Annotated in this window: 58 protein-coding genes and 1 tRNA gene (1 of these 59 running past the window's edge); 22 read left to right on the forward strand and 37 right to left on the reverse strand. The window is 62.0% G+C overall.

What is annotated here, in order from left to right; translation table 11 throughout:
• The 3 genes from E4662_RS16660 to uvrA all read right to left on the reverse strand — a co-directional run.
• A protein-coding gene (locus E4662_RS16660) for a hypothetical protein (protein WP_136442737.1) crosses the window boundary here: on the reverse strand, positions 1–349 show its 5' portion. Its footprint begins 215 nt before the window's first position; only the first 349 of its 564 coding nucleotides appear in the window; its start codon is at positions 347–349; the stop codon falls past the left edge of the window.
• Positions 350–520: 171 nt separating this feature from the next.
• Entirely contained in the window at positions 521–1,402 is an 882-nt protein-coding gene (locus E4662_RS16665) for a patatin-like phospholipase family protein (RefSeq protein WP_136442738.1), read from the reverse strand.
• A gap of 4 nt (positions 1,403–1,406) precedes the next feature.
• On the reverse strand, positions 1,407–4,286 hold the full coding sequence (gene uvrA / locus E4662_RS16670) for an excinuclease ABC subunit UvrA (protein ID WP_136442739.1): 2,880 nt from the start codon (positions 4,284–4,286) through the stop codon (positions 1,407–1,409).
• Between the two features lie 154 nt (positions 4,287–4,440).
• Here uvrA and E4662_RS16675 point away from each other — a divergent pair, with 154 nt between their 5' ends.
• Positions 4,441–4,803: a rhodanese-like domain-containing protein gene (locus E4662_RS16675; protein WP_136442740.1), complete on the forward strand. Its 363-nt coding sequence runs from the start codon at positions 4,441–4,443 to the stop codon at positions 4,801–4,803.
• 9 nt (positions 4,804–4,812) lie between these two features.
• Here E4662_RS16675 and E4662_RS16680 read toward each other — a convergent pair whose 3' ends face one another.
• Entirely contained in the window at positions 4,813–6,216 is a 1,404-nt protein-coding gene (locus E4662_RS16680; protein ID WP_136442741.1) for an FAD-binding oxidoreductase, read from the reverse strand.
• Positions 6,217–6,281: 65 nt separating this feature from the next.
• Positions 6,282–7,661 (reverse strand): mechanosensitive ion channel family protein, encoded by a 1,380-nt coding sequence (locus tag E4662_RS16685; RefSeq protein WP_136442742.1) that lies wholly within the window; start codon positions 7,659–7,661, stop codon positions 6,282–6,284.
• A 154-nt stretch (positions 7,662–7,815) separates the two neighbouring features.
• On the opposite strand from E4662_RS16685, the gene E4662_RS16690 reads away from it, so the two are divergent.
• The 4 genes from E4662_RS16690 to E4662_RS16705 all read left to right on the forward strand — a co-directional run bounded on the left by E4662_RS16690 (position 7,816) and on the right by E4662_RS16705 (position 13,347).
• Positions 7,816–8,883 carry an AI-2E family transporter gene (locus E4662_RS16690; RefSeq protein ID WP_136442743.1) on the forward strand — a complete coding sequence of 356 codons (1,068 nt, stop codon included), beginning with the start codon at positions 7,816–7,818 and terminating at the stop codon, positions 8,881–8,883.
• Positions 8,880–9,593, forward strand: a complete 714-nt coding sequence (locus tag E4662_RS16695) for a P-loop NTPase family protein (protein ID WP_136442744.1) — start codon at positions 8,880–8,882, stop codon at positions 9,591–9,593. The genes E4662_RS16690 and E4662_RS16695 overlap by 4 nt, the downstream gene beginning before the upstream one ends.
• Before the next feature lie 31 nt (positions 9,594–9,624).
• On the forward strand, positions 9,625–11,799 hold the full coding sequence (locus E4662_RS16700) for an RNA degradosome polyphosphate kinase (RefSeq protein WP_136442745.1): 2,175 nt from the start codon (positions 9,625–9,627) through the stop codon (positions 11,797–11,799).
• Between the two features lie 249 nt (positions 11,800–12,048).
• Complete coding sequence (locus E4662_RS16705) at positions 12,049–13,347, forward strand: flagellin (RefSeq protein ID WP_136442746.1); 1,299 nt, start codon at positions 12,049–12,051, stop codon at positions 13,345–13,347.
• 37 nt (positions 13,348–13,384) lie between these two features.
• On the opposite strand, the gene E4662_RS16710 is transcribed toward E4662_RS16705, so the two are convergent.
• The 5 genes from E4662_RS16710 to hppD all read right to left on the reverse strand — a co-directional run bounded on the left by E4662_RS16710 (position 13,385) and on the right by hppD (position 17,397).
• Positions 13,385–14,392, reverse strand: a complete 1,008-nt coding sequence (locus E4662_RS16710) for an endonuclease/exonuclease/phosphatase family protein (RefSeq protein WP_136442747.1) — start codon at positions 14,390–14,392, stop codon at positions 13,385–13,387.
• Position 14,393: 1 nt separating this feature from the next.
• Positions 14,394–15,077, reverse strand: a complete 684-nt coding sequence (locus E4662_RS16715; protein WP_136442748.1) for a molecular chaperone DjiA — start codon at positions 15,075–15,077, stop codon at positions 14,394–14,396.
• A gap of 43 nt (positions 15,078–15,120) precedes the next feature.
• Positions 15,121–15,600, reverse strand: coding sequence for a GNAT family N-acetyltransferase (locus E4662_RS16720; protein ID WP_136442842.1), 480 nt, complete (start codon positions 15,598–15,600; stop codon positions 15,121–15,123).
• A 5-nt stretch (positions 15,601–15,605) separates the two neighbouring features.
• Positions 15,606–16,220: a VOC family protein gene (locus E4662_RS16725; protein WP_136442749.1), complete on the reverse strand. Its 615-nt coding sequence runs from the start codon at positions 16,218–16,220 to the stop codon at positions 15,606–15,608.
• Positions 16,221–16,299: 79 nt separating this feature from the next.
• Positions 16,300–17,397, reverse strand: coding sequence for a 4-hydroxyphenylpyruvate dioxygenase (gene hppD, locus E4662_RS16730; RefSeq protein WP_136442750.1), 1,098 nt, complete (start codon positions 17,395–17,397; stop codon positions 16,300–16,302).
• 116 nt (positions 17,398–17,513) lie between these two features.
• On the opposite strand from hppD, the gene E4662_RS16735 reads away from it, so the two are divergent.
• The gene (locus tag E4662_RS16735; protein ID WP_136442751.1) at positions 17,514–17,987 is read left to right on the forward strand and encodes an Lrp/AsnC family transcriptional regulator; all 474 of its coding nucleotides are present in this window, start codon (positions 17,514–17,516) and stop codon (positions 17,985–17,987) included.
• A gap of 46 nt (positions 17,988–18,033) precedes the next feature.
• On the opposite strand, the gene phaR is transcribed toward E4662_RS16735, so the two are convergent.
• A complete protein-coding gene (gene phaR, locus E4662_RS16740; protein WP_136442752.1) occupies positions 18,034–18,585 on the reverse strand; it encodes a polyhydroxyalkanoate synthesis repressor PhaR in 552 nt (183 codons plus the stop codon).
• 99 nt (positions 18,586–18,684) lie between these two features.
• Positions 18,685–20,253, reverse strand: coding sequence for an exodeoxyribonuclease VII large subunit (xseA, locus tag E4662_RS16745; RefSeq protein WP_136442753.1), 1,569 nt, complete (start codon positions 20,251–20,253; stop codon positions 18,685–18,687).
• Between the two features lie 149 nt (positions 20,254–20,402).
• Between xseA and purD the strand changes: the two genes are divergently transcribed.
• Positions 20,403–21,665 (forward strand): phosphoribosylamine--glycine ligase, encoded by a 1,263-nt coding sequence (gene purD / locus E4662_RS16750; RefSeq protein WP_136442754.1) that lies wholly within the window; start codon positions 20,403–20,405, stop codon positions 21,663–21,665.
• 3 nt (positions 21,666–21,668) lie between these two features.
• Here the strand turns inward: purD and E4662_RS16755 are convergent, their stop codons facing one another.
• Positions 21,669–22,229, reverse strand: coding sequence for a 5-formyltetrahydrofolate cyclo-ligase (locus tag E4662_RS16755; RefSeq protein ID WP_206080304.1), 561 nt, complete (start codon positions 22,227–22,229; stop codon positions 21,669–21,671).
• A gap of 11 nt (positions 22,230–22,240) precedes the next feature.
• Positions 22,241–23,641, reverse strand: a complete 1,401-nt coding sequence (gene mgtE / locus E4662_RS16760; RefSeq protein ID WP_136442755.1) for a magnesium transporter — start codon at positions 23,639–23,641, stop codon at positions 22,241–22,243.
• Positions 23,642–23,846: 205 nt separating this feature from the next.
• Here mgtE and guaD point away from each other — a divergent pair, with 205 nt between their 5' ends.
• Complete coding sequence (guaD, locus tag E4662_RS16765; RefSeq protein WP_136442756.1) at positions 23,847–25,163, forward strand: guanine deaminase; 1,317 nt, start codon at positions 23,847–23,849, stop codon at positions 25,161–25,163.
• A 78-nt stretch (positions 25,164–25,241) separates the two neighbouring features.
• Here guaD and E4662_RS16770 read toward each other — a convergent pair whose 3' ends face one another.
• From E4662_RS16770 to E4662_RS16785, 4 genes are all read right to left on the reverse strand, one after another.
• A complete protein-coding gene (locus tag E4662_RS16770) occupies positions 25,242–25,667 on the reverse strand; it encodes a CAP domain-containing protein (protein ID WP_240705225.1) in 426 nt (141 codons plus the stop codon).
• 9 nt (positions 25,668–25,676) lie between these two features.
• Positions 25,677–27,017 carry an 8-oxoguanine deaminase gene (locus tag E4662_RS16775; RefSeq protein WP_136442757.1) on the reverse strand — a complete coding sequence of 447 codons (1,341 nt, stop codon included), beginning with the start codon at positions 27,015–27,017 and terminating at the stop codon, positions 25,677–25,679.
• Between the two features lie 78 nt (positions 27,018–27,095).
• Positions 27,096–27,893 carry a histidinol-phosphatase gene (gene hisN, locus E4662_RS16780; protein WP_136442845.1) on the reverse strand — a complete coding sequence of 266 codons (798 nt, stop codon included), beginning with the start codon at positions 27,891–27,893 and terminating at the stop codon, positions 27,096–27,098.
• Between the two features lie 61 nt (positions 27,894–27,954).
• Positions 27,955–28,329 (reverse strand): helix-turn-helix domain-containing protein, encoded by a 375-nt coding sequence (locus E4662_RS16785; protein ID WP_136442758.1) that lies wholly within the window; start codon positions 28,327–28,329, stop codon positions 27,955–27,957.
• A 282-nt stretch (positions 28,330–28,611) separates the two neighbouring features.
• Here E4662_RS16785 and E4662_RS16790 point away from each other — a divergent pair, with 282 nt between their 5' ends.
• Complete coding sequence (locus E4662_RS16790; protein WP_136442759.1) at positions 28,612–29,571, forward strand: NADPH:quinone oxidoreductase family protein; 960 nt, start codon at positions 28,612–28,614, stop codon at positions 29,569–29,571.
• 62 nt (positions 29,572–29,633) lie between these two features.
• Here the strand turns inward: E4662_RS16790 and E4662_RS16795 are convergent, their stop codons facing one another.
• The 3 genes from E4662_RS16795 to E4662_RS16805 form a co-directional block, all read right to left on the reverse strand.
• Entirely contained in the window at positions 29,634–30,617 is a 984-nt protein-coding gene (locus E4662_RS16795; protein ID WP_136442760.1) for a Gfo/Idh/MocA family protein, read from the reverse strand.
• A 140-nt stretch (positions 30,618–30,757) separates the two neighbouring features.
• Complete coding sequence (gene rpoH, locus E4662_RS16800) at positions 30,758–31,654, reverse strand: RNA polymerase sigma factor RpoH (protein ID WP_136442761.1); 897 nt, start codon at positions 31,652–31,654, stop codon at positions 30,758–30,760.
• Between the two features lie 301 nt (positions 31,655–31,955).
• Positions 31,956–32,975 (reverse strand): RluA family pseudouridine synthase, encoded by a 1,020-nt coding sequence (locus E4662_RS16805; protein ID WP_136442762.1) that lies wholly within the window; start codon positions 32,973–32,975, stop codon positions 31,956–31,958.
• Here E4662_RS16805 and E4662_RS16810 point away from each other — a divergent pair.
• From E4662_RS16810 to infA, 3 genes are all read left to right on the forward strand, one after another.
• On the forward strand, positions 32,974–33,288 hold the full coding sequence (locus E4662_RS16810) for a DUF6476 family protein (RefSeq protein ID WP_136442763.1): 315 nt from the start codon (positions 32,974–32,976) through the stop codon (positions 33,286–33,288). The genes E4662_RS16805 and E4662_RS16810 overlap by 2 nt on opposite strands.
• Before the next feature lie 5 nt (positions 33,289–33,293).
• Positions 33,294–34,178, forward strand: a complete 885-nt coding sequence (locus E4662_RS16815; RefSeq protein ID WP_136442764.1) for a carbon-nitrogen hydrolase family protein — start codon at positions 33,294–33,296, stop codon at positions 34,176–34,178.
• Positions 34,179–34,262: 84 nt separating this feature from the next.
• A complete protein-coding gene (infA, locus tag E4662_RS16820) occupies positions 34,263–34,481 on the forward strand; it encodes a translation initiation factor IF-1 (RefSeq protein ID WP_005978431.1) in 219 nt (72 codons plus the stop codon).
• 74 nt (positions 34,482–34,555) lie between these two features.
• Here infA and E4662_RS16825 read toward each other — a convergent pair whose 3' ends face one another.
• Both E4662_RS16825 and E4662_RS16830 read right to left on the reverse strand, forming a co-directional pair.
• Positions 34,556–35,578, reverse strand: coding sequence for a fatty acid desaturase (locus E4662_RS16825; RefSeq protein WP_136442765.1), 1,023 nt, complete (start codon positions 35,576–35,578; stop codon positions 34,556–34,558).
• A 179-nt stretch (positions 35,579–35,757) separates the two neighbouring features.
• The gene (locus E4662_RS16830) at positions 35,758–36,219 is read right to left on the reverse strand and encodes an MmcB family DNA repair protein (RefSeq protein ID WP_136442766.1); all 462 of its coding nucleotides are present in this window, start codon (positions 36,217–36,219) and stop codon (positions 35,758–35,760) included.
• Between the two features lie 109 nt (positions 36,220–36,328).
• Between E4662_RS16830 and E4662_RS16835 the strand changes: the two genes are divergently transcribed.
• From E4662_RS16835 to E4662_RS16850, 4 genes are all read left to right on the forward strand, one after another.
• The gene (locus tag E4662_RS16835; protein ID WP_136442767.1) at positions 36,329–37,639 is read left to right on the forward strand and encodes a coiled-coil domain-containing protein; all 1,311 of its coding nucleotides are present in this window, start codon (positions 36,329–36,331) and stop codon (positions 37,637–37,639) included.
• Entirely contained in the window at positions 37,636–38,373 is a 738-nt protein-coding gene (locus E4662_RS16840; protein WP_136442768.1) for a COG3904 family protein, read from the forward strand. Before E4662_RS16835 ends, E4662_RS16840 begins: the two co-directional genes overlap by 4 nt.
• Before the next feature lie 104 nt (positions 38,374–38,477).
• Positions 38,478–38,807 carry an ArsR/SmtB family transcription factor gene (locus tag E4662_RS16845; protein ID WP_136442769.1) on the forward strand — a complete coding sequence of 110 codons (330 nt, stop codon included), beginning with the start codon at positions 38,478–38,480 and terminating at the stop codon, positions 38,805–38,807.
• Positions 38,804–39,208, forward strand: coding sequence for an SRPBCC family protein (locus E4662_RS16850; protein ID WP_136442770.1), 405 nt, complete (start codon positions 38,804–38,806; stop codon positions 39,206–39,208). The genes E4662_RS16845 and E4662_RS16850 overlap by 4 nt, the downstream gene beginning before the upstream one ends.
• Before the next feature lie 391 nt (positions 39,209–39,599).
• On the opposite strand, the gene E4662_RS16855 is transcribed toward E4662_RS16850, so the two are convergent.
• From E4662_RS16855 to rlmB, 7 genes are all read right to left on the reverse strand, one after another.
• Positions 39,600–39,920: a hypothetical protein gene (locus tag E4662_RS16855; protein ID WP_136442771.1), complete on the reverse strand. Its 321-nt coding sequence runs from the start codon at positions 39,918–39,920 to the stop codon at positions 39,600–39,602.
• Positions 39,921–40,003: 83 nt separating this feature from the next.
• Entirely contained in the window at positions 40,004–40,780 is a 777-nt protein-coding gene (locus E4662_RS16860; RefSeq protein WP_240705227.1) for a hypothetical protein, read from the reverse strand.
• A gap of 3 nt (positions 40,781–40,783) precedes the next feature.
• Positions 40,784–41,257 carry a transcription antitermination factor NusB gene (nusB, locus tag E4662_RS16865; RefSeq protein WP_136442772.1) on the reverse strand — a complete coding sequence of 158 codons (474 nt, stop codon included), beginning with the start codon at positions 41,255–41,257 and terminating at the stop codon, positions 40,784–40,786.
• Positions 41,254–41,805, reverse strand: a complete 552-nt coding sequence (locus tag E4662_RS16870; RefSeq protein ID WP_136442773.1) for a 6,7-dimethyl-8-ribityllumazine synthase — start codon at positions 41,803–41,805, stop codon at positions 41,254–41,256. Before E4662_RS16870 ends, nusB begins: the two co-directional genes overlap by 4 nt.
• Positions 41,805–42,932, reverse strand: coding sequence for a 3,4-dihydroxy-2-butanone-4-phosphate synthase (ribB, locus tag E4662_RS16875; protein WP_136442774.1), 1,128 nt, complete (start codon positions 42,930–42,932; stop codon positions 41,805–41,807). The genes E4662_RS16870 and ribB overlap by 1 nt, the downstream gene beginning before the upstream one ends.
• A 77-nt stretch (positions 42,933–43,009) precedes the next feature.
• A complete protein-coding gene (locus tag E4662_RS16880) occupies positions 43,010–43,330 on the reverse strand; it encodes a hypothetical protein (RefSeq protein WP_136442775.1) in 321 nt (106 codons plus the stop codon).
• 31 nt (positions 43,331–43,361) lie between these two features.
• The gene (gene rlmB / locus E4662_RS16885) at positions 43,362–44,135 is read right to left on the reverse strand and encodes a 23S rRNA (guanosine(2251)-2'-O)-methyltransferase RlmB (protein ID WP_136442776.1); all 774 of its coding nucleotides are present in this window, start codon (positions 44,133–44,135) and stop codon (positions 43,362–43,364) included.
• A 130-nt stretch (positions 44,136–44,265) separates the two neighbouring features.
• Between rlmB and E4662_RS24130 the strand changes: the two genes are divergently transcribed.
• Positions 44,266–44,349, forward strand: a tRNA-Tyr gene (locus E4662_RS24130).
• 134 nt (positions 44,350–44,483) lie between these two features.
• Here E4662_RS24130 and E4662_RS16890 read toward each other — a convergent pair.
• The 5 genes from E4662_RS16890 to E4662_RS16910 all read right to left on the reverse strand — a co-directional run bounded on the left by E4662_RS16890 (position 44,484) and on the right by E4662_RS16910 (position 48,040).
• A complete protein-coding gene (locus E4662_RS16890) occupies positions 44,484–44,999 on the reverse strand; it encodes a DoxX family protein (RefSeq protein WP_136442777.1) in 516 nt (171 codons plus the stop codon).
• Entirely contained in the window at positions 44,996–45,625 is a 630-nt protein-coding gene (locus E4662_RS16895; protein ID WP_136442778.1) for a TetR/AcrR family transcriptional regulator, read from the reverse strand. The genes E4662_RS16890 and E4662_RS16895 overlap by 4 nt, the downstream gene beginning before the upstream one ends.
• A 104-nt stretch (positions 45,626–45,729) precedes the next feature.
• Entirely contained in the window at positions 45,730–46,983 is a 1,254-nt protein-coding gene (locus tag E4662_RS16900; RefSeq protein ID WP_136442779.1) for an RNA polymerase sigma factor, read from the reverse strand.
• A 21-nt stretch (positions 46,984–47,004) separates the two neighbouring features.
• Positions 47,005–47,355: a YciI family protein gene (locus E4662_RS16905; protein WP_136442780.1), complete on the reverse strand. Its 351-nt coding sequence runs from the start codon at positions 47,353–47,355 to the stop codon at positions 47,005–47,007.
• A 211-nt stretch (positions 47,356–47,566) separates the two neighbouring features.
• Positions 47,567–48,040 carry a Fur family transcriptional regulator gene (locus E4662_RS16910; RefSeq protein WP_136442781.1) on the reverse strand — a complete coding sequence of 158 codons (474 nt, stop codon included), beginning with the start codon at positions 48,038–48,040 and terminating at the stop codon, positions 47,567–47,569.
• A gap of 125 nt (positions 48,041–48,165) precedes the next feature.
• On the opposite strand from E4662_RS16910, the gene E4662_RS16915 reads away from it, so the two are divergent.
• The 4 genes from E4662_RS16915 to E4662_RS16930 all read left to right on the forward strand — a co-directional run bounded on the left by E4662_RS16915 (position 48,166) and on the right by E4662_RS16930 (position 51,787).
• Positions 48,166–48,972 carry a TatD family hydrolase gene (locus E4662_RS16915; RefSeq protein ID WP_136442782.1) on the forward strand — a complete coding sequence of 269 codons (807 nt, stop codon included), beginning with the start codon at positions 48,166–48,168 and terminating at the stop codon, positions 48,970–48,972.
• Positions 48,969–49,766, forward strand: coding sequence for an MBL fold metallo-hydrolase (locus tag E4662_RS16920; protein WP_136442783.1), 798 nt, complete (start codon positions 48,969–48,971; stop codon positions 49,764–49,766). Before E4662_RS16915 ends, E4662_RS16920 begins: the two co-directional genes overlap by 4 nt.
• Positions 49,767–49,887: 121 nt before the next feature.
• Positions 49,888–50,823, forward strand: coding sequence for an AEC family transporter (locus tag E4662_RS16925; RefSeq protein ID WP_136442784.1), 936 nt, complete (start codon positions 49,888–49,890; stop codon positions 50,821–50,823).
• Positions 50,824–50,875: 52 nt separating this feature from the next.
• Entirely contained in the window at positions 50,876–51,787 is a 912-nt protein-coding gene (locus tag E4662_RS16930) for a LysR family transcriptional regulator (RefSeq protein ID WP_136442785.1), read from the forward strand.
• On the opposite strand, the gene E4662_RS16935 is transcribed toward E4662_RS16930, so the two are convergent.
• Complete coding sequence (locus E4662_RS16935) at positions 51,782–53,161, reverse strand: sensor histidine kinase (RefSeq protein ID WP_136442786.1); 1,380 nt, start codon at positions 53,159–53,161, stop codon at positions 51,782–51,784. The genes E4662_RS16930 and E4662_RS16935 overlap by 6 nt on opposite strands.
• Complete coding sequence (locus E4662_RS16940; protein ID WP_136442787.1) at positions 53,161–53,829, reverse strand: response regulator transcription factor; 669 nt, start codon at positions 53,827–53,829, stop codon at positions 53,161–53,163. Before E4662_RS16940 ends, E4662_RS16935 begins: the two co-directional genes overlap by 1 nt.
• A gap of 156 nt (positions 53,830–53,985) precedes the next feature.
• Between E4662_RS16940 and E4662_RS16945 the strand changes: the two genes are divergently transcribed.
• The gene (locus tag E4662_RS16945) at positions 53,986–55,074 is read left to right on the forward strand and encodes a type 2 periplasmic-binding domain-containing protein (protein WP_136442788.1); all 1,089 of its coding nucleotides are present in this window, start codon (positions 53,986–53,988) and stop codon (positions 55,072–55,074) included.
• The last annotated feature ends 44 nt before the right edge of the window (positions 55,075–55,118 follow it).

Below are 55,118 nucleotides of genomic sequence, written 5' to 3' on the forward strand. Positions count from 1 at the left end.
CTACAAACTTATAGGCATCCTCAGTTGTCCAGGTGAAATGCCGTGTCTCTCCGCCGGGCGCACCGTCCAAAGCGGTAAAGTTCAGCGAAGCCGACAGATGCGGATCGTCAACTTTGAACACGTCATCGGCGCGGATCAATGCAAAATCCGGCGTCTCGAAACTGTTGATGAAATCAAGCAAGGCGGCTGTCACAACCCCGGCCTTGATGTCGTTGCCCTTGCTGACTGTCAGAACCGCCGTCGGATTCACACCGCCGTTGCCCGTATCCACGGTTACGGTCAGCGCGCTCACAGAAGGCGCGCACAGCGACAAAAAGACAGCGGCAAGCGCCGCAACAATGCGTTTCATGACAAAACCAACTCAAGAATCGGCGTAGGGCAGCTGCGCCGGGAAGCGACAACCATAGCAGCCCAAACGATTCGTTCAAAATTTCCTCATCCAATAAATGAGGATCGCGCAACAATTCGCTGGTTTTTCCGCCTTTTTTGACAATGGCAGCCTTGATCCGGCGATCATGCGTTACGACAGATCAGAGGCAATCCTGTCCGCCGCTCCTTGTGCGATCCTGTGCCCTTCCTCAATCGCCTCCTGCGCGCGGTACAGCTCCAGAACAGAGATATGTTGCAGGTCCGCATCCAGCTTCAGATGCGGCGGATCCGCCGCCTCGCGAGTCTTGCGCACGTAGTCGATCATAATGTCGATCGAGGTGTTGACCACGTCGATATAGTCCGGCGACTTCTCCGTCGGCCCCTCACCCAGAAACGAAATCAGCTGATCCGGCAGGTGCGGTTTGAGGTCCTCGATGGCGAGCCTTTTCCAGATGTCCGGTTGCGTCTGCGGCTTCCAGAGCGCGTGACCGGTTCGGGCATTCGGGTTGACCGCGACGGTTGTCGTGGCGCCAAGCGCGCGCAGCCCGGACATGGGCACCGGGTTGACCAATCCGCCGTCCAGCATCCAGCGCCCGCCCATCTCCTGCGGCGAGAAGACGCCGGGAATGGCGATGGAAGCCCGAATGGCCGGGATCAGCGGCCCTTTCTGCAGCCAGACCTCGCGCCCGGTCGCCATGTCGGTACAGACCGCCAGGTAAGGGTGCTTGAGGTCCTCAATCCGCTCCGGGAGGCCAATCTCATGCAGTATCGTCTGCACGGCCCGCCCCTGCACCAGACCGCCCTTGCGAATGCTCAGATCAAGGTATTGCAGAAACCGGGTCTGCGTCAGCGACAGCGCCCAGTCTTCCAGCGCGTCCAGCCGATCCGCCGCCCAGGCCGCGCCCACCAGCGCGCCCATGGAACACCCCGCGATCACATCCGGGCGCAGCCCCTGTTCTTCAAGCGCGCGCAAAACGCCAATGTGGCACCAGCCCCGTGCGCCGCCTGATCCAAGCGCCAGTCCAAGCACCATGGCGCTACTCCGCTGCCACTTTCCCGGCTTTCAGCATCGGTTTGAGATACCGTCCGGTGTGCGAGCCTTCGACCTCGGCCACCTGTTCCGGCGATCCTTGCGCAACCACGTCACCGCCGCCATCGCCCCCTTCGGGGCCAATATCAATGATGTGATCGGCGGTTTTGACCACGTCGAGGTTGTGTTCGATCACCACCACCGTGTTGCCCTGATCTACCAGTTCATGCAGCACTTCCAAGAGCTTGCGCACATCTTCGAAGTGCAGGCCCGTGGTCGGCTCATCAAGGATATAGAGTGTGCGCCCCGTGGATCGCTTGGCCAGTTCTTTTGACAGTTTCACCCGCTGCGCCTCGCCGCCAGACAGCGTCGTCGCCTGCTGACCGACCTTGATATAGCCAAGACCCACGCGCATCAGCGCATCCATCTTGTCGCGGATGCTCGGCACCGCCTTGAAGAACTCCTGCGCATCCTCAACCGTCATATCAAGAACGTCGGCTATGCTCTTGCCCTTAAACTTTATTTCAAGGGTTTCGCGATTATACCGGGCACCATGACAGGTTTCACAGGTTACATAGACGTCCGGCAGAAAGTGCATCTCGATCTTGATGACACCATCGCCCTGACAGGCCTCGCAGCGCCCGCCCTTGACGTTGAAGCTGAAGCGCCCTGGTTTATATCCGCGGGCCTTGGCCTCGGGCAGCCCGGCGAACCAGTCGCGGATTGGCGTGAATGCGCCCGTGTAGGTCGCCGGGTTTGAGCGCGGCGTGCGCCCGATGGGGCGCTGGTCGATGTCGATCACCTTGTCGAGGTGTTCGAGCCCTTTGATCGTCTCGCAGGGCGCGGGCGTCTGACGCGCACCGTTCAGCGCCATGGAAGCCGTCTTGAACAGGGTCTCGATGGTCAAGGTGGACTTGCCGCCGCCGGAAACCCCTGTCACACAAACGAATTTCCCCAAGGGAAAGTCGACGGTGACGTTCTTGAGGTTGTTGCCCGTGGCTTTGACCACCTTCACTTTCTTCTTGTTGCCTTTGCGGCGCTTTGCTGGCACCGCGATTTCCCGTGTCCCGCTCAGGTATTGCCCTGTCAGGCTCGCCGGGTCCGCCATGACCTCCGCAGGCTTGCCTTTGGAGACCACCTGACCGCCGTGCACCCCAGCGCCCGGACCGATGTCAAAGACATAGTCCGCCTCGCGGATCGCTTCTTCGTCGTGTTCGACCACAATCACCGTGTTGCCCTGATCGCGCAGGTTTTTCAGCGTGTCGAGCAGCCTTGTGTTGTCGCGCTGGTGCAGGCCGATGGATGGCTCGTCGAGCACATAGAGAACCCCCGTCAGCCCCGATCCGATCTGCGAGGCCAGACGGATCCGCTGGCTCTCGCCACCGCTCAGGGTGCCACTTGAACGGGACAGCGTAAGGTACTCCAAACCAACGTTATTCAGGAACCCGAGCCGCTCGCGGATTTCTTTCAGAATCGCCCGTGCGATCTCGTTTTTCTGCGGGGTGAGGTTGTCCGGAACAGTCTGACACCAGTCAAAAGCCTGCCGGATCGACATCTCCACGACCTGACCCACATGCAGCAGATTGTCCGGATCGTCCGCCGGGCCGATCTTCACCGCCAGAGCCTCGTCGCGCAGGCGATAGCCCTCGCAGGCGCCGCAATGGCGGTTGTTCTGGTAACGCTCGAATTCTTCGCGAATCCAGTTCGAATCCGTCTCGCGATAGCGCCGCTCCATATTCGGAATGACGCCTTCAAAGCTGCGCGAGACCTGATACACCCGCCCGCCTTCGTCATAGCGGAACTGGATTTCCTCATCGCCGGAGCCATAGAGGAAGACCTGTTTCACATGCGCCGGGAGGTCTTTCCAGCGTGTGTTCTTGTCGAACTCGTAGTGTTTGGCGATGGCGTCGATGGTCTGCAGAAAATACGGGCTTTTGCCCTTGCGCCACGGAGCCAGCGCCCCGTCGGAGATCTTCAGCGTCTGATCGGGCACCACCAGCCGCTCGTCAAAGAACAGCTCAACCCCAAGCCCATCACATTCCGGGCAGGCCCCAAACGGCGCGTTGAACGAGAACAGCCGCGGCTCGATCTCAGGGATGGTGAAGCCGCTGACCGGGCAGGCAAAATTCTCGCTGAACGTAATCCGCTCCGGATCGCCCTCTTTGGGGGCGGTCTCCAGCACTGCAATCCCATCGGCCAGATCCAAGGCCGTGCGGAACGAATCCGCCAGACGCGTCTCCATACCTTCGCGTACCACAATCCGGTCCACGACCACGTCGATGTCATGGCGAAACTTCTTGTCGAGCGTGGGTGGCGTGTCGAGTTCATAAAACTCGCCGTCAACCTTCACCCGTTGAAAGCCCTGCTTTCTAAGCTCCAGAAATTCCTTCTTATATTCGCCTTTGCGGTCCCGGATGATCGGCGCGAGCAGATAGCCCCGGGTGCCCTCTTCAAGACCCATGACCCGATCAACCATGTCCTGCACCTGCTGCGCCTCGATCGGCTTGCCCGTCGCGGGCGAATAAGGCGTGCCGACGCGCGCAAACAACAGGCGCATGTAGTCGTAGATCTCGGTTACCGTGCCGACGGTCGAGCGTGGGTTCTTCGACGTTGTCTTTTGCTCGATGGAAATCGCCGGGGACAGCCCGCTGATGTGATCCACATCAGGCTTTTCCATCATGTCGAGGAACTGCCGCGCATAGGCGCTGAGCGATTCCACATAGCGGCGCTGCCCCTCGGCATAGATCGTGTCAAAGGCGAGCGAAGACTTGCCGGACCCGGACAGGCCGGTGATCACCACAAGCTCATCACGCGGGATATCCACGTCGATGGACTTGAGGTTATGTTCGCGCGCACCGCGCACCTCTATATGCTTCAACTCAGGCATCGCGCCCCCCGGGGTTAAACAGCGCTTAACAGATAGGCGATCCGGCGCAGATCGCCAATCGAAAAATGAGAACGTTACGCGAACACGCGGTTCCAGCCTTTACATTCTGTTTTCAGAATGTATATGATTTGAGCAAGCCAACAGGAGACGCCCGATGTTTGCCTTTCTTTCGAACGCCCTGCGCGGCGGGGACATGACAGCTCAGGAAGCCATGCCGCTGGTGGCGGATGGCGATGTTGTTCTGATCGACATTCGTGACCCGATGGAGATTCGCGCCTCTGGCAAGGCCAGGGGTGCTTTGGAAGTGCCGTCAGCCACGCTGGCGATGCGGGCGGACCCGCGCAGCCCGGAGTGCCTGCCCGAGCTGAAACAAGGCAAGCCCATCGCGGTTTACTGCGCCTCCGGTGCGCGCTCGGCCATGGCAAAAGGCATGCTCAAGCGCATGGGCCACGAAGAGGTGCACAATATCGGCGGGCTGGGCCACTGGCAGGCAGCAGGCGGCAAGGTCATCCGCTAAAACCTGCGCTTATGTGTGCAGCACAGCCCCCGGGTTCATGATGCCCTTGGGGTCGAGCGCAGCCTTGATCGCACGCATCGCCGATAGTTTCGCCGGGTCGCTGTAGCGCACAAGGTCCGCGGCCTTGTGCCGACCGATCCCGTGTTCGGCGCTGACCGAGCCATCGTAAGCATCAACCAGATCATGCACGAGCTCCGTCACCTCGGCGCTGCGCCCGGCCAGGTCTGCCTTGCTCACCCCCTTGGGCGGGAAGACGTTGAAATGCAGGTTGCCATCGCCAAGGTGACCAAAACAGTTGATCCGCCAGTCGCCAATCCGGCCCAGCGCCTCCGTGGCCTCGGGGATAAACCTCGGGATCTCCGACAAAGGCAGCGAAATGTCATGACTGGCCACCGCGCCGATACGCTTGTTCGCGGCAGGGATGTGCTCGCGCAGGGTCCAGAAATCCTTGCCCTGTTGCAGCGATTGCGCGACCAGCCCGTCGCTGACCAAACCAGCCTCGAACGCCTGCGCAAACAAGTCTTCCAAGGCCGCTTGGGGATCCTGCCCGCCGGACAGGCCCAGTTCGATCAGAACGGACCATTGCGGAGCCGTCTGCCAGGGCTGGCGAATGTCGGGCAAGGTTTCCGCAAGGAAGTCGAACCCGGTTTTTGACAGCAGTTCAAACGCACTGATCCCCTCCCCGACGAGGTCCCGCGCCATGGACAGCAGCGACAGCGCCGCTGCCGGGTCCGGCACGGTCAACAGCGCCGTGCCGATGGCTTCGGGGCGCGGATAAAGCTTGAGGCTCGCGGCGGTGATCACCCCCAATGTACCCTCCGCCCCCATGAGCAGATGCCGCAGATCATAACCGGTGTTGTCCTTGCGCAGCCGTTTCAGCCCATGCCAGATCTGCCCGTCCGGCAGCACCGCCTCCAGTCCCAGCACCAACTCGCGCGCATTTCCGTAGCGCAGAACGTTGACCCCGCCCGCGTTGGTCGAGAGCAAGCCGCCAATCCGGGCCGAGCCTTCGGAAGCCAGCGACAGCGGAAAGAGTCGCCCCACCTTCTCTGCCGCATCCTGCACATCCGCAAGGATACAGCCCGCTTCGACAACCATGGCGTTTTCCTCAGGATAGACGCCGCGCACGCCGTTCATTCGCTCTAGCGACAACAGCAAAGGCGCGGGACCCTCGCGCGGGATTTGCCCGCCGACAAGGCCGGTGCCGCCACCAATAGGCACGAGGCCCACGCGCGCCTTGGCGCAGGCCCGCACGATCTGGGCCACCTCTTTGGTGTTCCGCGGCAAGGCCACATGGGTGACGATACTCGGCCAGCGGCCTCTTGGATCGTCGAGATAACGGGCATCCGCCTCGCGCACGATCCCTTCGGGCAAGGTCGCGGTGAAGGCGGCGTCGGCGGGGGTCAAAGGCATGGAAACGATCTCCTTTCCGCCTGAAGTAGCGGAAACCAATGCAAAGCCCAAGAGCACCCGCGCGTCTACCCGTTCAACAAGTCGTCTTCCTTGTCGCCCTCGACCTCTGCCGCCATCTGATCTTCCAGCGCCTCCACCTCGTTGGACAGATCGTCTTCCGCATGGCTGGTTTCGGCCTCTTCCACCACCGGATGCGGCGCGGCTACGCGCGGGGGCGTGCCGACACTTGCCTCACCGGACACAGGCAGCGGCAGTCCGTCAGGGAAGATCACTTCCCGCGCCGGATCCGGCATCGAGACGCCCGCTTCCATTAGCGTTTTCTTCACCCGTCGGATCAGGGCCGAGCGCAGTTTCAACGGCGAAAATTCCGTGCCGTCAAACCAGTAGTAGACCGTGATATTGACGGTGGAATCCCCTAGTCCATCGGCCAGAACCATCGGTTCGGGATCATGCAACACCGCCTCATGCCCCAGAAGCGTGTCCAGAATGATATCCTGCGCTTCCGAAATCGCCCCATCATACCCGATCCCGACAGCAAAACTCCCCCGGCGCGTGGCGCTTGCGGTGTAGTTCTCGATGGTCGACTTGAAGACCGAGGCGTTGGGGATCTGGATGTGGTTGCCCTCGGGCGAGACAAGAACGGTCGAGCGCGTGTTCATCGAATGCACCACGCCTTGAAACCCCGCCACATCGACAAAATCACCGCGCCGGAACGGTTGGCGCAAAGAGAGCAGCAAGGACGCAAGGAAGTTTTCGGCAATGTCGCGGAAGGCAAAACCGATCACGATCCCGAAGATCCCCGCGCCCCCGATCAGGGAGACCGCCAGCTTTGTCAGCCCGGCGACCTGCAACACGATGTAAAGGCCGATCAGGAACACCGGAAGCGAGATCAATCGCACGGTGATGTCGCGTAGGATCGGTGTCTTGATCCGGTCGGTCAGGCCCCAATTGGCCAGCCGCGCCACGATGCTCGACAAAAAGAAGGCCAACGGCAGGATCAGCACCGCCACCAGAACCGACGGCGCCGCCGCCACCGCCTGATCGCGCAGCGCGCGCAATTCGGTCATAGCCGGGGCCAGCGTGAACTTCACCCGCGCGTTCAGCCGGATCCGGTTGACCACGGCCACAACGCCATCGGTCTTGGCCGCCAGATCACGCACCCATTCCTGCCGCTTCGCGCTGTCGGTGGAGCCATCGAGGAAGACGATCCCATCCTCAACCTCAACATCCACATCGGAATACCAGCCAGAGCTTTCAATGATGTTGCGCAGACGACGCTCGATCTGCTCGTCGCGCACCCCGCCTTCGACCGCAACGGTCTGATTGGTGTCGATCACCTCTTCCTGAACCGGCTCCTCGCTGGCGTCGGTTTCGGTCTGGGCGGACAAAGGCGCGGCCAAAAGGGACAGCACAAGAAACAGGACAGAAAAACAGGATCGTGTCATCGCGGAAAATCCAAAGTGTTTGAATGTGTTTGCAGCAAGTCTCAACGCCCCCATGTTAATAACGAACCTCGTTCCAGCGCCAGCCCCGCATTGGCGCTTGAAACCGTCCCACAGGCGGGCGATGTAAGAAGAAGCGCAACCAATAGGAGCACCCATGGCCCTGCCAGTTCGGGATCAGTTCAAATACTGGGGCATCGCAACAGCGGTGTTCGCCGTGGTGCTGTGGTTCCTTGGCGATGTTCTGCTGCCCTTTGTGCTGGGCAGTGCCATTGCCTATTTCCTCGATCCGGTGGCCGACAGGCTGGAAAACATGGGATTCACCCGTGGCGCCGCGACAGGGATCATCACGGTCATCGCACTGGTGCTCTTTGTGATCCTCGCGCTCGCCGTGATACCGACGCTGATCCAGCAGGCCATCGCCCTGTTTGAATTTGCCCCGGCTCTGTTCCGCGATCTTCAGACCTTCCTGACGGAGAACTTCCCGAGCCTGATCGTCGAAGACAGCCCCATCCGCCAGGCGCTTTCGACCATCGGTGAGACCATCCAATCCAAAGGGGTCGAGCTTCTGAACACCGCGCTCAGCAGCGCCGCCTCCCTGCTCAATCTCGTGGTTCTGTTCATCATCGCGCCGGTTGTGGCGGTCTACATGCTGCTCGACTGGGACAACATGATTGCCCGCATTGATGAGCTTGTCCCGCTGGATCACCGCGAAACCGTGCGCTCGCTCGCCAGTGAGGTGGACCGCGTCCTCGCCGGGTTTGTGCGTGGCATGGGCTCTGTCTGCATGATCTTGGGCATCTTCTATGCCGCCGCGCTCTGGCTCATCGGGTTGCAGTTCGGGCTGGTCGTCGGGGTTTTTGCCGGTCTTCTGACCTTCATCCCTTACGTCGGCGCCATTCTGGGCGGCATACTGGCCATCGGCCTTGCCATGTTCCAGTTCTGGGGCGATTGGTGGATGATCGTGGCGGTCTGGGCAATCTTCCAGTCCGGCCAGTTCATCGAAGGCAACATCCTCACGCCGCGCATGGTCGGCAATTCCGTCGGGCTGCACCCGGTCTGGCTCCTGCTGGCCCTGTCTGTCTTTGGCTCGCTCTTCGGCTTTGTCGGCATGTTGGTCGCGGTGCCGATGGCCGCCGCGATCGGTGTTCTGATCCGCTTCGCCGCCGGACAATACCGCACCAGCCGCCTCTACCTCGGGCTCTTGGGTAAAAACGATACATGACCAATGCCAAACAACTCGCCCTGCCCCTGCCCTCTCTTGCGGCACTGGGGCGGTCGGATTTTTACGTGACCGAAGCCAACGCGCTGGCGGTGGCCCAGATCGAAGGCTGGCAACACTGGCCATCGGGCAAGTTTGTCCTGTCCGGCCCGGCGGGCTCCGGCAAGACACACCTCGCCCATGTCTGGGCGCGGCTCACTGGCGGGCTGATCGTGCCAGCCGAGGCGCTGCCCTCCGCCGACATCCCTACGCTTGCGCAGGGGCCGGTCTGCGTTGAAGACATCGAAACCATTGCAGGCCACCGCGATGCCGAAGAGGCGCTGTTTCACCTGCACAACCTCGTGCTCGCCTCCGGCCACAAGCTTCTGATGACCGCCCGCACCCCGCCCGCGCAATGGGGCCTGACGCTGCCCGATCTGCAAAGCCGGGCCGAAGGGGCGCAGGGCGCGCAGCTGTCCGAGCCGGACGACGATCTGCTTTCTGCAGTGATCGCCAAACTCTTTGCCGACCGTCAGATTGTCCCCGCCGGGGACGTGATCCCCTACCTCGCCCGCCGCATCCCGCGCAGCTACTCCGCCGCACAGCTGATCGTCGAAATCCTCGACCGCGAGGCGCTGGGGCGGCCAAAAGGCGTGAACCGCCCGCTGGCCTCTGCCGTCTTTGACGGCCTGTTCTCGCCCAAGCTTTTGCCAAACGCCCCCGAGCCGTCATAAAATCGTTTCACCCTTTGACCATAAGCCCGCCATGACCCAAACCGATTTCCTCAAAGCCCCGATCCCGCCCGCGACAGACATGCCCGATCTGGACCCCACCGGTCCGGGACGGTTCTTCAACCGCGAACTGAGCTGGCTGGGGTTCAACTGGCGGGTTCTTGAGGAGGCCGGAAATCCGCGCGTGCCTTTGCTCGAACGGCTGCGCTTTCTGTCCATCTCGGCCACCAATCTGGACGAGTTCTATACCGTGCGCGTCGCTGGCCTGCGCGAGTTGGCCCACGAGGGCAACACCACCCCCGCCGCCGATGGCCTCTCGCCCGCGGAACAGCTTGTCCTGATCAACGAAGACGCTCGCAAGCTGATGGCAAAGCAGCAGGAAATGCTCGGCACGCTGCGTCAGGAGATGGAAGCCGAGGGCATCACCATCGTCTCACGCGACAAGCTCACCGCCGAGGACCGCAAGGTGCTCAAGACCGCCTTTATCGAACAGGTCTTCCCGGTGCTCTCGCCGCTCGCCATCGACCCGGCGCACCCGTTCCCCTTCATCGCCAACATGGGTTACTGCCTTGCGCTGCAGCTTGAGCGCACCAAGGACAAACGCCCACTTCAGGCGCTGCTGCCGATCCCGGCGCAGATCGACCGCTTCATGCCCCTGCCCGCCCCGGACGGCCAGTTCCGCTTTCTCCTGCTCGAAGACGTGGTGCTCTTGCACATCGAACGGCTCTTCCCCGGCTATACGGTCAAGGACCAGTTCGGCTTCCGCGTGCTGCGTGACAGTGATCTGGAAGTGGAGGATGAGGCCGAGGATCTCGTGCGCGAGTTTGAGGTGGCCCTCAAACGCCGCCGCCGCGGCGAGGTTGTACGCCTGACCACCTCCACCAACCCGGCCAAGGCCCTGCGGGCCATCGTCATGCGCGAGTTGGACGTGGACGAAAACGAGGTCATCGAGCTGGACGGCATTATCGGCATCGCCGACCTCAAGGAACTGGTGCTGGACGAGCGCCATGATCTGCTCTGGCCGAGCTTCACCCCGCGCGTGCCCGAGCGCGTGCAGGACCACGACGGCCACATGTTCAACGCCATCGCGCAGAAGGACATGCTGCTGCACCACCCCTACGAGACGTTCGATATGGTGGTGCGCTTCCTCAATCAGGCCGCTGCGGATCCGAACGTGGTGGCGATCAAGCAGACGCTGTACCGCACCTCCCGCCAATCCCCCATCGTCGAAGCGCTCTGCGCCGCTGCCGAGGATGGCAAATCCGTCACGGCGCTGGTCGAGCTCAAAGCCCGCTTTGACGAGGCCGCCAACATCCGCCAGTCGCGGCGACTGGAACGCGCCGGGGCGCATGTGGTCTACGGCTTCCTTGACTGGAAAACCCACGCCAAGATCAGCCAGGTGGTGCGCCGCGAGGGCAACAAGCTGGTGACCTACACCCACTGGGGCACCGGGAACTACCACCCGATCACCGCCAAGATTTACACCGATCTCAGCTTTTTCACCTGTGATGCGGCGCTTGGGCGCGATGCGGCGAAAATCTTCAACTATCTTTCGGGCTATGCCATGCCGGAGGATCTGGAGAACCTGCACATCTCGCCCCACTCGCTCAAAAGCGGCATGATCGAGATGATCGACGGAGAAATTGCCCATGCCAAAGCGGGCAAACCGGCGCAGATCTGGATCAAGATGAACTCGCTGATCGAACCGGACATGATCGACGCGCTTTACCGCGCCAGTCAGGCGGGCGTGAAGATCGACTGCGTCATTCGCGGCATCTGCGGGCTGCGGCCGGGCATCAAGGGCCTGTCGGAAAACATCCGGGTCAAATCCATCATCGGGCGCTTTCTCGAGCATTCCCGCATTGCCTGTTTCGGCAACGGCTATGGGTTGCCCCACAAGAAGGCCCGCGTCTTCATGTCCTCCGCCGACTGGATGGGCCGCAACCTGAACCGCCGGATCGAAACCGGCGTCGAGATCTCCAACCCCACGGTGAAAGCCCAGATCGTCAGCCAGATCATGGCGGCGAACCTTGCGGATACGGCGCAAAGCTGGACCATGGGGCCGGACGGTCAGTTCGCGCGCGACGTGGTTCCCGAAGGCACCTTCGCCTTCTCCTGCCACCGGTTCTTCATGGAATACCCGTCGCTCTCGGGGCGCGGCTCTGCCGGGGCATCGGATGTTCCCAAGCTGACGCACACGGATGATTAAGACATGGGGGCTATAACGCCCCTCTGCGCCGAGTTATCCCCAGAATCACAATATTGCCTTAAAATGGCCCCCGCGATGCCGCCAAATCTTAAACGGTGTTTAAGGCTGGCCATCACATTCTCGTTTTTGCACGGAAGACCCGTGGCACGGATCGCAGAACCAGGTCCGTAGCGTCCAAAAGATGCGTCCGGCACAGAACCAAGGTGCCATTGGCGTAGAAGCGCCTTGATCCTTGAAAAGGCGAGCACAATGTCGAGTATTCTGACCAACGAAGGGGCCACCACGGCCCTTGCGACCCTGCGCAACATCAACGCGCAGATCGCGCAAACCCAAAATGAAATTTCCACCGGTAAACGCACGGCCGATCCATCCAGCAATGGTGCGGTCTGGTCCATTTCCAAAACCATGCGCGCCGATATTGCCGGCTTCAAAACCGTCTCCGCCAGCCTCTCGCTGGGCCAGGCCACCCTGTCCGTCGCGCGGCAAGGGGCCGAGACGATCACCGAACTTCTGTCGGACATGAAAACCGAGATTGTCGCCTCACAGGAGGCCAACGTCGACCGCAGCAAGATCCAGAACAAGATCACCGCCCTGCGCGAGCAGATCGACGGCATCGTCGCCACCGCGGCCTTCAACGGGCAAAACCTGCTGAAAAACACCGAAACCACCGCGGGCAGCGGGGTGATCAACGTACTTGGCTCCATCGACCGCGGTGAAGGCTCTGTTTCCTCGACACATCTGACATTCAACCGCCGCGACATGGGCACCGGGGTCTCTGCGGTGTCCGGCTCAGGCGGCGACTACACCGAAGACGCGGTGACACAGACGCTCAACGCCACCCAGAGCGCCACGCTCGACATGAGCAGCCTGGAGGTCGAAGCCGGGGCCGCCTTCTCCTTCTCCATCTACGGCACAGACGCAAACGACAGCACCTTTACCCAGGACGATTACCGCACCACCACCGGCGCCAGCGAAACCCAGGCACAGATGGCAACCAGCGAGATCAGCTATGTTGCCCGCGATGGCGACAGCATCGGCGATGTGGCCAAAGCCCTGAAACGGGCGTGGGATGATTATGCCGCCGGGTATGACCTGTCGACCGATGTGTTGGATGTTCAGGTTTCCGGCGAGTCTCTTGTCGTCTCGTCGACCGTTACGGACGGCACCGATACCATTCGAACCGCCATCAACACGCTGAGCGCCGACGCTGGCAGCACCATTGGCGGCGGGCTGGAAGCGATTGGCGAAATTGACGTGACCGACAACACCGGCGCGGCCAAGGCGCTGAGCCAGATCGAAGGTTTGATCAACTACGCCATCGACGCCGCCGCCGCCTTCGGCTCCGATCAGGGCCGGATCGAGACGCAGTCGGAGTTTGTCGGCAAGATCACAGCGACCTTGCAGGATGGCGTCGGTCAGCTTGAGGATGCCGATATGGAAGACACCTCCGCCCGCTTGCAGGCGCTTCAGGTGCAGCAGCAACTGGCGGTTCAGGCGCTTTCCATTGCCAATGCCGCCCCGCGCCAGCTCCTCGCGCTGTTCCGCTAAGGCCTGATGGGGTGGGCCCGCTCACCCTGCTCCGGCCTCACAGATCCAGATCGACACTGACCGGGAAATGATCGGAGGCCGCCAGAAGCGCCTCCTTCAGTTCCGGCGTGCGCCAGCAGACCGGATCGTCAAACGGATGCCAGATCCGCCAGCTTGGGCGCAGGGCGCGCAAGCCCGGCGAGATCATCACGTAGTCCAGCAGCGCCTGCATATAGCGCTTTTCTCTCGACATGTAGAACCGCGCCGTGGTCGGCTGCGCGCTGATCCGGCTGACCAGCGCCTTTTCAGCATGGGGATCAAACAATTGCGGCGCCGCGTCGCCCAGAACAATCTCGACCGAACTGCGCCCGAACAGGTGTTCGTACTCATCCAGCCCCGGCCCGTCGTTCAGGTCCCCCATCACGATCAGGTCTTCTTCTGCCGCCAGATGCGCCTCCACCCGCTCGCGCAGCCAGATCGCCTGCGCCAATTGCTTGCGCCGGTTGGCAATCGAAAGGCGCATCACCGCGTCGCGCCCTTGTGCCCCATGCGGGGCCTTCGATTTGAGATGTGCCCCGATCATCCGCAGACTGCGACCGCTCGCCAACGTCACGGCCAACTCCAGCGGCGGCTTGGAGAAATTCACGTGATCGAGCGTTGCATCCACGTCCAGATCAATGTCAAACGCCCCGTCAAACCGGGGTGGATCGCTGTCCGGGCTGCCTTGCGGGTCATGCCGCGCGGTCATCACCGCCGGATCATAGAGCAGCGCAATTTCCTGCTGGGTGTCATTGGCAAAGCCGGTCACGATCCCCGTGGTGCGCAAGTCAAACGCCTCGACAAAGCGCGCCAGCGCCCGCGTGGTGCTGCGTTTGCGCGAGGTGTCCGGCGCTTCGATCACCATCACCGCATCGGCGTCCATCGCTGTCAGGACAATCGCAATGGCCTCGGCCTGTTGCTGGCGCGTGACGTTGTAGCGCGCGGACCACGCGCCATCCGCCAGAAGCGCGCCGTCATCATCGAACAGCGCGTCGAACCATTCGATGTTGTAGGTGGCAATGCGCACGCTACGCCGTCTCGCGGGCGGATATCTCGTCCCAGGCGCGGTTGATCTCGGCCAAACGCCGCTGCGAGAGCTGGATCGCCTCTTCCGGAACCCCCCGCGCGATCATCACATCGGGATGGCTGTCGCGCACAAGCTGCCGATATGTCTTGCGAATATCCGCCAGCGGCATGTCGGGCGGAACGCCGAGCACCCGGTAAGGGCTGCATTTCGCCTCCGGTACAAACCGCGCGCGCAGATCATCGAAACACGGCCCATCCATGCCGAAAATCTCCGACACCCGCCGCAGGAACGCGTCCTCATTGGGATGGTAGGTGCCGTCGGCAATGGCGATGTGGAACAGCCCTTCCATCAGATCACAAAGCGTCTGCTTTTCTTCCCCGAACAGCCCCGCAATCCGCGTGGCGTATTCCTCGAAGCCCGCGACGTCCTGCCGGGCGAGGTTGAACACCTTGGCCGCCCCTGCCTCGTCTTCCGGCGCAATGGCAAAGACCTCGCGGAAGGCGCTGACCTCGTCGCGGGTCACCAGCCCGTCCGCCTTGGCCATCTTGGCCGACAGCGCGATCACGGCAATGGTAAAGCCCACCGTCCGCTCCGGCGGCGAGCGCAGTTTTTCAAAAACGGCGGCCAGACCCTCGCCAGCGGCAAGGGAGGCAATCGCGCTCGTTATGCGGGTCCAGATTGACATAAAAGCAGCCTACGCGGTTCAAAAGATAATGTCAGGTCGGGTTTCACAGAATTTTCTGCATCAGCACAAGATCCATCCAGCGCCCGAATTTGAAGCCCACTTCCGGCAAAATCGCCACTTCGTGAAACCCGATTGCCTTGTGAAATGAGACGCCGCTCGGATTTTCACCACTGACCCCGGCAAAGAGCGAATGTGCGCCGTGCCGTCGCAGGTTGTCCTCGAGCGTCGCCATCAGCGCCTTGCCCGCTCCCAGCCCACGCGCTTCGGGGGCCAGCTGAATGGAATGCTCGAAGGTATAGGAATACCCCGGACCTCCCCGAAACTGAAACGCGGTCGCAAAGCCCCGCACATGACCGTCACTTTCCGCGATCAGAAAGAGCGGGCCGCGATGGGCGATGTCCTGCGCCAGTTTGGCTGCGGTTTTTCGCTCCGTGGTGAAGGTGATGGCCGTGTGATCGATCACCGTGTTCCAAAGCGCGGCGACCTCTTCCGCGTCCGAAGCGCGCGCCTCGCGCACTGTCACCTGGCTCATAAGGATACCATGGCGTCGCCATCGGCGATTTCAGCACGCAATCCGGGCGCATCGGCGTTTTCAAACGCGACCAGCGGTGCATCCAGATGCGGGCCAAGCAGGGCTTCCAGTTCCGATGCACGCGGATGAGAGACGATCAGGCGGCGAAGCTCCAAAGCCTCCGCTGGCAAGACAAATCCCGGTGTCGGCGCGTCTCCGTGCCATTCGATCAAGGCCGGGAAAACCCCGTCAAAGGGCAACCGCCCATCTTCGGGCACAGCCATGGTCCAGCGCAGCGTGTCCCGCTCCAGCGACACCTTGCGCCCTGCCATCGGCAAGGCCTCAATCGCGGCATCAATGTCAGGCACCCGGCAAATCCACTTGTCCAGCCGCGCGGCGCCCGAGAAGTCATCAAGCCCGAACCACCGTGCATCCGGCGGCGGCGGCGCTTGCGGGTCTATCGCGATGGCTTCGATGTAAAGCTGCGGCGCCAGTCCGATCAGCGCGTTATGCGTGGCAAACCGATCATGCTGGCCCCCGGGGCGCATGACCCGATGGGTCTGCGCCTCCACATGGGCTACCGCCTCTTCCAGCGACTCGCCCGCAACCGCAATGTGATCCAACTCCAGCAAAGGACGCCCTCGAAAAACCCTGCGTTTGAGGCAGGATAGTCCGAGGATGTCACGTTGCCCAGAGCAAATGCGCGGCGCGTCAGCCCGCCTCTTTCAACTCGCCGCTTTCGATCTGCTCGCGCTCGATCGATTCAAACAACGCTTTGAAGTTGCCTTCGCCAAAGCCATCGTCACCCTTGCGCTCGATGAACTCGAAGAAAATCGGGCCGATCACGGTCTTGGAGAAGATCTGCAGCAGGATGCGCGTCTCGCCGCCATCCACGACCCCTTCGCCGTCGATCAGGATGCCGTGTTTCTTCATCCGATCCACCGGCTCGTCATGGCCCGTGACGCGTTCAAAGCTCAGATCATAGTAGCTCTCCGGCGGCCCCGGCATGAACTTGACGCCGTTTTCCGCGATCTCATCGGTCGCGTCATAGATATCGCGCGCGCCGACGGCGATGTGTTGAATGCCTTCGCCCTTGTACTTCTTGAGATACGCCACGATCTGCCCGGTCTCGCCCCGGTCCTCGTTGATCGGAATGCGAATGCGACCGCAAGGCGAGGTCAGCGCGCGGGAGAACAGGCCGGTGTACTTGCCCTCGATGTCAAAAAAGCGAATTTCGCGGAAATTGAACAGCTTGCCATAGAAATGGAACCACTTGTCCATGTTGCCCTTGAAGACATTGTGGGTCAGGTGATCGAGATAGTAGAACCCCACCCCGCGCGGCTTGGATTGCTCGGTCCACTGGAACTCGGCGTTGTAGGGCGAGGTGTCATAATACTGATCGGTGAAGTAGATCAGGCTGCCACCGATGCCCTTGATCGCAGGCCAGTCCACGGTCTTGTCGGCACCCTCATAAGGTTCCGCACCCATGGCAACCGCATGGTCAAAAGCCTGCTGCGCATCTGCAACCCGCCACGCCATCGAGGGCGCGCAGGGGCCGTGCTCTTCGACAAAACGGGCGGCAAAGCTGCCCGGCTCGGCATTGATCACATAGGTGATGTCGCCCTGCTGCCAAAGCTCGATGGCCTTGGTCTTGTGGTTGGCCACATGGGCATAGCCCATCTTCGTGAAGAGTTCGCGCAGCTCCTGCGGTTCGGGATGGGCGAACTCGACAAACTCGAATCCGTCGGTGCCAGCGGGGTTCTCTTCGGTGATGGTCGATTGCGGGGCGTCGTGCGGGAAAGGTCCCATGAGTGCTCCTCCTGTTGCGCTTTGTGCCAAGGTACGGCATCCGCCATGCGGCGTTTGCGCAAAGATTGGGAGCTTCAACGATTGTTTGCGGCACTCTCGCGCGTTATGCTCCCTTCATGCAAAAAAATAGCATCGAACTGGACGAAACCGACCGCGCCTTGCTTACGGCGCTGCAAAAGAACGCCTATGCCACCGGGCAGGAACTGTCAGACATGCTGAACCTCTCCGCCAGCCAAATCGGGCGGCGCAGGCAAAGGCTGGAGGAAGCCGGGCTGATCATGGGATATCGCGCCCGGCTCGATCCGGCGCGGCTGGGATTGGACGTGCAGGCTTTTGTGCAGGTACAACTGGCCCGGCACGGATCGGATGAGGGCGCGAGCTTTACCCGCCTTTTGTCGACACGCCCCGAGATCATCTCCGCCTGGACCATGACCGGCGAGGCCGATTACCTGCTGCGCGTGTTCTGCCCGGATCTACAGACGCTGAACCGGCTTATTCACGAAGTGCTTCTGGTGCACCGCAGCGTCTCCCGCGTGCATTCCCAGATTGTCATGGATCAGCCCAAGGGCGACGCCCCGCTTCCGGTGTGACCGGACGCATCCGAACGCCACAACGGCGTTCGGCGCTTTGCTGCGGTTACTTGTCCAGCTTGGACAGTTTGCTCTGCAACTCGGCAAGCTGCTTCTTGATCGCGTCCAGATCTTCGCCCTCTTTCGGACTGTCATCCTCGGTAGGACCAGACCAAGCCGAGCCCACGCCGCCGGTCATCGCCTTCAAAAAGGCTTCCTGCTGCGCCTGCATCGCCTCGAACCCGGGCATTTTGGCCATCGGGTTCATGGTGTTCATGTTCTCGACCCACTTGGACTGGCTCTTCTGGAACGCCTCGAACGATGCGGCAAGGAACTGCGGCACCATGGTGCCAGCCTGCGAGGTGTAGCTGCGCACAAGATCCGTCAGCACATTGATCGGCAAAACGCTTTCGCCCTTGCTCTCATGCTCTGCCACGATCTGGAGCAGGTATTGCCGGGTCAGGTCATCGCCGGATTTGAGATCAATGATCTGCACTTCCCGGCCATCCCGGATGAAACCCGAAATATCCTCAAGCGTCACATAGTCCGAGGTTTCGGTGTTATAGAGCCGCCGGCTGGCATATCGTTTGATCAGCAGTGGCTTTTCGGACTCTGCCATATGCGGCCTCCCCTTCATGCAGCATTGCAGCAAAGTCTATGCGACTGCAGAACCCAAAGTAAAGCCTGCCTTTTCCAAGAAGGACTTGCAGGCCTTTGTTCAGAAGAGGCTGCCCTGCTCGGGCGGCGTGTCCTTGGGTTTGGATTTGGCCTTGGGCGCGGGTTTCGGCCGGGACGGAGCCTCTGCGTCGCTGAGAGGCAGAACGCCGTCGGCAAATTCGATCTCCAGCGCCGCCGCCTTCTGCGCCGCGCCCCGCGTTGTGACCACCGCCCCATCGCCGCGCACCACAGCATAGCCGCGTTTCAGCGTCTCGCGGTAACTCAGCGTTTCGCGCAAACGGTCCACCGCCTCCAGCGTCTGCCGCGCCTGTGCGATCCGGCCTGTGTGCGCTTGCTCCATACGTCGGGCAAGGGTCTGAAACCGCTCGGATTGCGCGGAAATCTCGCGCAAAATTGCCCGGTCACTCAATCCATCCGCACGCCTCGCCAGATCGGCGCGGCGCATTTGCACCAAGCGTTCCAAGGCCGGCCCGAGCCGCGCAGCGCGATCGGTAACCTTGCCGCGCTCCGCTGCAATCGCCCGCGTCAGCACCGAAGGCCTGAGCGATCCGGCCTGCTCGCTCAGATGCAGCCGTCGCCTGTCCACCAGCCGTTGCAGGCCCGCAGGCAACCGATCCGATAGCACATCGAGCCGCTGCCGCGGCGCATCCAACAATGCCTCTGCCCGAGGCATCGCCCGCGCCAGATCGCGCAGCCTTTGTCCGCGCACCTCCACCCGCTGACCCATGGCGCGGGTCATGCGCGCGCCTGCCTCCTTCGTCCAACTCATCAGTTCGAGCCGAACAGGCACGGCGATCTCCGCCGCCGCCGTCGGCGTCGGCGCGCGTTTGTCCGAGGCATAATCAATCAGCGTGGTGTCCGTCTCATGCCCCACAGCCGAGATCAGCGGAATGTCAGAGGCCGCCGCCGCCCGCACCACACTCTCTTCATTGAAGCCCCAAAGATCTTCAACCGAACCGCCGCCGCGCGCCACAATCAGCAAATCCGGGCGGGGCAAGGCGCCTCCCGGCGTCAGCCGATTGAACCCTTCAATCGCCCGCGCCACCTCCGGCGCGCAGGCCGCCCCTTGCACCGCCACAGGCCAGATCAGAACCTTGCGCGGAAAACGCTCGCGCAAGCGGTGCAGAATATCGCGAATGACCGCCCCCGTGGGCGAGGTCACAACCCCGATGATCTCCGGCAGGTACGGCAACGGCTGCTTGCGCTCGGGCGCGAACAGCCCTTCGGCTTGCATCTGCGCCTTGCGCTTTTCCAGCATCGCCATGAGAGCGCCCATGCCTGCCGGCCGGATGTCATCAAGCACGATCTGGTATTTGGACTGCCCCGGAAAGGTGGTCATGCGCCCGGTCGCCACAACTTCCATGCCTTCTTCGGGCAAGGTCTGCAGCTTCGCCGCCACCCCTTTCCACATCACCCCGGAAATCACCGCGCGATCATCCTTGAGATCAAGGTAGAGATGCCCGGAGCGCGGCCGCGTCACCCGCCCGACCTCGCCGCGCACCCGGACAAAGCCGAACTCGCCTTCGATCATGCGTTTGACAGCACCCGAAAGCTCAGAGACGGAAAACTCCGGCGTGTTGCCCGCGTCCCCTTCGTCCAGAAGATCCATTTCCCTGCCTTCCCTTGCTTCCGCAGCCCCCCGACCTTAAAGGGTCACTCGACAAGACAAAAGCGCCCCTGCCCTTCTTTGGGCTCAAAATACCTCGGGGTCCGGGGCAGCGCCCCGAACGGCCCGACGCCAACCAATGGAGCCTGCCCATGAACATCCTGATCCTCGGAAGCGGTGGACGCGAACACGCCCTGGCCTGGGCCACGCTTCAGAACCCGAAATGCGACAAGCTGATCGTCGCGCCGGGCAACGCAGGGATTGCGATGATCGCGGAATGTGCCAGCATCGACATCAACGATGGCGGCGTGGTCGCGGAGTTTGCCTCCGAAAACGCCATTGATCTGGTGATTGTCGGCCCCGAGGCGCCCTTGGCCGCGGGTGTCGCGGATCGCTTGCGCGCCGCGGGTTTCGCGGTCTTTGGCCCGTCGGCGGAAGCCGCGCGGCTCGAAGCTTCCAAGTCCTTCACCAAGGAAATCTGCGACGCCGCAAACGCCCCCACAGCCGCTTACGGCCATTTCACCGATGCCGAAGCCGCCAAGGCGCACGTTCGTGAACAGGGCGCGCCGATTGTGGTCAAGGCGGACGGCCTCGCCGCAGGCAAGGGCGTGATTATCGCCGAAACCGTGGCCGAAGCCGAGGCTGCGATTGACGACATGTTTGGCGGCAGCTTTGGCAGCGCGGGCGCCGAGGTGGTCATCGAAGAGTTCATGACCGGCGAAGAGGCGTCTTTCTTTGTCCTGGTTGATGGCGAGACCTGCCTGCCCATCGGCACCGCGCAGGACCACAAACGCGTCGGCGAAGGCGATACCGGGCTCAACACCGGAGGCATGGGCGCGTACTCCCCGGCTCCGATCATGGACGAGGCCGTCACGCAAAAGGCGCTGGATGAAATCGTGCGCCCGACCATGGCCGAAATGGCCAAGCGCGGCAGCCCGTATCAGGGCGTGCTCTATGTCGGCCTGATGATCAAGGATGGCCAGCCGCGTCTCGTGGAATACAACGTGCGCTTCGGCGATCCCGAATGCCAGGTTCTGATGCTGCGCCTCGGCGCACAGGCTTTTGATCTGATGCAGGCCTGTGCCGAAGGGCGTCTTGATGAGGCGCAGGTGACCTGGGCCGATGATCACGCCATGACCGTGGTTCTGGCGGCGAACGGCTATCCCGGTGCGTATGAGAAAGGCTCTGTCATCAAGGGCTTGGATGCGCTTCCCGAAGACAGTTTCCACATGATGTTCCACGCGGGCACCACCCAAAAGGACGGCGCGATCACAGCCTCTGGCGGGCGTGTTCTGAATGCCACCGCACGCGGAGCAACGTTGCAGGAAGCGCGCGATCGGGCTTATGCCATGGTCGACGGCACCGACTGGCCCGAAGGCTTCTGCCGCCGCGATATCGGCTGGCGCGCGCTCTGAGCGTCAGCTGCCCGGCTGGATCACCGCGTTTTCGGTGACGATGAAATCAAGCGGCTGGTCTGTCGGCTCCAGCGGCAGATCTTCCGCTTCCTGCGCGGCAAAGGTAAAGCCGATGGCAAGCGTTGCGCGTTTGGCGCGAAGCCGTTCCAGCGTGCGATCATAAAAACCGCCGCCATAGCCGAGACGCCCGCCGCCTTTGCTGAAGGCCACCAGCGGCACAATCAGAAGTTCCGGCTCGATATAGTCAAGCGTCGCAGGCACCCGCGCGCCAAAGGCGCCGTCCACCATCTCGCAATCCGGCTCCCAAAGGGCAAATCGCAGCGGCTGCCCGGCCGCTTCGATCACCGGCACGCAAACAGGTCCATGGGCGGCGGCCTCTTCCATCGCGGCCATGGGGCTGATCTCGGTCCGGATCGGCATATAGCCGGCCAGCGGCACACCGCGATAGCCGGCCAGCACTTCGCTGAGCTTACCCGCCTGCCCCGGACTTCGCGTTTCAAAGGCGGTCTTGCGCCGGGCAAAGGCGGCTTTGCGCGCTGCTTTTTTCAGATCATCCAAGGACATGCGCCACTTCCTTACAGCAAAACAACAACGGCAAGTCCAAGGAAGGCGAAGAAGCCCACCACGTCCGTCACCGTGGTCACAAAGGCCCCGGAGGCCAGCGCCGGGTCCACCCCGGCCTTCTCAAGAAGCACCGGAATCACGATCCCTGCGAGGCCGGCAACGACCAGATTGATCACCATCGCGGCAGCGATCACCCCACCCAAGGCCGGTGAGCCAAACCAGACGATGCCAACAACCCCCATCACGACCGCAAAAATGATCCCGTTGACCAGCCCCACCATCGCCTCACGCCGGATCACCCGCCAGAGGTTTGATGTGGTGAGGTCCTTGGTGGCCAACGCGCGCACCGCCACGGTCAGCGATTGGGTGCCCGCGTTACCCCCCATGGAGGCGACAATCGGCATCAGCACGGCCAGCGCGACGACCTGTGCAATCGCCGCCTCGAATTGCGCGATGACAAGGCTTGCCAGCACCGCCGTCACAAGGTTCACCGCCAACCATGGAAAGCGGCGTTTTGTGGTTTCAATGTAGTTGTCCGAAAGCGAGCTTTCCTCGTCCACACCGGCAAGGCGCAGGATGTCTTCTTCGTGTTCCTCATCGAGAACCGCCATGGCATCGTCGATTGTGATCACCCCGACGAGCCGCTCGTTTTCATCCACCACAGGCGCGGAAATCAGATGGTATTGATTGAAGGCGTAGGCGACCTCGCCCTCATCCCGGGTGACGGGGATGACGTGGAACACCTCTTCGATCAGCGCGCGCATCAGCACCTCCCGGCGCGAGCCCATCAGCTTTCCAAGCGTGACATTCCCCACAGGGCGCAGCTTGGGATCGACCAGAACGATGTGATAAAACTGCTCCGGCAGATTGTCCGAATTGCGCAGGTAATCAATGGCTTCACCGACATTCCAGTGCTCCGGCGCCATCACCACCTCGCGCTGCATCAGGCGGCCTGCAGAGAACTCCGGATAAGTCAGGGACTGCTCGACAGCGACCCTGTCACTGTCTTCGAGAACCTCGAGAATGGCCTCTTGCTGTGGCTCGTCGAGGTCTTCGACAAGGTCCACAACGTCGTCAGAGTCGAGATCGCGCACCGCCTCGGCGAGAACCTCGGGGTTGAGGATGCCGATGACCTCTTCGCGGATGGAATCGTCAAGCTCCGAGAGGAGTTCGCCGTCAAATTCCTTGCCGTAAAGCTTGATCAGCCGCATCCGGTCGAAGGCGTTGATCTGCTCCAGCATGTCCGCGATGTCGGCCTGGTGCAGCGGCTCGAGCAGGGTCAGAAGCTGTTCCCGGTCGCCGATATCGACCGCGTAAAGCATCTGCGCCACCGCCCTGCGGTCGAGCGCGTAGGCGTCTTCGTCGATTTCGGTTTCGGCCTCTGGGCGGGTGGTCTGGTCTTCGTCCAACATCCCGGGCTCCTGTTGGTCTTTTTCGTTCGGGCGCGCCCCGATTTGCCCCAACTTAAAACCTTTCCCGGGGAAGCTGAAACCGAAAAGCGCGTTTTCCCGGCAACGGCGGCAAAGAACCGAACAGCCTACACGGCGACTGCAAAGCAGGAATTTACCTTTTACCCGTAAGAGCCTAGGTTCGGTGATGTTTTTAGCCGGAGACACCATGCCCCCCGCCACCCTTCACCTTGGCCAAACCCTGTCCTTTGCGGGCGATCCCTTTGCGCTTGGCCCAACCGCGGCCCGGCACGAGCGGCGCGGGGCGGTGCTTGTAGAAAACGGCCTCATTTCGCAAACCGGACCTGCGGATGTGCTTGGCGCGCAGCACCCGGACGCGGCGGTTGTCGATCACGGCGAGGGTTTGATCCTGCCCGGATTCGTCGATGCCCACGCCCATTACCCGCAGACCGCGATGATCGCCAGTTGGGGCAAGCGGCTGATCGACTGGCTGAACAGCTACACGTTCCCCGAAGAAATGCGTTTTGCCGATCCGGCCTATGCCCGGGACATTGCGGAGCGCTACCTGGACATTCTGCTCAGCCACGGGACAACAACCGTCTGTTCTTACTGCACAATTCACCCGGCTTCCGCCGATGCCTTGTTTGAAGCGGCCAAGGCGCGCGGCATGCGGGTGTTCGCGGGCAAAACCTGCATGGACCGCGACACCGCGCCGGACGGGCTGCGCGACACCGCGCAATCCGCCTATGACGACAGCAAGGCGCTGCTGGCCCGCTGGCATGGGCAAGGCCGGGCCGAATACGTGATCACACCGCGATTTTCGCCAACCTCAACACCGGAGCAACTGGAGGCGCTTGGCGCGCTTTGGGCGGAAAACCCGGACTGCCTGATGCAGACGCATCTGAGCGAGCAACTCGATGAAATCGCCTGGGTCAAATCGCTCTACCCGGCAGCGCGCGATTACCTCGATACCTATGAGGCCTACGGTCTGCTTGGTTCGCGTGGGCTTTATGGTCATGCCATCCACCTTGACCCACGCGAAACGGATCGGCTGCGGGAGGCGGACGCGGCCTTGGTCCATTGTCCAACGTCGAACACGTTTATCGGCTCGGGGCTTTTTGACATGGCCGGCTTGACGGCCGCCGGGCAGCGCGTGGGCCTGGCCACGGACACCGGGGGCGGCTCTTCCTTCTCGATGCTGCGGACCATGGCGGCAGCCTATGAGATCGGGCAGTTGCGCGGCACGCCGTTGCATCCCTCGGCCTTGCTGTGGCTGGCCACGCAAGGCTCCGCCAACGCCCTGCACGCGGAGGACCGGATCGGCAATCTCGCGCCGGGGCTGGAGGCGGATATGGTGGTGCTGGATCTGGCATCGACACCGGCGATCGCACAGCGTCACGCGCAGGCCGCCGACATCTGGGAAGCGGTGTTCCCGACGATCATGATGGGCGACGACCGCGCTGTGGCGGCGACCTATGTGGCGGGAGAGAAGGTTTTGCGTCCCGGCGATCAGGGTTTGGACTGACACCTGTCAAGACACGCAGGGCTTGGGCGCACCCGAGGCGCGGCGGAATTTGCGCGCCTCAGGACACCCACAAACCCGTTAGCAGCGCGTGCTTCCCAAGACCAGAACCCAGATGTTGCCCTCGGCCCGGACCAGCCCGTATTCCTTGGCTTTGCGCGACAACATGTTCTTGCGGTGCCCTGGCGAGCGGGCCCAGCCGCCCATGACTTCGGTCACGGTTTTCTGTCCTTTGGCAATGTTTTCCGCCACGAAACACCCACGATAGCCCTGACGCTTGGCCCGTTTCATCGGGCGCGAGCCGTCCGAACCGGTGTGGCTGAACTTCCCGGTGCGGGCGAGATCCATCGCATGGGCCATGGCGGCCTTTTCAAGCGCCTCGGAAGGTTGCAGCGGGCCAAGCCCGTTTTCCGCCCGAAGCCCATTCAGCATTTGCCGCACTTGCTGCGCGCTCGCCACGGCAGGAAGCAGCGCAAGGCACATAATCAAAGCCAGGAGTGTTCGCATTGGAGCCCTCTACATCTTATCCGCCAGAGCCATGGCTAGGCGATTCTGTTTAACGATTGCCTTAGGCAGATCAAACGTCGCGATCTCGAAATCGCGCACGACCTGCCGCCCTTCAACCAATAGATGTCGGACGCGGCGTGGTCCCGCAAGCAAAATCGCCGCCTTGTCCCAGCTGCCCGCCGCCTCGATACCGCTGACATCCCAGAGCGCAAGGTCCGCGCGCTTGCCAACAGCGACCTGCCCGCAGTCACTCCGCCCGAGCACCTCTGCCCCGCCGCGGGTTGCGATGCGCAGTGCCTCGCGGGCGCTCATGGCATCGGCCCCCTTAGTCACGCGCTGCAGCAGCATGGTCTGCCGCGCCTCATCGATCAGCGATCCTGCGTCATTGGAGGCCGATCCGTCCACGCCAAGGCCGACCTTCACCCCCGCATCGCGCATGTCCCAAACCGGCGCGATGCCGCTGCCAAGACGGCAGTTGGAGCATGGACAATGGGCCACGCCGGTGCCGCTTTGTGCAAACAGATCAATCTCTTGCCCGTCAAGCTTCACACAATGCGCGTGCCAGACGTCATCGCCGGTCCACCCCAGATCTTCGGCATATTGGCCCGGTCGACAGCCGAACTGTGCCTCGCTGTAGGCGATGTCCTCGTCGTTCTCCGCAAGATGGGTGTGCAACATGACCCCCTTGTCCCGCGCCAGGATTGCGGCATCCCGCATCAGGTCCCGGCTGACGGAAAACGGCGAACAGGGGGCCACGCCCACGCGCACCATTGCGCCGTCCTTGGGATCATGAAACGCGTCGATCACGCGGATACAATCGTCGAGGATGGCCGCCTCCTGCTCGACCAGAGCATCCGGCGGCAAGCCGCCGTCCGACTCGCCAATGCTCATCGCGCCGCGCGTAGGATGGAACCGCAGCCCCACCTCCTGCGCCGCGTGGATCGTATCATCAAGCCGTGCGCCATTGGGGTAGAGGTAGAGATGGTCGGAACTCATCGTGCAGCCAGAAAGCGCCAGTTCCGCAAGACCGATCTGGGCCGAGACATACATCTCCTCGGGCCCGAACCGCGACCAGATGGGGTAGAGCGTTTGCAGCCAGCCAAAAAGCAGTGCGTCCTGCCCGCCCGGCACCGCGCGCGTCAGCGTCTGGTAGAGGTGATGATGGGTGTTCACAAGGCCGGGCGTCACGATGCAGGCGCTGGCGTCGATCACCGTACCTTCACTGGTCAACCCGGTGCCAATCTCGGCGATGACCCCGTTCTTGATGCGAATATCGACACCGGCCAGCTCCTGCCCGGCATCATCCATGGTCAGCACCGCTTGGGCGTTCTTGATCAATGTTTCTGACATTGGGTCCCTCTCGTTACCCCTTTTCTGAGAGAGACATTCGGGCGCCGGAAAAGGGGAAGTGCGCACCCTGAGAGGAGTTTAGACAGTTTCCTTCAAAATTGCCAAGGCGGCGGCATGAATTTCCGGGTTGGCCGCCGCGAGCGCCCGTCCGCCTTCGTGCACGGGGCCGCCCTGCCAGTCCGTGACAAGGCCGCCTGCTGCTTCGATCACGGCAATCGGGGCCTGGATGTCATAGGAGTTGAGGCCGGCTTCGATCACAAGATCGATCTGGCCCGCCGCCAGAAGCGCATAGGCGTAGCAATCCATGCCATAGCGCACCAGTTTCACCTGCTCCGCCACGCGGCGGAACGCTGCGCCCTCCTCGGCGCTGCCGACTTCCGGGAAAGTTGTAAATAACGTTGCGTCAACCAAAGCCCCCGTAGCCCGGGTTTTCAGGTCAGCGGCCCCTTGTGGGCCGGTTCGGCGTCCCTGCCCCAGACCGCCGGTGAATCGCTCATTGATGTAAGGCTGGTCAATGATGCCAAGGATGGGACCGGTGTTGTCCGACACCGCAATCAGCACACCCCAGGTTGGCGTGCCAGAGATAAAACCGCGCGTGCCATCAATCGGATCGAGCACCCAGGTGAGGCCGGATGTTCCTGATGTTGCGCCGAATTCTTCTCCGAAAACCGCATCCTGAGGACGCCGCTCGGCCAGGATCGCGCGCATGGCCTCTTCTGCCGCGCGGTCTGCCACGGTGACCGGGTCAAAACCCTCCGACAGCTTGTTTTCAGAAGACAGATCGGCAGAACGAAAAAACGGCAGAATCGCATGTCCCGCCGCATCAGCCAACGCATGAGCGGTTTCTACCAACTCATGCTGTTCATTTTCTGTCAGGGTCACGGCAATCCCTCCGGCGCTCAGTTTGGCACAGAGCTACCGCAGGGCGGGACGTGGCTCAAGCCACGTCGGACAGGACTCGCGCCAGTTCGAACAGGCGGCGGCGCTGGTTTTCCGGAATTGCGTAGTAGGAGCGCACGAGATCCAGCGCTTCCTTGTCGCCAAGGATATCCGCAGGGATGCTTTCGGACTTGGGCGCGGCTTCGTTTTCCTCGGCTTCGATGCCTTCGAAGAAGAAGCTGACAGGGACGACAAGCGCATCGGCGATGTCCCAAAGGCGCGACGCACTCACGCGGTTTGCGCCGGTTTCGTATTTCTGGATCTGCTGGAACTTGATGCCAACGTGTTCAGCGAGCTGCTGCTGGGTCATGCCGACCAGCCACCGACGGTGGCGAATGCGTTTACCCACGTGAACGTCTACCGGATGCGCCATTTTTTCTAGTCCTATTCTATTTGTTGCCCGCCCAACCCACGGAAACGGCAAAAACCTTGCTAGATCTGGTCTGGCCGCACCCTACACGGAATTATCCGCAATTCAGTACATCATACAACCATAATAAATCAAGAACGAAGAACGTGCGATGATGGTAAACTTGTTCTCAATTCTCCATAAAGTTGCATGTTCAGCGCGACTGTATACGATTTGAAAACAAGGATACCCACTTGAATATAGGCTCACATTGGCGAAACTCCCGCACAAACGAACGGAGACCCCATGCGAGCGCTTTACCTTACGTCACACGATTCCCTTCCCACGGTCCAGGATTTGCCCGAGCCGGACCCGAAGCCAGGTGAAATCCGCCTGAGAATCGCCGCCTGCGGTCTCAATTTCGCGGATTTGCTGATGCAGAAGGGCACCTATCAGGATACGCCCGCCCTGCCCTTCATCATGGGCATGGAAGTGGCCGGGACAGTGGAAGCGCTCGGCACGGGTGTAACCGGTTTTGCCGCAGGCGATCGCGTGGCGGTCTATGGCGGTCAGGGTGGTCTGGCGGAGGTCGGATGTTTTGACGCAGCCCGTGCGGTCAAGATCCCGGACAGCATGAGTTTCACAGACGCCGCCGCTTTCCAGATCGCCTATGGCACCAGCCATCTCGCGCTGGACCACCGCGCGCGGATGCAGCCCGGCGAGACCCTTCTGGTGCTAGGCGCGGCAGGCGGCGTTGGCCTCACTGCGGTTGAAATCGGCAAACTGATGGGCGCGCGCGTGGTGGCCTGTGCCCGTGGTCCGGAAAAGCTGGAAATCGCCCGCCAGGCCGGAGCGGATCACCTGATCGACGCCAAGACCCAGGATATCCGCGAAGAGATGAAGAAACTCGGCGGTTGTGACGTGGTCTATGACGCGGTGGGCGGCGAACAGTTCACCGCCGCCTTCCGCTCCTGCAAGCCCGAAGGGCGGCTGCTGACCATCGGATTTGCGTCCGGCGACGTGCCGCAGATCAAGGCGAACCATCTGATGGTGAAAAACCTGACGGTGCTGGGCCTTTATTGGGGTGGCTACCTGACGTTCAAGCCGGACGTTCTCACCGGATCGCTGGCGCAGCTGCTGAAATGGCACGAGGACGGGCGTTTGCACCCGCATGTGAGCCATGTTCTGCCGCTTGAGCAGGCCGTCGAAGGCATGGATCTGCTGCGCGCGCGCAAATCGACCGGTAAGGTTGTGATCACGATCTGAGCATCGCTGCGGGACGGTGGGCGGGGCGATCTTCGCCTTGGCGAAGGAGCGCCGCCGCCGTCCTAGCCCTGCTCTTTCGCCCAGATCATGTCGATCATCGCCTGCGTGCCGCGCGAGAACTCAAGCGGGCAAGGATAGTCCGCCCCATCCAGCACACTGGCGTTGAACGCCTCGACCTGATGCACATAGTGATTGTCTGCCGGGAAGCGCCATTCGGTGATTTCCAAACCCGGCCGGTGCAGCTCAACCCGCGCCTCGCCGTACACACCGGCGTTGAACGGCGCGGTCAGGCGGATCAGCCCTTTGTCGCCATGGAAGGTCATCTCCTGCCACGGGCTCATCCGCATCGACACCACGCCGGTGTAGTGAAAGGACGGGAAGCGGGCTGTCACATGGCTCCAGACATCCACACCATTTTCCCGTTCAATTGCAGTGCTGAGGATTTCTTCGGGCTCTTCGCCGGTCACGAAGCGGGTTGCCCCATAGATATAGACGCCAATGTCCGGGATCGCGCCGCCGCCCGTGTCTGGCCGGTTGCGGATGTTGTCCGTGTCCGTGCGGTTGTCATAAGAGAACGCGCCGGAGACCCGTACCAGCTTGCCGATCTCTCCGGCTTGCACAAGGTCCCGCGCCTTGCGCCATTGCGGATGGTGCACAATCATGAAGGCCTCGGCCGCCAGCACACCTTGCCTGTCGCGCTCGAAAATCACCGGTTCAAAGCCTGCGACAGTCATCGCCAGCGGCTTTTCCACCAGAACATGTTTGCCCGCGGCAATCGCCTTCAGCGCGGTGGCCACATGCAGGTGGTTGGGCAGCGGGATGTAGATGGCGTCCACGTCCGGATCGAAGATCAGCGCTTCATAAGAATTCTCTGAAGGCAGCACCCGCAGGCCCGGCGTGCGGTCCAGAAACGGAAGCGCCTTGTCGGCGCTGGAGGTCGCCAGCGCCACCAGGTCGCCGCGCCGCGCCATGTGGATCGCGGGTGCCATATGTTCGCGCGCGAATTTTGACGCGCCCATGATCCCCCACCGCAGATGCTTTGGCATGACCGTTCCCTCCTGCCCTGATTGCGCTACCATCGTGACGTTATCGCCATCCGGCTGCAACCGCTTTGCACGAAAAACCCCCGCGCCAATGAGAGGCACGGGGGCTGAGGGACCACTGGTTACTTGTCTTTGTCGCCGTATCAGGCGCTGGTGAGCATCCCCTGTTCCTGCGCGAGGTTGCGCATGCGGGTCTGCAGCTTTTCAAACGCCCGCACTTCGATCTGGCGGATGCGTTCGCGGCTCACGTCGTAGACCGAAGAGAGGTCTTCCAGCGTCACCGGCTTCTCTGCCAGACGGCGCTGGGTGAGAATGTCGCGCTCGCGCTCGTTCAGCACATCCATGGCCTCGGCGAGCAGCGCGCGGCGCGCTTCCAGTTCATCCTTCTCGGCATAGTCACCGGCCTGATCGGCGTCTTCGTCTTCGAGCCAGTCCTGCCATTGCATGGTGCCTTCGCCCTCGCTGCCCACCTGGGCATTGAGAGAGGCATCCCCACCGGACATGCGGCGGTTCATGCTGATCACCTCGGCTTCGGTCACGCCCAGATCATTGGCGATCCGCGTCACGTTTTCGGGACGAAGATCACCCTCTTCGAGCGCGCCGATGCGGGCCTTGGCCTTGCGCAGATTAAAGAACAGCTTCTTCTGGCCGCTGGTGGTGCCCAGCTTCACAAGGCTCCAGGATCGCAGGATATACTCCTGAATGGAGGCTCGGATCCACCACATGGCGTAAGTCGCCAGGCGGAAGCCCTTCTCCGGGTCAAACCGTTTCACCGCCTGCATCAGGCCAACGTTTGCTTCCGAGATCACCTCGGCCTGCGGCAAACCGTAGCCGCGATAGCCCATGGCGATCTTGGCCGCGAGACGCAGGTGCGATGTGACCATCTTGTGCGCTGCGGTCGAATCCTCGTTTTCCACCCAGCGCTTGGCCAGCATGTACTCTTCTTCCGGTTCGAGCAGCGGGAACTTGCGGATTTCCTGCAGGTAACGGCTCAGACCGGCTTCCGGCGACGGGGCCGGCAAATTTGCATAGTTGCTCATGTCACTCTCCCTCTTGGGCCGCCGAATGTTACGGCGCTTAACATTCCAGATGGGAAGCCCGCGTCGGGGTTTCAACCCCTTTGCGATGTTTCCGTTAACATTTGTTGCTGGGGGCCTTATTTGCGGGGTCCCTGGCGTTTGCCGCTGGTGGTATCGCGACAAGTGTTACAACGTAGTTAACCCAAGTTTCCGTCGAGATAACCTCTGTGACACCTGTCTCACGCAGCTGTGCACTCTGTGTCAGAAATGCGCTGTGGGGGTCACATGTCTACACGAAATGGTGACGCAAAGTCAAGGAATCCTAGCGCAGCGCGTCCAGCACGGACGCCATATCCGGCGGCAACGGCGCGTGGAACAGCATCTCTTCGCCGGTGACCGGGTGGGTAAAGCCAAGCTCCGTCGCATGCAGCGCCTGCCGGTCAAACCCCTGCACCGCCGCAAGCGCCTTGGGGCTGAGCGCCTTGGGCGAGATTTTCCGACGCCCGCCATAAACAGGATCCCCGATCAGCCCATGCCCCGCATGGGCCATGTGCACGCGGATCTGGTGGGTCCGGCCTGTCTCCAGACGGCATTCCACCAAGGACAGCGCAGGCGGGGTGCCATAGGTTTCGAGCACCTTTGCATGTGTGATCGCGTGCCGCCCCTGCCCGTCGAAATAGACCGCCTGACGTTGCCGATCCGTCTTGTGCCGCGCCAGCCCGCTGGTGATGGTGATCTCACCCGCCACGCTCGCCGCAACGCCGCGCATGCCCAGAAGGCGCGGATCACCGCGATCCGGCACGCCGTGGACCAGCGCGAGATACGCCCGCTGCGCGGTATGCTTTTCAAACTGTTTGGCGAGACCATGATGCGCCTTGTCCGACTTGGCGACCACCAGCAGCCCGCTGGTGTCCTTGTCGATCCGGTGCACGATACCGGGGCGTTTTTCGCCGCCAATCCCGGACAGATCTCCGCCGAAGTGGTGCAACAAGGCGTTCACCAACGTGCCATCCGGCGAGCCGGGCGCGGGATGGACCACCATGCCCGCCGGTTTGTTCACCACGATCAGCGCGTCATCCTCATAGACGACCTCAAGCGGGATGTCCTGCGGGACAACGTCATAGTCCTGCGCCTCCGGCACGGTGATGACAATCACATCCCCTTCGACCACTGACCCCTTGGGATTGCTCAGAGGCGCGCCATTCAGCGTCACTGCCCCTTCGGCGATCAGCCTGGCCAGCCGCGTGCGCGAGAGCGCCGCTTCCTCTGGCACATCGCGGGCAAGCGCCTTATCAAGGCGCGGCGGCGGATTGGCCGCGATCGTGACGGATATCTGTGCCATGACTGCTCCTGAAAGCCCCGAGGAAAACCTGCCCGAACCGCCGCAGCTGCGTTTTCTGCGCGTGCTGGTGACGGTTCTGACCGGCGTGATGATCGCCGGGATCGTGCTGATCCTCTTCCTGATCTGGCACCGCTATACCAATGCCCGCGCGCCTCTTCCAGAGGTGATCACCCTGCCCTCCGGCGCAGAGGCGAGCGCTTACACGCAAGGCTCTGATTGGTACGCTGTGGTCACGGAAGACGATCAGATCCTGATCTTTGACCGCGCCACGGGGGACCTGCGCCAGACCATTGCGGTTGAGACCGGCGAGTAACCAAGATGAAGATCGCAACAGCCGCCTACCCGCCCAGCTTCCTGACCTCGTGGAAGGACTACGCGCGGAAGATAACAGATTGGGTCCAAAGCGCCGCTGATCACGGCTCGGCGCTTTTGGTGTTTCCCGAATATGGCGCGTTGGAGCTGGCAACGCTGGACGGGGCGGAAGCCGCACTTGATCTGGAACGCTGCATTCAGGCAACCAACGCGCGCATTTCGGACGCGGACGGGCTGCATGCGGATCTCGCCAGCCGGTTCGGCGTGCATATCCTCGCCGCCTCTGCGCCTGTGCTGGACGAGAGCATCGCCGCCCGGCCGGTCAACCGGGCGCGGCTTTTTACGCCAACCGGCTCTGTGGGCATTCAGGACAAGCAGATCATGACCCGCTTCGAGCGCGAAGAGTGGGACATCGCCCCGGGCGGGCCGTTACGATTGTTCGATACGGCCCTGGGGCGGATCGGCATCCTGATATGCTATGACAGCGAGTTTCCTCTGCTGGGCCGGGCGCTTGCAGAGGCCGATGTGATCCTGGTCCCCTCCGTGACCGAAGCGCTTTCCGGCCATTCCCGCGTTCGGATCGGCGCGCGGGCCCGGGCGCTGGAAAACCAATGTGTGACGGTCATGGCCTCGCTTGTCGGGACGGCAGACTGGTCCGAGGTGATCGACATATCCGTTGGCCGCGGCGGCATCTTTGGCCCGCCGGACACCGGCTTCCCCCCGACCGGCGTTATTGCCTCCGGCGCGCTGGACAAACCCGGCTGGACAATGGCGGATATTGATCCGGAGACCATCCGCACCGTGCGCCGCGATGGGGTTGTGCTCAACCATGCGCATTGGCCGGAACAGCACGGGCGCGACGCCTTGGCGGCGCTGACCCGGCTGCGCTGAAAACTGGGCTTGAATTAAAAGCATATTAAGACCATATACACGCTCGCCCGCTACGATGACGGGCAGTGCAACTCAGGAGAGACCATGGCCAAGGAAGATACGCTCGAATTTCCCGGTGTCGTTAAGGAACTCCTGCCCAATGCGACGTTTCGGGTCGAGCTTGAGAACGGCCATGAGATCATCGCACATACGGCAGGCAAGATGCGCAAGAACCGCATCCGTGTTCTGGCAGGCGACAAGGTACAGGTGGAAATGACCCCCTACGATCTGACCAAAGGTCGGATCAACTACCGCTTCAAGTAAGCAACTCCGCCAAAACAAAAAGAAAACGCCGGGCGCTTTGCCCGGCGTTTTCTTTTTCGCAGTGTCCGAACCGGTCAGGCCAGCAAGGAACGCGCCTCGCGGAAAGACAGCAGCCTGCGGCTTTGCTCATCCCACAGGTGCAGCTTGGCGTTGGCAAAGCTTTCCGCAATGGTCATCCGGTTGCTGTCCTTCAGCATCTCATGATCGCGCAGCACCTCGGTCAGCCGATAAAAGGGGATTCGGCTGTAGAGGTGATGCACATGATGAATGCCGATGTTGCCGGTCATCCATTGCAGCACCTTGGGCATGACATAATGCGAAGAGCCTTCGAGCGCGGCCTCGTGCAACTGCCAATCCGCATCCTGATCCCAATGGGTCGTCTCGAACTGGTGCTGAACGTAGAACAGCCAAATCCCGAGGGTTGCGGCCAACAGCGTCGACGGCACGAAGATCAGCAGAAGCGGCGCCCAGCCGCCGAACCACCAGATCGCGCCAAGCGCCAGGAACAGAACCACGTTGGTCGCCATCGCGCTGATCCAGTATTGCCGCCCGTCAGTCAGCCCGATGGGCAGGCGATTTTGTAGGAAGAAAATGTAGAACGGACCCAATCCGAACAGGACAACGGGGCTGCGATAAAGGCGGTACATCAACCGCCCGCGCCATGTCTCGGCCTTGTATTCCGCGACGGTCATGGTGTGAATGTCGCCAAGTCCGCGACGGGACAGATTGCCTGCACCACTGTGATGGATCGAATGTGTACGGCGCCAGACGTCATACGGCGTGAGCGTCAGAACCCCGAGCGCCCGCCCCAGCCAGTCTCCCGCCGTGCGGCTGTGGAAGAACGCACTGTGGCCGCAATCGTGCTGAATGATGAACAGCCGCAGAAGGAAACCGGCGTTCAGCACCGACAGGCCAAAGGCCAGCAGATAGCTGAACGACAGAGCCCACCACGCCAGCGCCCAGAGCAAAAGGAACGGAACAAGTGTGATCGCCAGTTCAAAGAGGCTGCGGCCAAGGCTTGGGTCGCGGTAGGCGGCAAGCACCTTGACCCAATCACGCGCGGATCGGGGGGCATCGTTCGTGGTTTTCTGAGTCATCTGCCTGCAGTCTTGTTTGTCAGACGATCTCATAGCCGATGAATCTCTCCACGCAAACGATCCATTTGGTCACAAGGCACGGAATTTCGTGTGGACCCCAATATCGAATCCCGTTTCGGCGGCAGTCTGGCAGCTGACGCTTAATTTTTCGTGCAAACGGCCACCCTACAAAGAATCGGTCAGAGCGCCCAACCCGACGCCCCGTCCGGGTCCCTCAGGCCATGCAACCGGCGCGCCGCATGTACAGCAAAGCTGCGCGTCAGTTTGGTCCGGCGCGCCCCGGCGAGCTTGTCTTCCGGTGCCATGCGGATCACCTCGGCACCATAAGCGTCGGCCATGATGAGCCCGGTCTCTTCGGGCAGGATCTCCACCGGAAACGCGGAGTCCACCGCCCAGAAATACCGGTCGCAATAAGGCAGATACCCTTGCCATTTGCCGTCCCCCATAAAGTCCGCGCGGCTCGATTTACACTCTACGACCCACAGCTCCCCCTTGGGTCCAAGCGCCATGACGTCGACGCGCAGCCCCCTGTCCGGCACAAATTCCTCGATCACCGCAAAACCGAGACTGGCCAGATGACGGCAAACACCCCGCGCCAGAAGCTGGCCGGGTGCGAGGGCGGGAGAGACAGGCGAAAGCATGCTCAAAATATACGAACATTTCATGAACAAAGGCAAGCGCCGTCACCGCCCCGCTTTCAAACCTTCGATTTTTCCGTACCTTACCCAAGCAATTTCCAAAGAGGGCGAGATGACCGACCCGCATACCCTGTCCCGCAGCGCAGCGCGCGGCGTGCGCCATGCGCGCGAACTTGAAGGCCACCTGACGTGGCTCGACACCTTCTCGGGCACGGCGCTTGGCGTTTTGTCTGTCGCCTCCGGCATTTACACCTATCTGGGCGTGTCCTCGCTGCTCGATGAGAACGGCGCGATGTCGGTCTTTGCCGCCATCGCCTACTCCGTGGCGGTCTCTGTCGGGATCTTTGTCTTCTGGTCCTACCTGATGCGGTTGTTCCCGGCGGTGCGCACCGCGCGCGCCCGCACCGGGCTTTTGGGCGCCATAGGGCTTGGATCGCTTGCCATCATCGCCATGTCCTCCTGGCTCAATGCCGCCGCTTTGGCCGGGTCCGCTGCCGTGGAGCAGCATTTGGCTGAAACCGTGCAGGACTACCAATCGGCGCTGGAACGCGCCCATGAAATTGCCCTGTCCGGTCAGGCGCTTGAGCGTGATGTGGCCCGTGTGCGCCAGTCCTTCGAAGACCTGTCCGAACAGGAGGCCGCCGGGACACTTTCGGGCCTCGCCGGGCGCGGCGCGGTCTTCCGCGTGCTACGCCAGAAAAGCGCCGAGCTGTCTGCGCTTGAAACCCAGATCGCCGCGCAAACCCCGCTGGTTGACAATGCCTTTACCGAAGGCAACACGATCCTGTCCCGGATGCGCGCACTGACCGTCGAGCAAGGCCCTGTCGAGGCCCGGTCCGTCGAGTTTTCCGAAGCCGCCGTGCGCCTTCAAGGGCTGATCACCCAGTTGCGCCAGCTGTCCGTGGCGCAACTGGTAGAGCGCGCGGCGCAGGATCTTGCCGCCTCTGTGGTGCTGCCGGAACTGGACGGGCGCACGGACGAGAACCGCGCGGATCAGTCGGCGACGATCTCTTCGGTGCTGGAAGTGCTGGCCGCACGTGCGGCGACGCTGGAGCAGGCCGCGCAAAGCGTGGGTAGCCTTCAGCCGCCCGCCGAAGTGACCTATACGCCGATCAGCGCGGCAGATGCTGTGATCCTCTATGCCCGCAACTTTGTGCCATCCTGGGCCGGGGCGATTGCGATTGATCTGCTGCCAATGGTGCTTGTCCTGATCCTTGCCATTACCCACGGCGCGATCCGGCAAGGGCGCGAAGGCGCGGCCATCGAGGACACGCTGACGTTGGCCGAGTTGCGCGCTGCTGTCACCGCGCTGCGGGATGTGGAGAGCGATCTGGCCGCACGCGAAGCGGATCTGCACCCGGCCGAAGACCCCACCCCGGCAGAAGATGACAAGATCGCCCAGCTCAAGGGACCGGCCTCATGAAAGCCAGCACCGTCGCCCGAACGCTCTCGGCCGTGCTGATCTTTCAGCTCGGGATCGGCGCGTTCCTTGTGATTTCCGACATGCAGACCGGCGGTTTTCGACTGCCCGGGATCGGTGCTCCCAGCGCGCCGCGCCTGACAGAACCTGTGCGACCCGGCGACCAAACCCGCCGCTTCACCCCCGGGCGGGACCGCCCCGCCGTGCGCCCTGCGCGGGACCCCGGAGACCTGCCGGAGCGGCTGACACTGACCTTTGAGAACCAGACTTACAGGCTTGAAGGCGGCATTGCCCCTGACGATGCGGCGCGCATCATCGACCAGATCACACAGGCCGATCCGCCGGTCGAAACCGTGATTGTGCAATCCCCCGGCGGCTCGGTACGCGACGCGCTTGAGATCGGTCGGCATCTGCGCACTGCCGGGATCAACACGCAGATGCTGCCGGGAGAATATTGTTTCTCTGCATGCCCTTATCTACTCGTCGGTGGCAAGACGCGCGACATTCCCGGAACCGCGGCGGTTGGCGTGCACCAGCACAGCTTCGGCGAAAACACCCTGCTCCCGGCATTTCTTGCCGTGGAGGACATCCAGCGCGGTCAGGCAGAGGTCATGCAGTACCTCGACCAGATGGGCATTGATCTGCGGGTGATGCGTCATGCGCTCGCGACGCCGGCGGATGAGATCTACATCCTGCTGCCCGAAGAACTCGAACGCTACGGTTTCACGGACAGCTAATCCCAGCCACGGCGCTCGGACGCCTCAAATAAAACGCGCCTTGACATGATACCATTTGGTACTGCATATATGCAATATCAAATGGTATCACAATGGAGTCTGCCATGCCCGCAGCACGCCCCTTGCAACCCGCCTTCAAGGCCCTTGCCGACCCGACCCGCCGCGACATCCTGCGCCGTCTCTCGGCCCGAGAAATGACCATCGCCGAGATCACGGCGCATTGCGACATGACCCGTGCGGCGGTCAAAAAGCATCTCGTGGTGCTCAAGGACGGCAACCTCATTCATATGCGCCATGAAGGGCGCGAAACCCTCTCCACCCTGAACGCCCAGGGGCTGAAACCCGTCACCGATTGGCTCAGCTATTTCGAGGCTTTCTGGGACGACAAGCTTTCCACCCTGCAAACCCTCCTGACAGACGAGACAGAGACATGACCCATACAATCCGCAAATCCGTCTACCTGCCCGCCGACAAACCCACCGTCTGGGCGCATCTGACCCGCGCCGAATTGCTGGGCAAATGGTTTCATCCGGCCAAAGCCGATCTGGCCGAAGGCGAGGACTTTCTGCTGGTCTCCCAAAAGGATGGGGATCGCATGTGCTGGGGCCGTGTGGAACGCGCGACACCGATGGACCACATGCGCTGGAGCTTCACGGTGGGACCACTCAACGGGGTGATGACCGTCGTGGACTGGACCCTGTCGGACAGCTCTGGCGGCACGCTTCTGGACCTGGTGCACTCAGGCCTGCCGGACGGCGCGGAAGACTACGGCCTGACGCTCGCGCTCGACAAGGGGTGGCACGGGTTCCTCGGCAATCTGCACGGCATCGAATAAGATCTCCGCCGCCACTTGTCCGGTGGCCCGCCATCCCCTATGTCAGGCCTTGGCGGGCTACTGCCCTTTCCGTGATCCGATCCATTCCGGTGGCCTTAAGCAAATCCGAGGGAGCTGGCTCTGTCGTAGCTGTGGCTTCGTTACCTGGCACCCACCTGTATATACAGGTCCTCGGGAATGCATGATCCCCACGTCCGCGGTGGTTCCCGCCACATCTGCCAAGGTCGCACTTTTGAGCATCAAAAGTGTCGACGCCGCAGCCCAGCCACTCCGGCCGACAAATCGGGTCGGTGGGTGGGCGCTTTTCGGCTCTGCCGAAACAGGGCAGCCTCCGACAAACAAAACGCGGCCCCGAAAGGCCGCGCGTCCATCCAGCAAAGCAGACCTAGCCTCAGCCCTGACGGCCAAGCACATCCTTCTTTGTTTCGGCCAGAACCGGCACGGGCGCAGGCGCGCGGACCATGTCGCGTTTGCCCCCCGCGGGCGGCTCTTTCTCGGCCAGGCGCATGATCGAAATCCCGAACTGCACACCGGCAAAGACAATCCCGTTGAACACCCAGAGCATTACAACGGCAACGATTCCACCGGAGCTGTGTGTCACCAGATGCCACAGGTTTGCCACGTCAAACCACAGCAGCATCGCCACAAACACCGCCGACAGGCCAAAGCCCGCAATCACCTGACGGATATAAAGCTTGATCAGTTCCGGCATGAGGGACCTCCATCACATTCCGATACTGGAATGATAGGCTTTCGGAACCGGAAAGCAACCCCAGCTGTTGCCGCAGCGCGGTACTATTTCAGCTGAAAGTGAACGTGGTCATCGTGCCGCGCGGCGCGGCAGCCCTGAAAGCGGATGGCCTTGTGGCCAAAGCCCAACCGCGCCACCAAATGCGGCTCGAGGAAGACTTTGCCGATCCGGTCATCGCCCGTCAAAACCCGCATCACCGAGCGCAGGCGAGGTTCATCCAAGGCATAGCTGCGCCACATCGGTTGCAGCCAAGCGAAATCCCAACGCAGGGTTGGCCAGACATCCGGGCATTGCGTGGGTCCCTCTTCAAACGCGAAATACCCTATCGGCGAGCGCGTTGCCCCCGGCGCATATCCGGTCTCATCGCTATAGTAGAAAGCAATGTCCGCCTTCTTTCCATCTTTGTGCGAAAGATGCGGCAAGAGCGGAAACCCGTCTATGAACGGGAAGTTGGCATCGAGCAGCAGTGTTTGCGTCCCCGGATGGCGCCTCTCCATCTCTTCCGCCAGACGCTTGAGCACATCGGCCATCTCGGGCGTCACATAGGTGCGATTGAGTGCGCAATACAACCCGCTTTGGACGCGCAAAGGACCATCCTGCAAGCAGCTGATCGCCACCCGGCCAAAGAGCGGCGCAATCCAGACCGCTCCCAGAGTCAGAACGACGTAGATCACGCAAAAGGAGATCACGCGTCGCTTGAACAGGAGCGCAAGTAACCACGCGAGACCGCCGATCTGGGTCAGAAGCGTCAGAAACAGGAAAATCGCTGTGTGACCGGCGGCGCGAACCGGTGAGAATCTTGATTCGGCCCGCTCAGCCAAAACTCAAAAAGCTTCCGGCTTCGCCTCACGCGCCATGTGATCGAGTACCGCGTTGACGAACCGTGCCTCTTTCCCGTCCGGGAAAAACGCGGAAGCCACGTCCAGATACTCAACAATCACCACCTTCGGCGGAGTGTCCAGCGCGACGAATTCCGCCCCGGCAGCCCGGAACAAAGCGCGCAGCACAGGGTCAATCCGGGCGATGGGCCATTTGGCGACAAGCGCGCGGTCCGTCATCTGGTCGATCTTCGCCTGATAGCTGACCGCCTCTTCGAGGATATTGGTGAACAGGGTCACGTTACCCTCGATCATCTCCTCGCCTTCGAGCTGTTCCACGCCAAAGCGGTGATCAAGGAACTCCACCTTGACCCGGTCGAGCGCCTGTCCGGCCTGCTCCATCTGGAACAGCGCCTGTACGGCATAAAGCCGCGAAGCGCTTTTCATCTTGCGTTTGTCATTGCCGGCTTTGGCAGTCATGCGGTGTCGGACCCTTTGGCGTCGCCTGCGATCTGGAATTCATCGCGGGAGGGGACGAATCCGACGCCCTTCCGCGAAGCGCCCCACCTACGGGCAAGCGCGATCAGATGCAAGGCCGCCGCCGCCGCGCCGCCACCTTTGTTCTGCCCCTTGGATTCGGCCCGCACAATCGCCTGATCCATGTTCTCAACCGTCAGAATACCATTGCCGATGCACAGCCCCTGCAGGCCGAGCAGCGTCAGGGCGCGAGACGAGTCGTTGCAGACGGTTTCGTAATGCGTGGTCTCGCCGCGCACGACGCAGCCCAGAGCCACATAACCGTCGAAATTGCTCATGCGCTCGGCGATGCCGATGGCCGTGGGCACTTCCAGCGCGCCGGGCACTTCGATTGTCTCATGTGTGCCCCCCGCCGCTTCGATCTCGGCCTTCGCGCCTTCGACCAGCTGATCAGCGATTTCCTTGTAATAGGGCGAGACGACGATCAGCACTTTGACGGGCTTGTCAAAGCTCGGGCGATCCAGCGTGTAATGCGTGATATTGGCGGCCATTATCCCAGCTCCGAGATTTTGCGTGTGCCAACGATCTCAAGGCCATAGGCGTCGAGACCCACAACTTTGGGTGTTGGCGAATTGGTCAGAAGTTCCAGCTTTGACAGGCCAAGCGAGGAGAGGATCTGCGCCCCAAGGCCATACTGGCGCAGGGTCTTGGGCGAGACATCATCGTGGGTGTCGAGCTTCATCGCCGTATCGCGCAGCAGCACAACCACGCCGCGCCCTTCAGCGGCAACCGCCTGCATGGCATGGGAAAACTCGGCGGCGCGCCCCGAAGGTCCGGTGCCCACAACGTCGAGCATCGGATCCATGGCGTGCATACGCACCAACACTGGCTCCGGCGTGGAAATATCCCCCTTCATCAGGACGATATGCTCATCCCCGTGGGTTTCATCGACGTAGACACGCATGTTCCATTCACCGCCGAATTCGCTGGTGATGGTCTCTTCCTTGCTGATCTGTACAAGGTTGTCATGGCGGCGGCGGTATTTGATCAGGTCGCTGATCGTACCGATCTTCAGCCCGTGTTTCTGGGCGAAGGCCACAAGTTCCGGCAGACGGGCCATGGTACCATCGTCGTTCATGATCTCGCAGATCACACCCGCCGGGTTCAGACCTGCCAGACGGCTGACATCCACCGCCGCTTCGGTATGACCGGCACGAACCAGAACCCCGCCATTGCGCGCGCGCAGCGGGAAAACGTGACCCGGCGTTGCGATATCCTGCGCGCCTTTGGAGGCGTCCACTGCCACGGCGATGGTGCGCGCCCGGTCTCCTGCGGAAATGCCGGTGCTGACGCCTTCGCGGGCCTCGATCGACGTCGTGAAAGCGGTCTCATGGCGCGAAGAGTTGTTCGTCGACATGAGCTCGAGCCCAAGCTCGTCAATCCGCTTCGACGTCATGGACAGACAGATCAACCCGCGCCCGTAGAGCGCCATGAAGTTGATCGCATCCGGCGTCGCCCATTGCGCGGGAATGACCAGATCGCCCTCGTTCTCCCGATCCTCGTGATCGACCAGAACAAACATACGCCCGTTGCGCGCATCCTCGATGATCTCTTCGGTCGAAGAAATCGCGTCGCGCCAGGAATCCTCTACCGCGCCGGGGGTCTCGTAGTCCGCCATGGGGCCTCCCTTGTCTCAAACTTGACCGGGAAATACGCGACGGGACGGACAAAGGCCAGAGGGGAAGCGCGGCGTGATCAGTCGAAGATATCTTCGATCAGATCAAATGCCTCTTCGAAGAGAGAGCGGCCAAGGCTCTTTTTCTTCTTTTTCTTCTTGTATCCGGCTTTGTGCGGTTTCTCCCAACCGGCCCCGGACTGCCCGTCGGGCCGTGACTTGCCCTTCTTGCCCTTGCGCGGCTGACTGTGCAGCATCGGGTCGGCAGAACCGGATTTGAGGGACTTCATATTGTGCAAAGGCGCGCCACAGCTGGAACACACCAACTCGTGGCGTTCCTTGTCCAGAACCAGCGCAGCTCGGGTGCCGCAGTAACAGCAAGTCGCGATTTTTGTAGCCATGGGCGGAAGATGGCCTTCAATGAGCGGGATTTCAACCGCGCACTGCGTAAAGCGCAACCGCCGCGGCATTTGAGACATTGAGCGAGCCAAACGCGCCCTGCGCCTCGATTTTCACGAGACTGTCGACAGTCTCCTTGGTCTTGGCCCGAAGCCCCGGCCCTTCTGCGCCAAGCACCAGCGCGATGGCGCGGTCCCGCAGACCCTCAACCGCCTCTTCGACCGTCTTTTCGGCTTCGCCGTCGAGGCCAAGCACGATGTAGCCCATCTTCTGCAGAGCAACGATCGTATCCGACAGGTTACGCTCGCGCAGGTAAGGCTGTCGCTCCAGCGCGCCGCTGGCGGTCTTGGCCAGCGCCCCGGTTTCCGGCGCGGAGTGATGGCGCGTGCCGATCACGGCCCGTGCCCCCAAGACCTCCGCCGAGCGCAGAATCGCGCCGACGTTATGCGGATCGCTGACCCGGTCCAGCAGGATGAGCCTTGCAGGCCCCTCACCCAGAGCCACGTCTTCAAGCGTGCCCCAGTTCAACGGCTTCACTTCAAGCGCGGCGCCCTGATGCACGGATTGCGGGTCAATCGGCGCTTTGAAGCTGCGCGGGTCCTGGATTTCCGGCTCCATCCCGGATTCCTTGACCGCGTCCTCCAGCTTGATCGCCGCATTGGGCGTCAGAATCAGGCGCAGTTTCTCCCGGCGCGGGTTCAGAAGCGCATCGCGCACCGCGTGATGACCAAACAGCCAGACGGTTTCAGCCGCGCTGGCCTTCTTCGCCTGTTCCTTTTCCACCACCCACTTCGGTTTCTTCGCCATGATACCACGCCTTTTTCCAACCTGCGCCTGTTCGCACGGAGCGCTTGTCGGGGGCAAGGATTTTTCCTGTTGACGCCCGCTTGCAGGGCTATTAAACGCCCCCTCACGCCGGATGTTTCCGGCGCCCGGTGGGCGACAGGCCGCAAGGTGTGGCAGGGGACTGTAACTCCCTCGAGGCGACTCACGCCTGGTTCGATTCCAGGGTCGCCCACCATTTTTCCAAAACAGAACAACGACGCAAAGCAAGCCTTTTTTGGCTGATGTCCCGATGTGTCAGCGCGTGCTGCGCGGCAAAAAAGGCACCGCCCGATGGAGCGATGCCTATGATTTTCCGCAGTTTAATTCGTCTCAGCCTTTTGAGACCAGGGAAGCCCGGTGTCCGAACTGCGGCATGGCCAGTTGCGCAAACTCCCCGCGCAGCACAAACCAATAACCCCAGAAGATCAAAACGGCCTGCAATGGCACACGGACCAACAGGTAGACCGGTCCCCACTGATGCCCGCCCGGTCCGACGCCGTTCATCGCGGCGTAGATGTTTCCGGGAAAGAACAGGATCAGCACCGCGATACAGCCAAGACCCGCGTAGACCCGCGTCGTCTTGGGCAAGAGCGCCAGAGCAAGCGCGGCTTCCAGAACGCCCGTGGCATAGACAAGCCCCGTCCGCGCAGGGACAAAGTCCGGCAGCATGGCGACCATTTCATCGGTGATGATGAAATGCCCAACCGAAAAGAAGGCGAATGCCGCAGAATACCCGAGCAGTGCACCCTGCCGAATGCCGCCAGCTGCCGAGGTCACGCGCGCGATCAAAGCGGCGATCAGCGTCGGGACAAGCAGAATGGTCAATACGATGAGTGGCGTGATCATTGCTGATCTCCTTTTGAAAAACTGTGTGGCGAAAAACACCCGACGAGACGCCGGGCGATGTCTTCCGGCGCTTCATCCGGGGACAGGGTTTGCAGGCGGCCATCGGTTGCCAGCAGCGCGAGGCCTTCGACAAAACTCCACGCCGCCATGCAGGCGTCCTTCCGCGCGGTCTCTGTCTCCTCGGGCAGGCAGCCGTCGACCACGGAGGCCAGCGCGCCATAGGTCGCCGCGCGCGCCTCTTGCAACGCGCCCGCGTCCGGCCCGGTCCAATACTCTGGTTGCCGCATCAGCGCGAAAAGCTGCGGCTTTTCGAGCGCAAAGAGCACGTAGGCCGTGCCAATGCCCGCGAGCTTGTCCGGATAGGTGCCCGCCGCCTCAGAGGCTGTGTTCAAAGCCATATTGAGTTGGCGAAAACCCCGTTCCGCGACGGCAGTGAGCAAGGCCTGCGCATCCCGAAAGTGGTGATAAGGCGCGCCGCTCGACACGTTCACCTCACCGGCAACGGCGCGCAGCGAAAACCCCTTTACCCCGTTCTGCTCGACCCGGCGCACCGCCCCGTCAACCAGCGCCTGCTTCAGGTCGCCGTGATGATAGGTTTTGCTCTTTTCCTTGCTGGTCTTTGCCATGTTGCCCTCGAATCTGAACGCCGCTTAGATAGAGCGCGATCTAAGCGGTGTAAAGATGAAAGAGTCGAAAACCCCGAAAACTAGCAGCCTGCCTGCCCGCGTGGTTACATCACGCGAACCCGGCTGGCCTTTTCCAGCAGGAACGTCTTTTCCGAAAGATTGTCAGACAACTCCGCCGCCCTTTCATACCGGGCCTTTGCCTCAATCGGCATTCCAGCCCGTTCCAGAACATCCCCCAGCGCCGCATGATAGGGTTGGTAGTCCTGAATTTTTGCTTCCGCGCCAAGCGCTTCGAGCATGTCGAGCGCCTTTTCCGGCCCAAAAGCATACGACACCGCCACCGCCTGATTGAGACGCACGACCAAGGACGGTTGATGCGCATGGAGCAGATCGTAGAGCGCCGCGATTTCGCGCCAGTCGGTTTCTTCCCAGGTTTCGCTTTGGGCGTGGACCGCGCTGATCGCAGCCTGAAGCTGATACGGGCCGATGCGGAGTTTCGGCAAGCAGTGTTCCAGAATCTGCACCCCTTCCGCGATCTTGCCCCGGCTCCATCTCCGCCTGTTCTGCTTCTCCAGCGGTACAAACCCGCCCTCCGAACAAAGCCGCGTCTCCCGGCGGGAATCGTGCAGGAGCATGAGCGCCAGAAGCCCCGCGGTTTCCGTGTGGTCCGGCACAAGCCCCCCCAAAATCCGGGCAAGGCGGATGGCCTCATCGGACAGCTCCTGCCGGTGCAGGCTGTCTCCTTTGGTGGCCGAATAGCCTTCGTTGAAAATCAGGTAGATCACCCGCAGAACCGAGCCGATGCGTGCCTCAAGCTCCGAACGATCTGGGATGTCATACGGGATCTTATCCTGCGCGATCTTTTTCTTCGCGCGGGAGATGCGCCGCTGCATGGCCTCCCCAGTATCCAGAAAGGCGCTGGCGATCTCATCCGTTGTCAGCCCGCCAAGCGTGCGCAGGGTCAGCGCAACCTGATCCTTCTGCGCCAATACCGGATGGCAACAGGTCAGGATCATCTCCAGACGCTTATCCGGAATGGCCTCCAGCATGGTCTCATCCAGCGTTCCGTTCTCAAGATCGAGCAGGTAGGAAATCTCGGGCTGTTTGGCGGCAAAGTTCTGATCGCGCCTGAGCCGATCCAGCGCCTTGCGCCGCGCCACCGTGATCAGCCACCCCGCCGGAGAGCGGGGCAAGCCGTTGTTAAGCCAATGCTCCATCGCCGAGACGATGGCCTCCTGAAGGCAGTCTTCGGCAAGCTGGAAATCCCCCAGCCCGCCAACCAAAGCCGACAGGATACGCCCCCATTCCTCCCGAACAGTCCGTTCAATGATCACATCGGGCGAGGCGGATGGCAGCATGGGTCAGACTGGAAATCCGGTTCAGTCAAAGACCATCACGGGCCGCACTTCGATGCGCCCATGATCGGCGGTGGGAATTTGCGCCGCATATTTCACCGCTTCATCCAGATCGGCGCAGTCAAGAATATAGAACCCGCCAAGCTGCTCTTTTGTTTCGGCAAAAGGGCCATCAATGGTTTCGGTCTTGCCGGATCGCACGGACACGGTTGTTGCGGTTTCAACGCCCTGCAGGGCCTCCCCGCCAATGAACTTGCCATCGTCTTTCACCTTCTGGGTGTAGTCCGCATAGGCCTGAAGATAGCCGCCAAACTCGGGCGAGCCGGGCTGTGGGCCAGCGTTCGGGGTCGAGTAGATGAGGCAGACAAATTGCATGGTGTGTTCCTTTTCCAAACCAGAAGCACCGCGCTCCTGTACCCTCCAGACGAACGGGAAAGACGCAGACCGACACGACCTGACGAAAAAAATGACCCGCACCAAAAAAAATCGGCAAAACCGGTTTGCCGGATCGCTAGGAAGGAGTTTTGTGCAAAGCGGCGCACCCGTCAACGCCCGCGCCGCGTCTTTCACTGCCAGCGCTGCGCGCCTACTGCGGCAGGCATTGCGGGCACTGGCCCTCGACCTCGATCAGAATCCGCTCGGCCTTGAACCCATGCGCCAGCGCAGCGTCACGCACCGCATCGCGCGCGGCGATACCCGGCGCTTCGGCCACCGCAGAGCACGCGCGGCAGATCAGGAAAATCGGCGCGTGGTTTTCGCCGGGGTGCGCACAGGCGATAAAGGCATTCAGCTGTTCGATGCGATGCACAAACCCATGTTTGACCAGAAAATCCAGCGCCCGGTAGGCCACAGGCGGCTGCGAGCCAAGCCCGGCATCCCGCAGATGCTCAAGCACCTCGTAAGCTCCCATGGCACGATGTTCAGCCAGCAGCACCGCAAGCGCCTTTTCCCGCACTTTGGTCAGTTGCAGCCCCTGTTCGGCGCAGGCCTTGCGCGCGGTCTCAAGGCCAGAAGCGATACAGGTGTCGTGATCGTGATGCGAAAATCCCTTGGCCACCATGCTTCGCTTCCCTGCTTTTCCTGCCTCTTGGGTCTTTGATAGATATGGCGGATCGGCTGATGCCACAAGCCTGCCTTGACCCGCCCCGCCCCCACCGATACCTCCAAGGCATCAAAGGATGTTTCATGACCAAGATCACCGACAGCCACTGCCACCTCGATTTCCCGAATTTCGACGAGACCCGTCCCGAAGTCATTGCCCGGGCGCAGGAAGCGGGTGTGCACAGGATGGTCACGATCTGCACCAAGACCCAGAACCTGCCCGCCGTGCGCGCGATTGCCGAAGCCAATGATCCGGTGTTCTTCGCCTATGGCGTGCACCCGATGAGCGTGGCCGACCAGCCTCTGGTCAGCGTGGATCACCTTGTGGACGCGGCGCAGCATCCCAAGATGGTCGGCATCGGCGAGAGCGGTCTGGATTATCACTACACCGCCAACAGCGCCAAGGCGCAGAAAACCTCCCTGCGGGTTCACATCGAAGCGGCACAGGAAACCGGCCTGCCGCTGATCATCCACGCGCGCGCCGCCGATGATGACATGGCGGCAATCCTGTCCGAGGGATACCGCGCCAAGCCCTATACCTGCGTGATGCACTGTTTCTCGTCCTCGGCGGAACTGGCGAAGGCCGCGCTTGATCTGGGCTTTTACCTGTCTATGTCCGGCATCGCCGCCTTCCCCAAGTCGAAGGAACTGCGCGAGATCTTCGCCGCCGCCCCGCTTGAGCGTATTCTGGTCGAGACCGACAGCCCCTACCTCGCACCGCCGCCCTATCGCGGGCGCGAGAACGAGCCATCCTATGTGGTGCACACCGCAAAGGTCGGCGCAGAGACCTTTGGCCTGAGCTACGAGGACTTCGCCGCCGCGACAGAAGCCAACTTCGACCGCCTCTTCGCCAAGGCCGCAGCCTGGCCCGCCGCTCGGGCCGCCGAATGAGCGAACTGCGCTACACCATTCTGGGCTGCGGCTCGTCCGGTGGCGTGCCCCGTCTCGGCGGACACTGGGGCGATTGCGACCCGGCCAACCCAAAGAACCGTCGCCGCCGCTGCTCGCTTCTGGTGGAACGGGACGGCGAAGGCGGCACGACCCGCGTGCTGATCGACACAGGGCCGGACATGCGCGACCAACTGCTCTCTGCGGGTGTCGGCACGCTGGACGGGGTCGCCTGGACCCATAGCCATGCCGATCACCTGCATGGTCTGGATGACCTGCGCCAGATCGTCTTCAACATGCGCGACCGGTTGAATGTCTGGGCCGATGGCGACACCCAGAACGAGCTGATTTCCCGCTTCGGCTATGCCTTTGTCCAACCCAAGGGCTCCCCCTACCCGCCGATCCTGAACCTGCACACCATCAGCGGCCCGTTCGAGATCGACGGGCCCGGCGGGCCGATCCCGCTTGCGCCCTTTACGGTGAACCACGGCAGCATCGACGCGCTTGGCTTCCGCATTGGCCGCGTGGCCTATTTGCCGGATGTGATCACCATTCCGGACGAAAGCTGGCCCCTGCTCGCCGACCTCGACTGCTGGATCGTCGACGCGCTGCGCCGCACGCCCCATCCCACCCATGCGCACCTCGATCTCGCATTGGAATGGATCGCGCGGGCCAAGCCGAAAACCGCCGTGCTCACCAACATGCACATCGACCTCGACTACGAGACCGTCCGCAACGAGACCGCCGCCCATATCGAACCCGCCTACGACGGCATGATCCTGACCCATCCTCTTTGAGCCTCGGGCAAAGGCCTCGCGCGGCCCTGTTTCTTTGTGCTTAAAATATCCCCGCCGGAGGCTCCGGCCTTTCCACACGCGCTGACGCGCACCCAAAAAAAGCCTACCGAAAGCCGCCCGCATGCAGGCCCTCCTGGACGTCATTCTTCCCGTCTTCCTCGTCATCGGCGCTGGCTATGCCGCGGTCTGGAAAGGCGGCTTTTCGGAAAGCGCCGTCGACGGGCTGATGAAGTTCACCCAGAATTTCGCCATCCCCTGCCTGCTCTTTCGCGCGATCTGGACTTTGGATCTCGGCCCGGACTTCAACCCGTGGCTTCTGGTCTCTTTCTACTCCGGCTCCGCCACCGGGTTCACCGCAGGCCTGTTGGGCGCGCGTTACCTGTTCAAGCGCGACTGGGAAGACAGCATCGCCATCGGCTTTTGCTGCCTCTTCGCCAATTCGGTGATGATCGGCCTCGCCATGACCGAACGCGCCTATGGCGTCTCGGCGCTGGAAGCCAACTACATCATCGTCGCGGTGCATTCCCCCTTCTGCTACGGCATCGGCATCACCGCCATGGAAATCGCCCGGGCCAAGGCAAAGGGCGCGCCGGCGCGGGACCTGCCCGCGAAGGTGCTCGGCGCAATGTTCCGTAATGCGCTGGTCATCGGCATCGGCCTTGGCGTGATCGCGAACCTCAGCAATATCACCCTGCCCACCCCGGTCACCGATGCGCTCGACATGATGATCCGGGCGGCGCTGCCCGCTGCGCTTTTCGGCATGGGCGGCGTTTTGTGCCGGTACAAGCCGCAAGGCGATTTCCGTGTGATCGCCTATATCTGTGCGATTTCGTTGATCCTCCACCCGACAATCACCTGGACGCTTGGAACCCTGTCTGGCCTGTCCACACAGGCCTTCCGCTCCGCGGTCCTGACCGCGGCCATGGCGCCTGGTATCAATGCCTATGTCTTTGCCAGCATGTACGGCCGCGCCCAGCGCGTCGCGGCGTCCAGCGTTCTGATCGCAACGGGTTTGTCCGTCCTGACCGCATGGGTCTGGCTGTCGCTTCTGCCTTGACCGCAACAGCGATTAATTTGACGAGGCGTCTAGTTTCGCCAATTATTGCGCCATGAGCATCAACTACGATTTTGGCGATCTCGAAGCCTTTCTGGCGGTTCACGAAACCGGCTCGTTCCATGCGGCGGCGGAGCGGTTGAACCTGTCGCAATCCGCCGTCACCCGGCGTATTCGCAAGCTTGAAGAGGCGCTGGACAGCCTGCTGTTCGAACGCACAACCCGCGCCGTCAAACCAACCCTCGCGGCCAAGCGCCTGCGGGCGCGGGCCGAGGCGATCCTCGAAGACGCCCGGGAAACCGCCCGCGCGATGCGCGATGAGACGGTCGCCTTTGCGCATCAGCGCAACGCCATCATCACCGTGGCGACCATTCCCACGGTTCTTTCCGGCTTGCTCAACGAAGCGATCCGGGCCCTGCCGGAAAGCGGCGCGCAACCGCGCCTGCGCCTGCTTGACCTGCCTGCCAATGACGTGGCCGAAGCGGTGGCGCAGGGAGAGGCGGATTTCGGGATCTGCTCGATTCCCACGCTGGAGCCGCAGACCGCGTTCGAGCTGTTGTTTCACGACCCTTTGGTGCTGACCCTGCCTGCCGGGCACGCCTTGGGTCAGGAACAGGACATGACATGGGATCAATTGCAGGACCTGCCGCTCATCCTTCCCGCGCGGGGCACGGGCAACCGTCTGGTGATCGACGAAGCCATGGCGGCGGCCCATTTGCCACTTGTCTGGACGTACGAGGTTGGCCGCTCTTCCACCGCGCTGTCGTTGGTCCAGGCCGGTCTTGGGGCGGCGCTTTTGCCGCGTTCGGCGATTGGCCCGGCCCAAGTCGAGGTCGCCACACTGAAAACGCCAAGGATCTCCCGCGCCATCGGCCTGCTGTCCCGAACCGGCCAGACAGATACGAAGGTCGCCGCTCAGCTCAAAGCCGCAATCCGCACCGCTGCGTCCCGGATCGAGACCCTATGAACGATCAGCGGCCTGCGCGAGCGGCAGGCGGATTGTCAGGCTGGCCCCGGCATTCACGCGGTCGATGCTCAGGCTACCGCCATGTTTTTCGGAAACCGACTGCGCAATCGCAAGGCCCAGACCGCTGCCATTGGACGGCTCAACCTGACTGAACCGGCGGAAAGCCACCTCTGATTGCTCGGGCGCCAACCCTTTGCCGTCATCGCGGACCGTGACCACCGCATCGCCACCCTCTGCACGCAGATGCACGGAAATCTCGGTCAGCGCGTCGCCGCCGTGTTTCAATGCATTGTCCACAAGGTTCTTGATCGCCTCGGCCAGAAACAGCTTGTCGGCGCGTACCGGCAGGGCTGTGTCCGGCGCATTGAATTCAAACTCAATGCCTTGCAGCAGGATGGTTGGCCCCAGTTCGGCGCAGATCTCGCGCAGGGTTTCGACCAGATCATGGGTCTCATCCGGCAAATCGCCCGCGTTCTGCTGCAGCCGGTCAAGGGACAGAAGCTGATCGGCGATCCGGCCCGAGGCCTTGGCAGCGGTGACAAGATCGGAGAGCCGCGCCCTGCGGGTTTCTTCGGACGGCGCATCGCGCACCGCTTCGGCCATGGATTGCACCGCCGCCGCCGGATTGCGCAGCTGGTGCGCCGCATCCGAGATAAAGACCTTGTGCGCGGTCATACTGGATTCCACCTGCGCAAACAGGCGGTTGAGCGTGCGCACGATGCCCCGCGTTTCATCGGGCACAGCCCGTTTGATCCGGCTGAGGTCATCTGGCGAGCGAATGTCGATGGCATCCTGCAAATCGATCAGCGGGCGCAGACCGAGGCTGACCCCGAACCAGACCACCAGCGCCAGCGTCACAAGCAGTGCCCCGATCAATGTTGCGGCCCGCAGTGCCAGTTGGCGGGCAAAGACAGCCCTGTCGGCCAGCCGTTGCCATGCGGTGATGGTTGCATCTCCGCTCAATTCGTCCTGCGTGATGCGTTCGGTGATCCGCACCACCTGCACGCCTTCATCGCGATAGACAGAGCGAAAGAACTGCGGCGCATAGGGGCTGGATTCGCTGTTTGCCGGGGTGCTTGGCGGATAGGCATAGCCGGTGATGTAGATCCCCCCCGGCCCGGTGACATGGTAGAACACATCCCCACCGGAAATGTCGCTGATCAGATCGCTGGTGGCCGGTGAAAGCAGGTCCCCGTCGGAGACCGCCACGTCCCGCGAAATCGCCAGAGCGGCGGCCAGAAGGCTGCGATCAAACAGCTCTTCGGCGGTTTTCTGGGCGGCGTTGAAGCGCCATGCGCCCAAAAGCACCGCCATGAACACCAGCGGGATCAGGATCAGGGCAAACAAGCGCAGCCGGAGCGAGGCGCGGCGCATCAGCTGGTCCGTTCGAGCATGTAACCCAAGCCCCGCGCGGTTCGGATGGTCACGCCATGGTCCGAAAGGCGCTTGCGCAGGCGCGAAACGTGGGGTTCGACGGCGGTTTCTTCGACATCCGCACCGACGCCATAGACATGATCGGTCAGCTGCGCCTTGGACACGATGCGCCCGCGTCGTTCCAGCAGGCATTCGAGGACCGCCAGTTCGCGCCGAGGGATCTCCAAACGTGTACCGCCCGCCGTAACCTGCCGTGCGGCCCGGTCGAACTCCAGTCCGCCCAACGTCTCGCGCGCGCCGTAATCGAGGTTCTTGCGCCGCGACAGAGCACGGATACGCGCCTCCAGCTCATCCATTTCAAACGGCTTCACAAGATAGTCGTCCGCGCCCATATCCAAACCGTTCACCCTGTCGCTGGTCTCGGAGCGGGCCGTCAGCAGGATCACCGGCACCCCGTCTTCGCGCCCCCGGAGCGCGCGCAGCACGTCCAGGCCCGACTGACCTGGCAGGTTGATGTCCAGCACCACAAGATCGGCCCCTTCGCCCGCCAGAAAACGGTCTGCCTCGTCGCCATCGTGCAAAAGATCCACCGCGTGTCCGCGATCGCGCAATCGATAAGCAATTGCCCGTGCAAGGGTTTCATTGTCTTCGACGACGGCAATCCGCATGTGAACTCCGCTCCGGGCAAGGCGCGCGCAAGCTTGGCGCAAGGTTGGCCCTCCATGATCTGCAGATCGGAGGGGGAATCAACCCCTGCAGAATATTTGGCAGCATGGTGGCCCGGAGGACGGTTCCATGTTTGTCTGGTCAACAGGGAGGATCCAATGACCGTTACCCGATTCACACGCCGCGCCGCCTTGGCTATCGCAGCATCCGCCGCCATCGCGGCCCCCGCCAGTGCCGAGGTCGACTTCTCCGGCAAGACAATTGAATGGGTGATCCCGTTCTCCGAGACCGGCGGTTCGGCCAAATGGGCCAACTTCTTTGCTCCGCTTCTGTCCGAAGAATTGCCCGGCAACCCGACCGTTGTCGTGAAGTTCATGCCGGGCGCAGGCTCCACCAAGGGCGCAAACTGGTTCCAGAACCAGACCCACGAGGACGGCACGCTGCTGTTCGGCTCGTCCGGCTCGACCCAGTTCCCCTACTTGCTGGGTGATCCGCGCGTGCGTTACGAGTACAAGGACTGGAACGCGGTCATGGCTTCCGGCACCGGCGGTGTGGCCTATCTGAACGCCGAGGACGGCGCGAAGTTTGACGGCTCCGCGAACATGCTCAAGGACACCGATTTCATCTACGGCTCGCAGGGCGCAACCCGCCTTGACCTCGTGCCGCTGCTGGCCTGGAAAATGCTTGGCATGAACGTCGAGCCGGTCTTTGGCATCAAGGGCCGCGGCGATGGCCGCCTGATGTTCGAACGCGGCGAAGCCAACATCGACTACCAGACTTCCTCCGGCTACCTCAAAGGCTCCGCCGAGATGGTCGAGGCTGGTCAGGCCGTGGCGATGATGACCTGGGGTGCGCTCGACGCCGATGGTAACATCGTGCGGGACCCGACCTTCCCGGACATCCCGACCTTCAAGGAAGTCTGCGACGCCACCGATGGCTGCGAAACTTCCGGTGAGGCATGGGATGCGTGGAAAGCCTTCTTCATCTCCGGCTTCCCGGTGCAGAAGCTCGCCTTCCTGCCTGCCGGCACGCCGCAGGACGTGATCGACACCTACACTGCTGCCTTTGAGGCCGTGGTGGCGCGCCCTGACTTCGGTGACATCTCTGCCGCGCGCGTTGGCAAGTACCAGGTGTTCACCGGCGCAGGCGCACAGGATGCGCTCGGCACCGCGACCTCGGTTCCGGATGAGGCCAAGGCCTATGTCACCAACTGGCTTGGTGAAGCCTACGGCGTGACGCTCAAGTAAGCGACCACCCGATTTCGCGCAGGGGCCAGCCCACAAGGCGGCCG

This window comes from Pacificoceanicola onchidii (assembly GCF_004804335.1).
GTDB classification, from domain to species: Bacteria; Pseudomonadota; Alphaproteobacteria; order Rhodobacterales; family Rhodobacteraceae; genus Pacificoceanicola; species Pacificoceanicola onchidii.

Excerpts from the sequence above, each read along its gene's own strand:
- mgtE (WP_136442755.1), bottom strand. The coding sequence starts at position 23,641 with ATGTTGGACGAAGACCAGACCACCCGCCCAGAGGCCGAAACCGAAATC.
- ribB (WP_136442774.1), bottom strand. The coding sequence starts at position 42,932 with ATGGCGGACTACGAGACCCCCGGCGCGGTAGAGGATTCCTGGCGCGAC.
- E4662_RS16945 (WP_136442788.1), top strand. The coding sequence starts at position 53,986 with ATGACCGTTACCCGATTCACACGCCGCGCCGCCTTGGCTATCGCAGCA.
- E4662_RS16880 (WP_136442775.1), bottom strand. The coding sequence starts at position 43,330 with ATGGCTACAAAAATCGCGACTTGCTGTTACTGCGGCACCCGAGCTGCG.
- rpoH (WP_136442761.1), bottom strand. The coding sequence starts at position 31,654 with ATGAGCAACTATGCAAATTTGCCGGCCCCGTCGCCGGAAGCCGGTCTG.
- E4662_RS16755 (WP_206080304.1), bottom strand. The coding sequence starts at position 22,229 with ATGTCCTTGGATGATCTGAAAAAAGCAGCGCGCAAAGCCGCCTTTGCC.
- guaD (WP_136442756.1), top strand. The coding sequence starts at position 23,847 with ATGCCCCCCGCCACCCTTCACCTTGGCCAAACCCTGTCCTTTGCGGGC.
- E4662_RS16845 (WP_136442769.1), top strand. The coding sequence starts at position 38,478 with ATGCCCGCAGCACGCCCCTTGCAACCCGCCTTCAAGGCCCTTGCCGAC.
- E4662_RS16805 (WP_136442762.1), bottom strand. The coding sequence starts at position 32,975 with ATGGCACAGATATCCGTCACGATCGCGGCCAATCCGCCGCCGCGCCTT.
- E4662_RS16815 (WP_136442764.1), top strand. The coding sequence starts at position 33,294 with ATGAAGATCGCAACAGCCGCCTACCCGCCCAGCTTCCTGACCTCGTGG.
- E4662_RS16935 (WP_136442786.1), bottom strand. The coding sequence starts at position 53,161 with ATGCGCCGCGCCTCGCTCCGGCTGCGCTTGTTTGCCCTGATCCTGATC.
- E4662_RS16810 (WP_136442763.1), top strand. The coding sequence starts at position 32,974 with ATGACTGCTCCTGAAAGCCCCGAGGAAAACCTGCCCGAACCGCCGCAG.
- E4662_RS16680 (WP_136442741.1), bottom strand. The coding sequence starts at position 6,216 with ATGCCTTTGACCCCCGCCGACGCCGCCTTCACCGCGACCTTGCCCGAA.
- E4662_RS16675 (WP_136442740.1), top strand. The coding sequence starts at position 4,441 with ATGTTTGCCTTTCTTTCGAACGCCCTGCGCGGCGGGGACATGACAGCT.
- uvrA (WP_136442739.1), bottom strand. The coding sequence starts at position 4,286 with ATGCCTGAGTTGAAGCATATAGAGGTGCGCGGTGCGCGCGAACATAAC.
- E4662_RS16665 (WP_136442738.1), bottom strand. The coding sequence starts at position 1,402 with ATGGTGCTTGGACTGGCGCTTGGATCAGGCGGCGCACGGGGCTGGTGC.
- E4662_RS16920 (WP_136442783.1), top strand. The coding sequence starts at position 48,969 with ATGAGCGAACTGCGCTACACCATTCTGGGCTGCGGCTCGTCCGGTGGC.
- E4662_RS16695 (WP_136442744.1), top strand. The coding sequence starts at position 8,880 with ATGACCAATGCCAAACAACTCGCCCTGCCCCTGCCCTCTCTTGCGGCA.
- E4662_RS16775 (WP_136442757.1), bottom strand. The coding sequence starts at position 27,017 with ATGTCAGAAACATTGATCAAGAACGCCCAAGCGGTGCTGACCATGGAT.
- E4662_RS16910 (WP_136442781.1), bottom strand. The coding sequence starts at position 48,040 with ATGGTGGCCAAGGGATTTTCGCATCACGATCACGACACCTGTATCGCT.
- E4662_RS16930 (WP_136442785.1), top strand. The coding sequence starts at position 50,876 with ATGAGCATCAACTACGATTTTGGCGATCTCGAAGCCTTTCTGGCGGTT.
- rlmB (WP_136442776.1), bottom strand. The coding sequence starts at position 44,135 with ATGGCGAAGAAACCGAAGTGGGTGGTGGAAAAGGAACAGGCGAAGAAG.
- E4662_RS16770 (WP_240705225.1), bottom strand. The coding sequence starts at position 25,667 with ATGCGAACACTCCTGGCTTTGATTATGTGCCTTGCGCTGCTTCCTGCC.
- E4662_RS16915 (WP_136442782.1), top strand. The coding sequence starts at position 48,166 with ATGACCAAGATCACCGACAGCCACTGCCACCTCGATTTCCCGAATTTC.
- E4662_RS16895 (WP_136442778.1), bottom strand. The coding sequence starts at position 45,625 with ATGGCAAAGACCAGCAAGGAAAAGAGCAAAACCTATCATCACGGCGAC.
- E4662_RS16790 (WP_136442759.1), top strand. The coding sequence starts at position 28,612 with ATGCGAGCGCTTTACCTTACGTCACACGATTCCCTTCCCACGGTCCAG.
- E4662_RS16890 (WP_136442777.1), bottom strand. The coding sequence starts at position 44,999 with ATGATCACGCCACTCATCGTATTGACCATTCTGCTTGTCCCGACGCTG.
- E4662_RS16925 (WP_136442784.1), top strand. The coding sequence starts at position 49,888 with ATGCAGGCCCTCCTGGACGTCATTCTTCCCGTCTTCCTCGTCATCGGC.
- E4662_RS16835 (WP_136442767.1), top strand. The coding sequence starts at position 36,329 with ATGACCGACCCGCATACCCTGTCCCGCAGCGCAGCGCGCGGCGTGCGC.
- E4662_RS16705 (WP_136442746.1), top strand. The coding sequence starts at position 12,049 with ATGTCGAGTATTCTGACCAACGAAGGGGCCACCACGGCCCTTGCGACC.
- E4662_RS16900 (WP_136442779.1), bottom strand. The coding sequence starts at position 46,983 with ATGCTGCCATCCGCCTCGCCCGATGTGATCATTGAACGGACTGTTCGG.
- hppD (WP_136442750.1), bottom strand. The coding sequence starts at position 17,397 with ATGGGACCTTTCCCGCACGACGCCCCGCAATCGACCATCACCGAAGAG.
- xseA (WP_136442753.1), bottom strand. The coding sequence starts at position 20,253 with ATGGATCTTCTGGACGAAGGGGACGCGGGCAACACGCCGGAGTTTTCC.
- E4662_RS16700 (WP_136442745.1), top strand. The coding sequence starts at position 9,625 with ATGACCCAAACCGATTTCCTCAAAGCCCCGATCCCGCCCGCGACAGAC.
- E4662_RS16905 (WP_136442780.1), bottom strand. The coding sequence starts at position 47,355 with ATGCAATTTGTCTGCCTCATCTACTCGACCCCGAACGCTGGCCCACAG.
- E4662_RS16795 (WP_136442760.1), bottom strand. The coding sequence starts at position 30,617 with ATGCCAAAGCATCTGCGGTGGGGGATCATGGGCGCGTCAAAATTCGCG.
- E4662_RS16870 (WP_136442773.1), bottom strand. The coding sequence starts at position 41,805 with ATGGCCGCCAATATCACGCATTACACGCTGGATCGCCCGAGCTTTGAC.
- infA (WP_005978431.1), top strand. The coding sequence starts at position 34,263 with ATGGCCAAGGAAGATACGCTCGAATTTCCCGGTGTCGTTAAGGAACTC.
- E4662_RS16685 (WP_136442742.1), bottom strand. The coding sequence starts at position 7,661 with ATGACACGATCCTGTTTTTCTGTCCTGTTTCTTGTGCTGTCCCTTTTG.
- phaR (WP_136442752.1), bottom strand. The coding sequence starts at position 18,585 with ATGGCAGAGTCCGAAAAGCCACTGCTGATCAAACGATATGCCAGCCGG.
- E4662_RS16690 (WP_136442743.1), top strand. The coding sequence starts at position 7,816 with ATGGCCCTGCCAGTTCGGGATCAGTTCAAATACTGGGGCATCGCAACA.
- E4662_RS16735 (WP_136442751.1), top strand. The coding sequence starts at position 17,514 with ATGCAAAAAAATAGCATCGAACTGGACGAAACCGACCGCGCCTTGCTT.
- E4662_RS16940 (WP_136442787.1), bottom strand. The coding sequence starts at position 53,829 with ATGCGGATTGCCGTCGTCGAAGACAATGAAACCCTTGCACGGGCAATT.
- purD (WP_136442754.1), top strand. The coding sequence starts at position 20,403 with ATGAACATCCTGATCCTCGGAAGCGGTGGACGCGAACACGCCCTGGCC.
- E4662_RS16850 (WP_136442770.1), top strand. The coding sequence starts at position 38,804 with ATGACCCATACAATCCGCAAATCCGTCTACCTGCCCGCCGACAAACCC.
- E4662_RS16855 (WP_136442771.1), bottom strand. The coding sequence starts at position 39,920 with ATGCCGGAACTGATCAAGCTTTATATCCGTCAGGTGATTGCGGGCTTT.
- E4662_RS16825 (WP_136442765.1), bottom strand. The coding sequence starts at position 35,578 with ATGACTCAGAAAACCACGAACGATGCCCCCCGATCCGCGCGTGATTGG.
- E4662_RS16715 (WP_136442748.1), bottom strand. The coding sequence starts at position 15,077 with ATGTCAATCTGGACCCGCATAACGAGCGCGATTGCCTCCCTTGCCGCT.
- E4662_RS16840 (WP_136442768.1), top strand. The coding sequence starts at position 37,636 with ATGAAAGCCAGCACCGTCGCCCGAACGCTCTCGGCCGTGCTGATCTTT.
- E4662_RS16785 (WP_136442758.1), bottom strand. The coding sequence starts at position 28,329 with ATGGCGCATCCGGTAGACGTTCACGTGGGTAAACGCATTCGCCACCGT.
- E4662_RS16830 (WP_136442766.1), bottom strand. The coding sequence starts at position 36,219 with ATGCTTTCGCCTGTCTCTCCCGCCCTCGCACCCGGCCAGCTTCTGGCG.
- nusB (WP_136442772.1), bottom strand. The coding sequence starts at position 41,257 with ATGACTGCCAAAGCCGGCAATGACAAACGCAAGATGAAAAGCGCTTCG.